The following is a 55,805-nucleotide window of genomic DNA, read 5'->3' as shown; positions in this document are numbered from 1 at the left end:
AGGCCGTATTGCCGCGCGGCATGCAGGCAGAATTCCGCGGCGCCCATCGCGCCCCAGCTAATGCCGTAACGCGCGCGGTTGAGGCAGCCGAACGGGCCTTTGAGACCCTGCACTTCTGGCAACAGGGCATCTTCGCCGACTTCCACTTCGTCCATCACGATCATGCCGGTGGTCGAAGCGCGCAAGGACAGCTTGCCTTCGATCTTGGGCGCGGACAGGCCCTTCATACCCTTTTCGAGCACGAAGCCGCGAATGCCGCCGCCATGCGCATCGCTCTTCGCCCAGACCACGAAGACATCGGCAAAGGGCGCGTTCGAGATCCACGTCTTGGATCCGGAGATGACATAGCCGCCTTCGACCTTCTTGGCAGTGGTCTTCATCCCGCCCGGATCGCTGCCGGCGTCCGGCTCGGTCAGGCCGAAGCAACCGATCAGTTGGCCGCTGGCCAGGCCGGGCAGGTATTTTTTACGCTGTTCTTCCGAGCCATAGGCATGGATCGGATACATCACGAGGCTGGACTGGACCGAGGCCATCGATCGGTAGCCGCTGTCCACCCGTTCGATCTCGCGCGCGATCAAGCCGTAGGCGACATAGCTTGCACCCGCGCCGCCATATTCCTCGGGCACGGTCGCGCCCAACAGGCCAGCTTCGCCCATCATCGGGAACAGTTCGGGATCGTCGACTTCCTTGCTGAAATTCTCGATCACTCGCGGCTGCAATTCGCCCTGTGCAAAGGCGTGCGCGGCGTCGCGGATCATCCGCTCGTCCTCGGTCAGCTGGTCGTCGAGATTGAAGGGATCGTCCCAGGCGAAGGGCACCATTCCGGCCATGTTGTCTCCTTTGTTACGATCCAGCCGATGGCAGGCTTGCGGGCGCGGGGCAAGGGGGCGTGCCCGTGGGCGCCGTCACTTCACATCCGGCAGGGCCTTGCGGCAATCGTCGGCGCATTCGCGGCACATCTTCGCGCAAAGCTGACAGTGTGGATTGTCATGGCCTTCGCATTCTGCGGCACAAGTCTCGCAGGCCGTGATGCAGGTTTCGAGCTGGCTGCGCAGAACATCGATATTCTGCGCGGTGCGACGCACGGCCAGTCGCGCGGTGGCGGCGCAGATATCGGCGCAGTCGAGGCAGGTGCGGACGCACTGCGCCATATCCATATCCTCGGCCACGCAGGCATCGGCGCAGCTCGTGCAGAACAGCGAACACAGCATGGCATGCCGTGCGGCGAGGATCAGGCCTTCGGTTTCGTCATCGACCTGCGGGTGGGCGGCGACCATTTTTTGAAGCGACATGCGATTTCCTTTCCTTGAGGTTCACCCAGGGAATGGATCGTGGCAATCCGATGTTCCGGCAGCGTCCCGGAAAGCGCGATCAACCGTGCGCGGCTGCCCGCTGGACGGATTCGATCACCGCTGCCGGAGGGCAGGGTTTGGACAACGCCTGTGCCCGCGGGAAGCGCTCGGCAACCTCGTCGGGAGTGAGCTGACCCGAATGGAAGATGACCGGGACGTCTTCCGCCATCATCTGTTCGGCCAGCGGATAGACGATACCATCGCCCAATTGCACATCGAGGATGGCGATATCGGGCTTGGCCTTCTGATAAGCGAGCATTGCTGAAGATAGATCGTCATACGGACCTTCGACCAGATACCCGGCCTCGGCCACCGTGTCGCAAAGGTCGTATCCTACAATCAGCTCGTCTTCGGCGACGAGCACACGCAAAGGCTGCCCCATCCTGGCTCTCCTCTTATGCCGACCCATCTAAGGGAAAACCGTAATCCGGGATCGGTTCCGCGAGTTATGACAATTTGCCGTAACGTTCGGCAAAACCGGCGTCGTCTCCTTGCGCGAGTAACTGCGCCTGGCCGACCCAGTCGTCGCGCCGAATGCGTCCCTGAAAGCGGCCGAGCTGGCTGTCGATCCGGTCGATCCCGGCTTCGTCCCAGGCAGCGATCTGCGCAAAGGTGGTGACGCCCAGATCGCGCAGGGTTGCTGCCAGCTTCGGCCCGAGGCCCTTGATCCGTGTCAGATCGTCGCCGCTAGCATCCGGCTGGATGGCGGCACCGACGGCGGGTTGCATCGGTGTCGCTGCCGGTGCGCTGTCGATCAGCGCCTTGTTGCGTTCTGCGGGAGCGGCGCCTTCGTCCAGCACATCGCGGCTCGTGCCTGTCACACGCGTCTTGCGGGAGGCGTTGAAAACATACCAGGCAATGGCCACGCCGAGAACCAGCGCGGCGACGATCAGCGGCCAATATATCTGGAGCAATTCGCTCATGCGTTATTCCTTGTCTGTGTCGTGGCGGCCCCACAAGGCCCATCCGATACCGATCCCCGCGATATAGGCGACAAGCATCAGAGCGGCGAGTTCGAACCATAGAGGCATGTCAGCGCGCTCCCGGCGTGTCGACGGGTGTGGGGCGAAGCGGTTCGGTGCGGATGACCGAGAATTCGATGCGGCGATTGGCCGGATCGGTAGGGGCGAGCCCTTCGACCGGCTGGCTTGACCCGACGCCGCTCGCGCGCAAGCCGTCGCGGGGGATCCCCCGGCGCACCAGTGCCTCGCGTACGGCGCGCGCACGCTCCATGCTCAGGGCGATGTTGCCGGGCTCCGGACCCGATTGATCCGTATGGCCGGTGATCGCGATGATCGAGCCGAGACAGGGGCGCAGCGCATCGGCGACCTCATCGAGCAGCATACGGCTCGCAGGAAGTATCGCGCTGCTTGCCTCTTCGAACCGGATCGAACGGGTACGTAGCAGGCCTTCGACGTCTTCCTGGCAATGCAGCGGCTGATACGTCGGCTCGTCGCTTTCGGCACGAGCGGTTCCGTCGCTCCAGACGATGCCGCCGACGCCCGGAACATTGTAGACGGCTCGCGCGATCCGGGCGCGTGTCTTTTCGTCGAGCCGCTCGCCCCCGCTCAGCAACGGGTGGCGCGAGGGCCATCCCGTGACGTTGGCAAACCGTGCAGTCACACCGCTTCCGCCCGCTTCCACTATGGCGGCGGCGGTGTCCCGTTCCAGTCGCTCGATGAAACCGGGGGCCACGGGCTCGGCCAGCAGATAGGCGCTGGCCACGGTCAACGCGGCTCCGGCGAAAATGGCGAGCGAGGGGCGGATCGGCATGACACGGGCTTTAGCCGTGTGTCGACCCGCCTGCCAAGCGGACTATTCAAGCCCGTCCGCAGTCTGCACCAGCCGGATGAACTCCTGCCGCCAGAAATTGCTCTGCTTCCCGGCCAGCGCGGCAATTTGCGGATAGGAAAAATCCGCTAGCAAGGCATCGCCACGCAGCTTCTGTCCGAAGGCGGCGACCGCACTGGCGAAGGCGAAATCGCCGGTCGGTGCGCGAGTGGTGCGCAGTGCCGATGCGGGCAGCGTGTAAGTCAGCAGCGTCGATTTGTCGCCACCAGGCAGTTTGTAGCGCAGTTTGACATAGGCCGCTTCGGCCGCCAGCTCGGTAGCGCGCGTATCGGGCTTGTCCTCGTACCGGCGCGTCGAGACCCAGCCCTTGGCACCGACCGGAACGACCTCGTAGATCGCGGTGACCTGATGGCCCGCACCGATATCGCCCGCATCGACCGCGTCATTGTCGAAATCCTGTTCGCGCAAAATGCGATTCTCGTAGCCGACGAGGCGGTACTGGCTGACCACCGCCGGGTTGAATTCGACCTGGATCTTCACGTCCTTGGCGATGGTGAACAGCGTCGCACCCATCTCATCGCCGAGTACCTTGCGCGCCTCCAGCGCGCTGTCGATATAGGAATAGTTGCCGTTCCCGTTATTGGCGACCTGCTCCATCATCGCATCGTTCAGATTGCCGCGTCCGAAGCCGAGCACCGAAAGGGTGATGCCGGTTTCGCGCTTCTTCTCAATCAACTCGACCAGCGATTCCCGATCGGAAGTGCCGACGTTGAAATCGCCATCCGTCGCCAGGATCACCCGGTTTACGCCGCCTCTAATTCTGTTCGCTTCCGCCACACGATAGGCAAGTTCGATCCCCGCGCCGCCCGCTGTAGACCCGCCTGCCTCGAGCTGGTTCAGCGCGTCCTTGATCTTGCGCTCGTCATTGGTCGGCTCCAGCACGAGGCCCGCCGCGCCGGCATAGACGACTATCGAGACGCGATCCTGTTTGGTCAGTTGGCCCGCAAGCTGGCGCATCGCGGTCTTTACCAGCGGCAGCTTGTCCCGGCTCGCCATCGAACCCGACACGTCGAGCAGGAAGACGAGGTTGGCCGGGGGGCGCTCGCGCGCGGGCATTTCGTATCCGGCAAGCCCGATGCGTAGGAGCCGCGAGTTCGAATTCCATGGCGTCACCGCGACATCGGTATTCACTGTGAAGGGCTGCGATACGCTGTCCGGCCGACCGTAATCGTAGCGGAAGTAGTTGACGAATTCTTCGGTCCGCACGGCTCCCTTGGGCGGCAACTGGCCTTCGGAAATGAAGCGGCGCGTATTGGTGTAGGCGCCCGTGTCGACATCGACCGAGAAGGTCGAAACCGGTTCATTGGCGACGACCTTCACCGAAGAGACTTCCTCGCCGTCATATTGATCGCGGCTGGGCGGTGACGGCACGAAGACCGGCGGGAAATAGCGATAGCTGCTGTCGGCGGTTTCACCCTGTTCGGGCGCCACGGCAGCTTCCGAGTCAACGCGCGAGCCCGTTACGACCATGGGGGCCGGCGTTGCGAGGCTGTAAGCTGGCGGGGGCGGAGGAGGTGGTGGGGGCGGCGGCGGGACCCGTCCATTATCCGAGGTTTCGGCTTTCGAGCCGGTCAGGACAATTTCCTCGCCCCCTTGCTGCGAGGCACACCCGGCAAGCAATGCAGCAGCGGCGCAAGTGACAGTAAATGTGGCGAAACGCATGGGCAGTCCTCCCCGATACTCCGATGATTCAGAGTTACTTCACCGGGCGGTGAATGCCGACTGAACGCGCCGCACATGCGACGATCCGATCATTTCCGGGTCGGTTCGTCCTTGTCGAGATTACGGCGGAACAGCACCCGATCCTCCGGCCCGAAGCCGCGTGTCCAGATAATGTAGCCATAGACGGCCAGGATCGCCGGAACACCCAAGATCAGCTCAGCCCATTCGGGCAATCGGGTTGCCAGCCAGCCGACCAGCACTGCCGGGGGCACCGCCCAGACCAGTGGCCAGCGGAAGGTGTTGATCGTGTGGCCGAGGAACTTCGAAAGCATGAGGGCTTTCACGAGGCTGGCTGTGCCGAGCGCCAGCATCAGCGCGATCGCCGCCGCCGCTGCCTTGTAGGGTTCGCCGTAGCCGCCGCGTACCATTGCTTCGATCAGGACCACGGTCAGCACTGCCTGGAGCGCGATTGTGCCGATCGATATCCATAGATTACGCACCCGCGCGACATAGACGAGCACGGCTTCGGACACGACCGCCGTCGCCGCGACGACCTCCGCAATAAGCAGGAAGGCGAGCGCACCGGTGCCGCCGACGAATTCCGGCCCGACAAGGCCCATGACCGCCTCGCCCGGCACGCCGAGCGCGAGCGCAATCCCCGCCTGCATCGCGACGATCCAGAAACCGACCTGGCAGATCTGCTTGGCGATTGCCTCGTAATTCTTGGTCTTGAGGTTCTTGGTGATGACGGGGCCGAGGATCGGCTCGAAGCTGGTCTTGAGCTTTTGCGGCAGGCTCGCGACCTGCTGGGCGATGTAGTAGACGCCCACAGCGGCCGGCGCGGCAAACAGGCCGAGGATGAAGATATCGACGCGCCGTGTGCCCCATTCGATCGCATCGGCCGTGGCCAGCGGTAAGGCGCGCACGGTCATCTTGCCCATGTAGACGGGGTGGAGGCGCCATGCCTTGGGCGGACCATAGCTGCGGAAGAAGGACCACAGCCCGGTCGCCAGCCCAGCATAGATCGAGGCGAGATAAGCCATAGCGAGCCCGGAATCGCTGATGCCGGGTATGAAGAAGAACACCCCGGCCATGATCGAGATGGTCCAGGGTTCGACCACCGCTCGCGCGCGCACCGTCGTCGCGATATCGTAGCGATAGGCCTGCGCGGCGAGGACAATCTCGGTCAGCGCATAGCCCGGTATTGCCAGCACGATGAAACGGTCCAGTTCGGTGAATTCGCCGCTCGGGAATAGCGGGGCGGGGACGAACCAGAAAAACAGCGCTGCCAGCGAGGAGAACAGCAGCGCGAGGAACATGCCATCATAAACGAGATTGGCCGGATGGCTCTCTTCCCCATCGGAAAGGCGCTGCGCCAGGCCGCGCTTTTCGCCCATCGCACAGACCAGGGCAACCAGTTCGACCACTACCAGTGCAGAGGCGAAACGCCCCAATGCGTCCGGTCCGTAAAGACGTCCCGCGATAAACAGGAACGGCAGGCGCGCGACGAGGCGCAGGATGAAGCCGAAGAAATTCTGCCGCCCGCCCTTGGCGAGGGCGGAAAGGTCTTCGTCGGGTTTTTCCGCTGTCACTCGGCGCTGCCCTGTTCGGCGCGCAGCGGGCGCGACAGGAGGCCGGATACGACCTCGCGCGGGGCATCGCCTTTGAGCAGGCCGTAAACCGCCGTAACGATCGGCATGGCGACAGCATGGCGCGCGGCCAGTTCGACCAGCACGGGCGCGGTATGCGCGCCTTCGGCCACGGTGCGGCGGTCGGCCATGAGGTCTTCGGCCCGCTGACCTTCACCCAATGCCTTGCCGAGCGAGAAATTGCGGCTCGAAGTCGAGGAACAGGTGAGCACGAGATCGCCGAGGCCGCACAGGCCCGCCAGCGTCTCCGCCCGTGCGCCCAGCGCCTCGCCGAAGCGCAGCATCTCTGCATAACCGCGCGCGATCAGCGCGGCGCGCGCGTTCTGTCCGAGTCCGAGGCCGTCGACCACACCGCAGGCGATGGCGAGCACGTTCTTGACCGATCCACCGATCTCCGCACCGATCACATCGTCCGAATAATAGGGCCGGAAGGCCGGGCGGGCGATGACCGGCGCAAGGCGCTCCCATTGCGCTTCGCCGTCCCCGCAAGCGAGTGTAACCGCAGTGGGCAGGCCAGCCGCCACCTCATGCGCGAAGGTCGGGCCGGAGAGCACCGCAATCGCGCTATCCGGTGCCGCGGATTTCGCGGCATGGTTCATCAGCCGCCCGGTGCATGCCTCGATCCCTTTCGAACACAGCACCAGGTCTTTTGGATGTGCGGGCATGGCGGACAGCACGCTGCCCATATGCTGCGCTGGCGTCACCACCAGCAGCGTGTCGAGTCGCGCCATATCGGCGAGGTTACCGGTCGCCCGTATCGTATCGGCGAGCGCGGCCGAGGGCAGGAAGAGCGAATTGCTGTGCGCGGAATTGATCTCCTCGACAAGCTCCTTCTCGCGCGCCCAGATCAGTACCTCGCGTCCGTCGCTGGCGAGCATTTGCGCCAGCGCCGTGCCCCAGGCACCAGCTCCTAGAACGCCGACCGTGCTCATGCTTTCACTCCCGCTCCACGCACCGGTTCGGCGTCGGGATCGAGCGGCCAGCGCGGGCGTGCCGCAATGTCGAGCGGGTCGTTCTGGCCGAGCCGTTCGATCCCCGCCCAGGCGATCATCGCTGCATTGTCGGTACACAGTTTGGGCGGCGGCGCGGCAAACCGCATCGCGCGGTTGGCGGCGAGCTGTTCGAGCGCGTTGCGCACCACCGTGTTGGCCGCAACGCCGCCCGCAACCACAAGTGTATCGACATCTTCCATGCCTGCGAGTGCGATCCGCAACCGGTCGGTTACGCAATCGACCGCCGCCTGCTGGAAACTCGCCGCAATATCGGCGACCGCGTACTGGTCGCTCTCATGCGCGCGCAGGACCGCGCTCTTGAGCCCAGCGAAGGAGAAATGCGGCTCGCCGCTGCCGACCATCGGGCGGGGCAGGGGCACTGCAGCAGCGTTGCCTACCAGCGCCTTGCGTTCGACTGCCGGACCGCCCGGAAAGCCGAGGCCAAGGATCTTGGCGGTTTTGTCGAACGCCTCGCCCAGCGCATCGTCGATCGTGGTGGCCAGGCGGCGGTATTGGCCAACGCCGTCGATGCGTAGGATCTGGCAGTGCCCGCCCGAAACCAGCAGCAATGCATAGGGGAATTCGATCGTCTCGTCGGCGAGGCGCGGGCTCAGCGCATGGCCTTCGAGGTGGTTGATTGCGATCAGCGGCGTGTCGGTGGCCATGGCCAGCGCTTTTGCGCTAACCAGCCCGACCATGACCCCGCCGATCAGGCCCGGTCCGGCGGTTGCTGCAATCGCATCGCAGTCGGCCAAGGCGATGCCCGCATCGGCCAGCACACCCTCGATCATCGGAGCCAGCCGTTCGGCATGCGCGCGAGCGGCGATCTCGGGCACGACGCCGCCAAAGGGCGCGTGTTCCGCATCTTGCGAGGCGATGCGCTGCGCGACGATGCGCCGCTGGCTGTCGACCAGTGCGACCGCAGTTTCGTCGCAGGAGCTTTCGATGCCGAGAACCAGTGCCATCCCGCTTCCCCTTAGCGAAGTGGATCGCTAGGGCAAGCCGACCTATGCCTGACCAGCCCCTTATTCGCCTCGGAACCCGCCGTTCTCCGCTTGCCATGGCACAAGCCCTCGAAGCGCGTGCGCGCCTTTGCGCAGCGCATGATTGGGACGAATCGGCCGTGGAACTAGTCCCCGTCGTGGCCAGCGGCGACAAGATACAGGACCGTCCGCTGGCCGAAATCGGCGGCAAAGCGCTGTGGACACGCGAACTCGATCACTGGCTGCTCGAGGGGCGCATCGATGCAGCGGTGCATTCGATGAAGGATGTCGAGACGATCCGGCCCGAGGCCATCGCCATTGGGGCCATCCTGCCGCGCGCGGACAAGGCCGACCGTCTGCTGGGTGCGGCGTCCATCGCCGACATTCCCGCAGGCGCGCGAGTGGGAACCAGCGCGCCGCGCCGCGCCGCACAACTGCTAAACCTGCGGCCGGATCTTAACGTGGTCGGCATTCGCGGCAATGTTGCCACCCGAATGGCGAAGCTTGCAGCGGGCGCGGTGGATGCAACCTTCCTCGCCGCGGCGGGTCTGGACCGGTTGGGCGCGGACGAGGAAGGGGTGCGGCTCGACCCCGAAGCATGGCTGCCGGCGCCTGCACAGGCCGCGATTGGTCTCGAATGTCGCAGCAACGATGCGCGCATGTGCGATCTGCTCGGCCCGGTCGATCATCCCGGAAGCCATGCGGAAATTCGTGCGGAACGTCGTCTGTTGGAGGGGTTGGGCGGATCGTGCAGCAGTCCGATCGCCGCTTTGTCGCATCGTAATGGCGAGCGCATGTCCTTGAACGCGGCCATCTTCAGCCCCGATGGCAAGGTGCGGATCGCCGGCAATACCGAATTTGCAATCGGCGACGAGAACGCCCCGTTCGATTTGGCGAAATCGCTGCTTGATGGAGCGCCGCCTGAAGTGGCCGAACATTTCGGCTATTCGGTATGAAGCCGCTCTTCCTATTCCGTCCCGAACCGGGTTGGTCGGTCAGCGCGCAAACGGCGCGCGACATGGGACTCGACGTGCATGGCGCGCCGCTCTTTACGATCGAGCCGGTAGAGTGGACCGTTCCGTCACCGGATGATTTCGACGGCATTCTTGTCGGCAGCGCAAATGCCTTCCGGCATGGCGGCAAGCACTTGGAAAAACTGACCCGGCTGCCCGTCCATGCGGTTGGCGAAGCCACTGCCGATGCCGCGCGCATTGCCGGGTTCCTGGTCGGGCTAACCGGTCGGGGAGGGTTACAAGGACTTGTCGACGAACTCGGTAATCGGAAGCTCCAGCTCTTGCGCCTTGCAGGCCAGGATAGGGTGGCGCTGCGTCCGCCCGATGGCATTGAGGTCGAAACCCGGGTACTCTATCGGGCGGTGGCGGAAGAACTGTCGCAAGAGAGCGCCGAGCTGCTGCGCGATGGCGGCGTGGCGGTATTGCATTCGGGTGCGGCCGCTGCGCGGCTGCGTGACGAATTCGATCGCCTGGACCTGAACAGCGCGGTTGTCGATCTCGCCGTCATTGGCCCTCGCGTTGCCGAAATGGCGGGAGAGGGTTGGCGATCCATCCACATCGCCGATGCACCCGGAGACAGCGAGCTACTGGCCTTGGCGAGAGCTTTGTGCCAGACCGAGGACCAATGATAGGAAGGGGCCTTGAGAACCGGCCCACGGGGTCGCGGAACGGAATTCGATGGACGATTACATAAGCACCAGGCGCAAGGGGCCTTCGGCAAGGCCGGTTCTCGTCGCCGTGCTTGCGAGTTTCCTGCTCGGCGGTGCGATCGTTGGCTATGCGGTCTATTCGATGACAGATCTCGATGCGCCCGAGACTGCTTCGACTGCGCAGGATCCACAGCTGCTCGTCAGCCCTACTGCCGACCCCACGCCTACGCCAAGCGCCACCGCCAGCGAGGCGGCGCAGCAGGCTGTGAAACGGGTCGAACAGCAGCAGGGCGGGATCGACCAGCGCCTCGCGGCTGCCGAACAGCGTCTGGCGCGGCTCGACCTGCAGGCGCAGGCTGCTGCAGGCAATGCTGCACGTGCCGAAGGCCTGCTGATTGCTTTCGCCACTCGGCGGGCTCTCGAAAAAGGGGCGGAGCTCGGCTATTTGGCCGACCAGTTACGGTTGCGGTTCGGAGATGCGCTGCCCAATGCAGTAGACACGATCATTCGGACAAGCCGCGATCCGATCACGCTCGACCAGCTGATCGCGCGGCTTGAGGGCCTGTCCCCGCGTTTAGCCCAGCCGAACGATCAACGCGGTTGGGCCCGGTTCGGCGAGGAGCTGTCGCAGCTCTTTGTCATCCGCCGCGAAAGCGCTCCTTCACCGCAGCCTGAGCGTAGGCTCGAACGCGCGCGTTTGTTTCTCGAAAGCGGGCGCACGCAGTCTGCGATTGCAGAGGTGCGCAATCTTCCCGGCGCCGACGAGGCCGAAGGGTGGATCCGCGATGCCGAACGTTATGCTGCCGCCCAGCGGGCGCTCGATTTGATCGAGACCGCAGCCGTTCTCGAGCCGCGTCGCTTACGGGATGGGGCGGGCAACCGGATCGAGCAGCCGAGCCCGGCCGAAGAGAATTAGGCTTTCAGCAATTCGGGCAGTTCTCCGGATATGCCGCGTGCTTCATCCATGAAAAAGCGTTTGAGCCACCCGCTACGCTGAATCCCCGCCATGCCGAGGCGGCGCGCGGCGCTTGCCGCCTTGCCTGGAATGCCGAATATCCGCGTCAGGCTGTCTGTCGCGCCCATCACCATGAGCGAATCGAGCGCGCGCCACTCTTCGTACTTTTTCAGGACTTGCGCATCGCCGAGGTCGAGACCCAGCCGGACCGCTTCGTCGAGCACTTCCACCAGCGCGCCGACATCGCGCAGGCCGAGATTGAGGCCCTGACCCGCGATCGGGTGCATGCCATGCGCGCTGTCGCCGACCAGCGCGAGGCGATGCTCGACGATCTTCGCCGTGTGCTGGAAACTCAGCGGATAGGACGAGCGCGCGCTGTTGATTGTGAGCTCACCGAGCAGATCGCCCATGCGCTTGTAAACTTCGGCGAGGAAGGCGCGGTCGGACAGTTTGAGAACGCCTGCGGCATCCTTCTCGTCCACCGTCCAGACCAGTGCGCTGCGATGCTGGCCGTTGGGGCCGTCGAGCATGGGCAGCAGTGCGAAAGGCCCGTCGGGATAGAAGATTTCCCACGCCACGTTCTCATGCGGCTTTGTGTGGTCGAGCCCGACGATCATGGCGCGGTGGCTGTAATCCCAGTTCGCCATTTTCAGGCCCGCTTCCTCGCGACTAGGCGATCCGCGCCCTTCCGCGCCGATCATCAATGCGGCTTCGAGCACACGCCCGTCACCGAGCGTCGCCGATACACCGAACTCGCCGCGCTCGCGTGATACGACCTCAACCGGCGCATGCCACTCGATCAGCGGCTCCTTCGCCGCCGCCTCGTGCAGCGCCAAGCGCAGCTGGCGATTGGCGAACATCCGACCGAGCGTGCCTTCGTGCGGCTCGGGGCGGAAATCGAGCCGACCCGCCTTCATCTGGTCGAGCACGGCGATGGCGGCGATATCGCAGCCATATGGTTCCAGCGCGTCTTCGAGGCCGATATGGCGGAACAGGCGCCAGCTTGCCGTCGAGATCGCCGAGGCGCGGCCGTCAAAGCCCTCCGCCGTCAGGCTTGCCGGATCGGCGCGGTCGACGAGGTGGCTCGAAAGCCCCTTTTTCGCCGCCGCCAGCGCCAGTGTCATGCCCACCAGGCCGCCGCCCAGGATCAGCAGGTCTTGCTTGTCTGTCATGGGGTGTGTCCCTAGAGCGGCGAGCGTGATCGACGCAAGGATATTGGAGCGGGTCGCCGCGCTTGTGATGCTGTTCGCGCTGGCCTTGGCCCTTGCCCCGGCTGCCTACGCGCAGCAGCAGGCACGCGGGCCGGGCAGCGAACGCATGCCCGTGGAAATCGTGGCCGAGGGCGCGCCGCAACCCGGCGAGACGTGGATGGTCGCGCTGCATTTCATGCCTTCGACGCCCGAATGGCACGGCTACTGGTCGAATCCCGGCGATGCGGGGCTGGGCATGGAACTGGACTGGGACCTGCCCGAGGGATGGGAGGCGGGCGAACCGCTCTATCCGCTGCCCAAGCGGCTGGTGATCGGCGGGTTGATGAATCATGTTTACGAGGACGACTATGCAGTCCTCGTGCCGATTGGCGTTCCGGAAAGCGCGGCGGTCGCCAATGTGGCGCCCATCGCCGTCATGGCAAACTATCTGGCCTGCACAGACAAGATCTGCGTTCCGCAGCAGGCACGTCTGACGCTCGATCCCGCACAGGCTGGTGCCGACCCTCGTTTCGGTGCGTGGCGCGCGGCCATCGTCCCGCAGCTCGACAGCAGCGCGCAATTCGAATTCACACCTACGCATCTGCGCGTCGGCATTCCGATCCCTGCCGAAACCGCGCTCGGTGATCTTCACTTCTTCCTCGGTACGCCCGAACTGGGGGAAGGCGACAGGCCCGATTACACCGGCGTGCAGACCTTCATCAGCGAAGGCAATCTGCTAGTGGTCGAAATGCCGATCGAGCGGCTCGCGGTGCCGGACAATGTCGAGTTCGCGGCCGACCCGCGCCCCGAGACGATCACCGGCATCCTCGATATCGGCAGCGGCCGCGGCGTGCGCTTTACCGCTGTGCCGGGAGACGTGCCGCTCGAAGGGGTGAAGCCGATCCGTGGTGGTGGGGCGGAGCCGGTCCTGTGGCAATTGCTTATCGCCGCGCTGGCGGGTGGATTGCTGCTCAACATCATGCCCTGCGTTTTCCCGATCCTCAGCCTCAAGGCGCTGTCGCTGGCCAAGGCGGGCGGGGACGAGCGTGCGGCGCGGCGCGATGCGCTGGCCTATACGGCGGGTGTTGTGCTGGCTTGCGCGGCGCTGGGGGCAGCCATCCTGCTCCTGCGATCGGCGGGCGAGCAGGTCGGGTGGGCCTTTCAGTTGCAGGAGCCGGTCGTCGTGGTCGGCCTTTTCCTGCTGGCACTGGCGATCACGGTCAATTTCCTCGGGGTGTTCGAAGTGCCCGGCATGGCCGTTTCGGGCGGCGCGCCCTCGCGAGGGGGTTCTTTCTCGACGGGCCTTCTCGCGGCCTTCGTGGCGACACCATGTACAGGCCCGTTCATGGCCATTGCGCTGGGTGCGGCGCTGGTCATCAGGCCGATTCACGGACTCCTCGTCTTCGTCGCCTTGGGTGTAGGCCTCGCGCTACCCTTCCTGCTGGTCGGCTTCGTCCCGGCGATTCGTCGGCGCCTGCCCAAGCCGGGTGCCTGGATGGAGAGCTTCCGCCGCTGGATGGCACTGCCGATGGGGCTGACCGCGCTGGCGCTTGCCTGGCTCGTCTGGCGCATCGGCGGATGGGACTATCTCGGTCCGGTGCTCATCCTGGCAGTGATTGCGCTTGCGGGGCTTGCGCTTATCGGCCTCTTTCAGCGTCGGTCGCGATCTGGTGTGCTGGTGGTTTTCGCCAGCCTCGTTGCGGTGCTTGGCATCGGGGTCACTCTGCTCCCAAAGCCAGAGGCGCAAGCCGCGTCAGCCGAAAGCCTGCTCGATCCCATCGACTACAGCGAGGCCGCGCTAGCCGAGGCGCGTGCCTCGGGTCGTCCGGTGTTCATATGGTTCACCGCCGACTGGTGCGTCACCTGCAAGGTCAACGAGAGCGTCGCGATCGAACGCGAGGCTACACGAAAGGCTTTCGAGGAAGCGGGGGTCATCGCCATGCGCGGCGACTGGACGCAGCCCGATGAAGAAATCAGCCGCATGCTGACCCGCCAAGGCGCGGCCGGTGTGCCGCTCTATCTGTGGTACGAGCCCGGCGGCGAGGCCGAGCAATTGCCGCAAGTGCTTACGCCGGATTTGCTGGTGGAGAAGGCGCAGGATTCGGCTCGTCGTCGCTAGGCGGCTGCGCCAGCGCCCGGCATTCCTCGACTAGTGCGCCGGGCAGGGCGCTCGGATTGAGGATCACACTCCCCGCGCCGGGCACCGTCGCCTCGACCTCGCGCGTGCCGGTCAGCACGTCCCAGCGCGGATCGGTCACCGGCGCCGCACCTTCCCAGCGCCACACATCGCCGACCTGTGCCGCATCGATGGGCAGGCGCGTGACATGGCTGTTCCCGATAAGCGCGAGCACCGCCTTGGCATGCGGGTCCGCCTTGGCGAAACGGGTGTATGCGAACATCGGCACGGCCCCCTGTCCAACGCATTCGATGGCGAATAGCGGGCGTTCGCCCGGCTTGCCGTAAAGCAGGCGCCGGGCCTTGTCGGCAGGCGCCCAGACCGCGCCTTGCGTATCGGGAGAATCGATCGGTTCGGACGGGCCTTGAACCTCGCCCCCGATGCGTGTGCGCTCGACATAGTCATCGGCCGCCGGCGGCTTGCAGGCGGCGAGGACAAGGATTGGAAGCAAAGCCGGAGCGCGACGCATCAGCGCGCTATGGCACAGGCGCGCGCAGGTTCAAGCGGGCGGGCCGCGCTATCCTCAGCGATTGCGGATGAAGGCGCGCAGGTCGCGCGACAGTTTCGCGCGGTCTTCGTCGCGGACATACATCATATGACCCGAGCCATAGTAATGCAGCTCCACCCGATCCTGCGGAATACCGATCCGGTTGAGCGAATACTCGGCGCCGAAAAAGGGCGTGGCGAAATCGTAATAGCCCTGCGCATTGAACAGCCTCAGACCGGCATTCTGGCGCATGGCCTTGCCGATAAGCGGGGCCACGTTGAGATAGGCGCTGCGCCCCGGTCCGCTTGACAGGCTCCAATTCCAGTGCTGCCCCGGCTCGCGCCCGATCGACTGGTATTCGCGAGTAGTTTCGAAGCCTAGTCCCTCGCGCAGCCAGGCATTGACCGCAGCGGTATAGCCTGCATCGATGCCATAGAAGCTGGGATCGTTGTCGGGATATTCCCCCGCATTATCGTAATCCGTGCCGGTATAGCGTGCATCGAGACGGCCGATAGTGAGGCCCCGGTCGCGCAGCAATTCCTTATAGAAGCGCTGGCTGGTAACGCGCAGGTTCGCCTGGTCGAGATAGGTTTCGGACAGGCCGGTGAGCCGCGAGAGTTCCGCGCGCACGGCAGCGCGTTCGGCATCGGGAAGATCCTGGCCCTTGAGCAGCGCGCTGGCAAAGGGTCCGATCGCGAAGCGGCGCGCTTCCTCCGCGATAGCCTCGACCGAGGGAGCCTCGGCCTTGCCGTGGAACCAGGCGGCAGCCGCCATGTTCGGCAGCGTCACCACATAGGCCATTTCGTTGCCCGATGTCGGCTCGCGCGCGGCGAAATCGAGGATGGTCGAAACGAGGATCAAGCCGTTGAGCCCGACATCGTTGAAGGTGCCGCCTTCCAGTTCGTCCACGACCATCGCCGTGCGCGTGGTGCCGTAGCTTTCCCCACCGAGGTATTTGGGGCTGTTCCAGCGTCCGTTGTCGTTAATCCAGCGGCGGATCACTTGCGCAACGGCGCGCGCATCTTCGCGCAGGCCGTAATAGTTTTTCGGATCGGTACCGGGGGTGAGATAGCTGAAGCCCGTGCCCGGCGGGTCGATGAAGACGAGGTCGGCGACGTCGAGCAAGCTCTCCGGATTGTCGACCAGCGGATAGGGCGGCGCTCCATCGTCGCGCGCGTCGGAAGGGATGGCGACCCGCTTCGGTCCCCAGGCGCCCATCTGCAACCACACCGATCCCGAGCCTGGGCCGCCATTGTAGATGAAGAATACCGGCCGCGATGTGTCGCGCGGGCTGCGCACGTAGCTGGTGCTAACGATGACCGCCTCGGGCTTGCCGTCGTCCGACGTGAGCACGGTTTCGCCTACGGTTGCGCGATAGGCCATACGCTGCCCGCCGAAGGTGCCGACAAGGTCGCGCGTGCGAACCTGCGGGACGACCGTAGCGGCTTGTTCGGCAGCCGGTGCAGGCTCGTCCTGCGCGGCAAGGGGTATGGGAAGGGCGAGAACCGCAGCGGCGGCGAGCAGGCGCGTGATCATGGTGTTTCTATGACGAGAGAGAAGGTTCGGGTAAAGGTTCCGAACCCTGTCCCAACCCTTATTCGCTGGCTTCGGGCTTGACGAATTTCATCACGAAACGGTCTGTCTTGCCCCGGATTTCGGGTTCGAAGACACTGCTCGCGCGATCGTCATCCGGATTGGCGAGCATGTCGCTTTCCGCCTCCAGCACGAAACCGGCCCGTTCGAAATCGGCGCGGACTACCGCAGGGTCGATCCTGTGATAGGCCTCGACCGCTTCGCGCGTGTCGCCCGGGTTCGCGACATGGTCGATCACGCCAACGACACCGCCGGGTTTCATCGCTGCATAGAGCGTGGCGAGATAGGCGGAGGGTTCGGACCGGGGGACGTCGAACTCTTCCGATTCCCAGTAAAGATCGTGGTAGCCGAGGTTCATCACCGCGAAATCGAAGCGATCGGCCTCGCTCTGGAAATCCTCGAAGCGGTAGCGCTCGAGCGCGATGTCGGGCTGGGTTGCGGATAGCGCGGTCCAGCGCTCCTCATTGTAGAATTGTTCGGGCTCGAGCGCGGTCACGCTGCCATTCTCGCCCACCGCCTCGGCGAGGATTTCGGCCCAGTACCCTCCGCCCGAGATCAGATCGGCTGCGTGGTCGCCCTGTTCGAGGCCAAGGAAGGCAAGAACTTCGGCGGGCTTCCGGCTCTCGTCGAGCGCGCGTGCCGCGTCGGGGCGAGCCTCATTGGCAACCGCAGCCGCCAGTACGTCGTCGGAAACGACCTGCGCAGTCGGCGCCTCGACTTCGGCCACGGGGGCTTCGCTGCAAGCCGCCAACGACAAGGCCAGCGCGCTCGCGTGGGTGATCGGCAATTTCATTGGCTTTCCTCCCACAGACTTGTCTGGAGGATGGACCTGTGGCGGCGCGGGGTGAAGGGCAGCGGAGGACGCCGGTCGAGGGATAGCCGGTCCCCGTCGAAAAATCGCCCGATCAGGCGGCGCAGGATATGGTTAGGCCCGGTCCGAGCGGCCTCGCCTAGCTTGCGGCATAGATGGCGGGACGATACCGCGCCTCCGGGATCGTCAAGCCATGTTCTTTAGCGGCCTCAATCCAACCCTGAATGGCATCGCCAATGTTGGTCAACGCCTCGCTACGCGTTTCGCCGTGCGCCGAGCAGGGTTTAAGGTCCGGAACATCGGCGATCCAGCACTCGTCCTCGGCGGACCAGAAGATGTTGATGTGATAATGTGGTTCGTTCACGCGCCGATATATAGGCCGTGTTCCTCCACCATTTCAAGAAATTCGCGCACCTGGTAAGGCTTGGCGTGCTTGCCGGACGGTTGCACGGGAAAAGGGCGGGGCACTTTCGGGTGTACCCAGATCATGTGGCTGCCCTTGGTCCGATCATGTTCAAATCCGAAGGCTCGCAACAGCTTTTCCAACTCGCGAAAGCTAAGAGCCGCTCGCGGGTTCGTGAGGAGTCTGCTGTAGAGCTTATCGATGCGGGTCAATTCGAGTCTCGTATTACATCGAGCCTTCGCCACCCCCGGTCACCGGGGCGCTTAGCCTGCCAAAATCGAAGCCCGTTAACGGTTGTGGAAGTGATGTGAGAAGCGGCGGCCGACGGACTGTCGTGTCGCTCACCGTCGTCGGTGCGAAATTCTCCGTCGCAAATGGCAGCGTGATATTCTTTGCCCTTGTATCGCGCTCTAAGTCTTGTCCCGTTTGCGAGCATTAGACCACGCGAATAAAAGTTGCCTCCGGCAGTGATTCGACCGAGATGATCTGCGGCGACGCTAATGATCTCTCCCGGAGGTTCAGCCTCTGTGACCGAGTCCAAGTTTAGCAAGTCGCGCAGCACGTCGTTATGGGTCTGACCGTCCTCATCTATGAGGGAGGTCAATGCCTTGAAGACGTCCAAATCGACAGAAATGCGATAAGTGAGATTGCTCATAGCGCACTATATAGCGGCTAATAGCTACTATAGCAACACCAAGGACGCGTTAGCCCATCCGCTTGTAGCGCGTCTTGCCATACCGCGTCTTGCGTGTGCCGGGCCGCCCCGCATCGCTTCGCCCGACCCTTGGCGCCTTCTTCTCGTTGTCCCCTAGACCCAACTCGTCGTTCTCCAGCCGCCGAATTTCGTCGCGCAGGCGTCCGGCTTCCTCGAACTCAAGATCGGCGGCGGCGGCGCGCATGCGTTTTTCCAGGTCCTCGATATAGGCGCGCAGATTGTGGCCGACGAGGTTGTTGCGACCCTCGTCGCCCGTATCGACCGTGACGCCATCCCGGCTGGCGGTGTCCGCGACGATATCGGCGATCTGGCGCTTGATCGTCTGCGGCGTGATGCCGTGTTCTTCGTTATAGGCGCGCTGCTTCTCGCGGCGGCGCTCGGTCTCCGCCATCGCGCGTTCCATGCTGCCGGTGATGCGGTCGGCATAGAGGATCACGCGGCCATCGACATTGCGCGCGGCGCGGCCGATAGTCTGGATGAGGCTGGTTTCGGAGCGCAGGAAGCCTTCCTTGTCGGCATCGAGGATGCAGACCAGCCCGCATTCGGGAATATCCAGCCCCTCGCGCAGCAGGTTGATGCCCACCAGCACATCGTACACGCCGAGGCGCAGGTCGCGGATCAGCTCGATACGCTCCAACGTCTCCACATCGGAGTGCATGTAACGGACCTTCACGCCCGCTTCGTGCATGAATTCGGTCAGATCTTCCGCCATCCGCTTGGTCAGCGTGGTGACGAGTGTGCGATAGCCCATCTGGGCAGCCTTCTTGCACTCCTCGATGCAGTCCTGGACCTGATCCTCCACCGGCTTTATCTCGACCGGCGGGTCGATGAGGCCCGTGGGGCGGATGACCTGTTCGGCAAACACACCGCCGGTCTGCTCCATCTCCCACGTCCCGGGCGTGGCCGAGACCGCGAATGTTTGCGGGCGCATAGCGTCCCATTCGTTGAATCGGAGCGGGCGGTTGTCGATGCAAGAAGGCAGGCGAAAACCATGTTCGGCCAACGTGATCTTGCGCCGATGGTCGCCTTTCGACATCGCGCCGATCTGCGGCACGGTCTGGTGGCTTTCATCGACGAAGAGCAACGCGTTTTCGGGCAAATATTCGAACAGCGTGGGCGGCGGTTCGCCGGGGAGGCGTCCGGTTAGGAAGCGGCTGTAATTCTCGATTCCGGCGCAGGAGCCGGTGGCGGCGATCATTTCGAGGTCGAAATTGGTGCGCTGCTCCAGCCGCTGGGCTTCGAGCAGGCGGCCTTCCTCGTGCAGTTCCTTGAGCCGTTCCTGCAGCTCGAATTTGATGGCCTCGCTGGCCTGTTTCATCGTCGGGCCGGGCGTGACGTAGTGCGAATTGGCATAGACGCGGACCTTGTCGAGGCTCGCGCCCTTCTTGCCGGTCAGCGGATCGAATTCGCTGATTTCCTCGATCTCGTCGCCGAAGAAGCTGATCCGCCAGGCCATGTCTTCGTAGTGCGAGGGGAAAATTTCGAGACTGTCGCCGCGCACGCGGAAATTGCCGCGCGCGAAGGCGGCATCGTTGCGCTTGTACTGGAGGGCGACGAGTTTGCGGATCAGCTCGCGCTGGTCGACAGCCGTGTCCTTCGTGATGTCGAAGATCATCGCCGAATAGGTTTCGACCGAGCCGATACCGTAGAGGCAGGATACCGAGGCAACGATAATCACGTCGTCGCGTTCGAGCAGGGCGCGCGTGGCCGAATGGCGCATCCGGTCGATCGCCTCGTTTACGCTCGATTCCTTCTCGATATAGGTATCGCTGCGCGGGACGTAGGCTTCGGGCTGGTAATAGTCGTAATAGCTGACGAAATACTCGACCGCGTTTTCCGGGAAGAAGCTCTTGAACTCGCCATAAAGTTGGGCGGCGAGGATCTTATTGGGCGCCAGGATCAGCGCGGGGCGCTGCAATTCCTCGATCACCTTGGCCATGGTGAAGGTCTTTCCCGAGCCGGTGACGCCGAGCAGCACCTGCGTCTGGTCGCCATCCTTTGCCGCGCTTGTCAGTTCGGCGATCGCGGTGGGCTGGTCGCCGCTTGGCGTATAGTCGCTGACGAGCTTGAATTTCTTGCCCGGCATCGATTTTTCGGGGCGCGCGGGCTTATGGGGTACGAACTCGCCAGTGGTGTCCGGCTCTTCCAGCCCTCTTCGAATAACGAGTTCGCTCATGCGCGCACATATGGGGAACATCGTGGCGGCGTGCAACGGTGCTTGCCTCGCGCCATCCGGCTGCTAGCTTCGGGAGACGACTTAGGAGACCTGTTATGCATCGTATCGTGATTGCCGCCGCCGCCAGCTTCGCTCTTGCCGCGTGTGGCGGCGGGACCAGTGCCGATGCCGATGGGGACGGCGAGATCACGATGGCCGAGGCCGCAGCCAAGACCGAGGACATGGTCAAGCCGCAACCTGGCAAATATCGCGCCACGGTGGAGTTCGTCGATGTCGAAATGCCCGGCGCCCCGCAACAGGTGCAGGACATGATGCGCAGCATGTTCGATCGCGGTCCGCAGACTCACGAATATTGTCTGACTGCGGAGGAGGCCGAGCAGGGCTTCGAGGAAATGGCCCGGCAATCGCAAGAGTCCGGTTCGGATTGCACTTTCGAAAAGTTCGAGGCCGAGGGTGGCAGTATCGATGCGATCATGAATTGCAATGCCGACGGGCAGGGTGCTGCCCGTATGACCCTGCAGGGCACGGGCGGCGAGACCTCGTCGCAGATGACCATGACAATGGTCGGTGAAGGGCCAGACGGTCAGTCGATGGAAATGACCATGAAGAGTTCGCAGGAGCGCATTGGCGATTGCGACGCGTAAATGACCGGGTGAAATTCGGGAGCCATTAATCGGCTTCGCGTATTATGACGTGGTGATGGCAACATTACCGTTCAAAGACACCGCACTGGCCAATCGCGAGGAACTCGCGCGTCGCTGGGCACTGGCTGCCGAGCCCTCTCCCGATGATGCGCGGGGGCCGCATTGGCAGTTGCTGCTGCGTGAGTTCCTCTGGCCGCTCGAACCGGCGCGTCGGCTGATCTCGCCACCGCTGTCTATCGCTGCGGCTCGCAATCCGAAAACCGTCATGCTGTTGCCCGGTTTCGGCGCCCATCCAATCCGCATGCGTTGGATGGCGCGAAAACTGGAAAAGGCCGGGCACACGACCAAGAAATGGGGTTTGGGTTACAATCTGGGCGCGACCGAGGCCCGTTTCCGCAAGGTCGAGAATCGGCTGGTAGAGCTCCACCGCCTCAGGAGGCAACAGATCTACCTGGTGGGCTGGAGTCTGGGCGGGGTCATGGCGCGCGAATTGGCGAAGGCCCATCCCGACAAGGTGGCCAAGGTCGTCACCCTGGGCTCGCCCTTCTCGGGGTCTCCGCGTGCCAATAATGGGTGGCGCGCCTATCAGGCGATTGCTGGGCACCGTGTGGACGAACCCGAGATCGACGCTGTGACCCACGAAAAACCACCGGTCGAAACCGTCGCCTTCTGGAGTCCGCGAGACGGCGTCGTCCACCCCCGGGCCGCTTGCGGCAGGCCGGGCGAGCGCGATCGCGCAGTGGCGCTGCGGTGTTCACACATGGGCTTCGTACTCACGCATGAGGCGGTCGAGGCGCTGCTGAGGGAACTGGACGCGGACTGAACCTTTAGTCTCCTGATGGAGGGTATCCTGCCCTCGCGCTGGCATGATGATTGTGCAGCGGTTTAATCCTGATCGGGGGACCATGACCGGCGACGCCGAATTTTTCGATGAGATGCGCGATCCCGGTGGTGCTGTCCGCGAGGCCTATGCGGGCTATTGCGACTGGTTCGAGGATCAGGAAACCGCGCTGCTCCGGCGCAAGCACACCGAGGCGGAAAGCAATTTTCGCAAGACCGGCATCACCTTCAACGTTTACAGCGAAGAGGAAGCCGAAGAACGGCTGATCCCGTTCGATATGGTTCCGCGCGTCATTACCGCGGCGGAATGGCGAAAACTGACGCGCGGCATCGAACAACGTGTTTCCGCGCTCAACGCCTTCATGCACGATCTTTACCACCGGCAGGAAATCATCCGCGCCGGGCGTATTCCCGAACGGCTGTTTCGTAACAACGATGCCTGGCTGCCGCATATGGTTGGCTTTACTCCGCCGGGCGGCATCTACACCCATATCGTGGGTATCGATCTGGTGCGGACAGGGCCGGACGAGTTCTATGTGCTCGAAGACAATGCGCGCACGCCGTCGGGTGTCAGCTACATGCTGGAAAACCGCGAAACAATGATGGCAATGTTCCCCGAACTGTTCATGCGGGTGCCGGTGGAAAGCGTATCCGATTACCCGCGGCGTCTGGCGAAGAGCCTGGCGGCCTGCGCTCCCGATTGCACCGTAGGCAAGCCGACTGTCGCTGTTTTAACGCCGGGGATCTACAATTCCGCCTATTTCGAGCATGCGTTTCTCGCCGACCAGATGGGTGCCGAACTGGTCGAAGGCAGCGATTTGCGCGTGATCGACGGGCGGGTCGCGATGCGGACGACATCGGGCTATCAGCCGGTGGATGTGATCTACCGCCGCGTTGACGACGATTTCCTCGATCCGCTGACCTTTAACGAGGATAGTGTGCTGGGCGTGCCGGCTATCATGGATGTCTATCGCGCGGGCGGCGTGACCATCGCCAACGCACCGGGCACGGGGGTTGCCGACGATAAGGCGATTTATTCCTTCATGCCGGAAATCGTGGAATTCTACACTGGCGAGAAACCGCTGCTACCCAATGTCGAAACGCATCGCTGCGCCGACGAGGATTCGCGCAAATATGTGCTGGATAACCTCGCCGAACTGGTGGTGAAGGAAGTCCACGGTTCGGGCGGGTACGGCATGCTGATTGGGCCGACCGCGACAAAGAAGCAAATCGCGGAGTTTCGCAAGAAGATTGCCGACAAGCCGGAAAACTACATCGCCCAGCCCACCCTGGCCCTGTCGACCTGTCCGATTTTTACCAAGAAAGGCCTTGCGCCGCGCCATGTGGATTTGCGGCCTTTCGTGCTCGTCTCGCCGGACAAGATCGACATTACTCCTGGCGGCCTGACGCGGGTGGCCCTGGATGAGGGATCGTTGGTGGTCAATTCCAGCCAGGGCGGCGGGACCAAGGATACCTGGGTGCTCAAGGACTGATGCTGGGACGGACCGCCAACGGGCTTTTCTGGATGTTCCGCTATCTCGAGCGGGCGGAGAACACGGCACGCCTGCTCGATGCGGGCCTGCGCATGGCGCTGACGCGCGATTTGGTGACGGCGGAGGAGGAATGGCGATCGGTCATGTCCACTGCCGGGCAGCGCGCAGGCTACGAGGCCAAGCACGGCACCTACACGGGTATGCAGGCATGGAATTACATCCTGCGCGACAAGGATAATCCATCCTCGGTTCTCGCCATGTTCGGGCAGGTTCGCCAGAACGCCCGTCTCGCTCGCAATGCCATCAGCGGCGAATTGTGGGAAGCGATCAACGAAAACTGGCTGGAAATTCAGGATCAGCTAGCCAAGCCTGTCGGGGAGAACCGCGTACTCGATACGGTCGCAACCATCCGCCGTGCCGGCACCATGGCGCATGGTGCGATGGAAGGCTCCATGCTGCGCAACGAAGCGTATCACTTCGGGCAGGCGGGTACCTTCCTCGAACGCGGCGATAGCATCGCGCGCATTCTGGACATCAAATATTATCTCTTGCTGCCATCGCTATCTTACGTCGGCTCAAGCCTCGATACCGGGCAGTGGGACCAAGTGTTGCGCTCGGTGTCGGGCGATCGCGCCTATCGCTGGCTCAATGCCGGGCAGATCGATGCGCGCGGGATATGCGAATTCCTGATCCTCGACGATTGTTTTCCGCGCAGCTTGGCCTTCTGCCATTCCGCCCTGCGCGCAAGTCTCGCCGCGCTCGCCCGGTTGCACGGCTCGGAAGGGGAGAGCAACACTCTTATGCGCGCCGCCGACACACGGATTGCCGATCTCACCATCGATGACGTTTTCGAACAGGGCCTGCACGAATTCCTGGTCGATTTCACGGCGTCCAACGCGGCGATCGGCGATGCGATCGCGAAAGATTACAGGTTCCTGTCCTGATGCGCCTCTCGATCCGTCATACCACCCGCTACCGTTTCGATGCCCCGGTCTTCCATGCGCTCCAGCGACTGCGCCTGACGCCCAAGCAGACACAGGGGCAGGAAATTCTCGAATGGGAAATGGAATACGAGAACGCCCATCCCGAAATCACCTACGAAGACCAGCATCACAATACGGTGACTCTCGTTTCGGTGGAGCAGGGTGCACAGGACGTCACGGTGACCTGTCGGGGCCATGTCGACACGCACGATCATGCAGGTGTAATCGGGCGCCACGCAGGGCACCTGCCGCTTTGGAGTTTCCTGAGCCAGACCGATATGACGCGCCCCGGCGAGGGAATGCGCAAGCTCGCCGCCGACATACAGACGAGTGGCGAAGACCGGCTGGAAACACTCCACCAGCTGTCGGCGGCGGTTCTCGATCGAGTGGAGTACAAGACCGGCACCACGCATTCGCGCACCAGTGCGGAAGAGGCATTCGCCGCCGGTAACGGTGTCTGCCAGGACCACGCGCATATCTTCATTGGTATTGCCCGGACGTTGGGCATACCGGCGCGCTATGTCAGCGGCTACCTGATGATGAACGACCGTATCGATCAGGAGGCCGGGCATGCCTGGGCCGAAGCCCATGTCGACGAACTGGGCTGGGTGGGATTCGATATCTCCAACGGGATCAGTCCCGATGCGCGCTATGTACGAGTAGCCACGGGGCGCGACTATCAGGATGCAGCGCCGATTACCGGGATAAGCTTCGGCACCACGTCGACCGTGCTCGAAGTCGATGTCGCTGTAGAACAGCAACAAGTGCAGCAGTGAAGCTGCCTAAAGGATAGAGCATGACATATTGCGTGGGAATGATACTCGACCGGGGTCTGGTCCTGATGAGCGATACGCGTACCAATTCGGGCGTCGACAACATTTCTGTTTTCCGCAAGATGTTCACCTGGAACGTGCAGGGTGATCGCATAATCACAGTGATGACTGCGGGAAACCTCGCGAGCACGCAGGCCGTCATCAGCCAGCTTGAAGAGCGGACGAAGGCGCCCGACGAACGTGACAACATTCTCCTTAAGTCACCCACCATGTTTCAGGTGGCCACCGAAATTGGCAAGTTGTTGCGGACGATCATAGCTGAGCGCCAGAACGCCAACGGAGACAGGGGAAAGGGGCGCTTCACCGCTTCGATCATCGTCGCCGGACAGATTGCCGGGATGGAGCCGCGCCTGTTCATGGTCTATCCCGAAGGCAATTTCATCGAGGCGAGCCACGATACTCCGTTTTTTCAGATCGGCGAAACCAAGTATGGCCGTCCGATCATCATCCGCGGGTACGATCGCACGATGAGCATGGAAGATGCCGTGAAGCTCCTGATGGTCAGCTTCGATTCCACACTCAAGGCCAACCTGTCGGTCGGTCTGCCCCTCGATCTCCAGGTCATCGAGCGTGATGTCTTCGAGCCTGCGCACGAACATCGCGTCACTCACGACGATCCCTATTTTCGGTCGATTTCCTCGAGTTGGGGGGATGCTCTGAAAAGCGCGTTTCATTCTCTCCCCGATTACAGCTTTGTCGGGGAATGACACCGAAGCAATGAGAAGGTTCGGACTTTCCGGCAGCTCGCGATTTTGGCGCATCGAGTATATCGGCTGTTTCGCGCCTCTGAAGTAGCAAGGAATTGGTGGCGAAAACGTATCTTTTTGCCTAAGGCATTGCACATGAGCGATGACCCAATTCTCCATATCATGGGAGGCTCGAGTCGCAGCAGGGCGGAGCAGGCCCGGCTGGGTTCCGAACTGGGGTACCGTTGCGAAATCTATGCGCACATAGCGGAATTCATGGAACGTCCGCCGGAAGACGGTATCGTCCTCGCTAGAGATGATCCAGCCGAAGGCGGCGCTTCAAAGGTCCTGGAATTACTGGCGGAAGCGGGTCGATGGCTGCCGGTCATCGCAACCGCTCCGCGCCCGCGTCCGCTCAGCGTGGTGGAAGCGGTGAAAGCAGGCGTCTTGGATTATATTGCGCTGCCTATGAAGCCCGAGCGGTTGGCACAATCGGTCAAACGCATCTCTCGAGAGGCGGATGCCTATGCCCGTGCCCGGCGCCGGATAGTCGAGGCCCGCAATCGGATCGCCAGCCTATCGCCGCGCGAGCGGGAAGTTCTCGATTGGCTTGCGGAAGGTTGCAGCAGCAAGGCAATCGCGCGCAAACTCAACATAAGTCCGCGAACGGTAGAGAATCACCGCGCCAATCTGATGACCAAGCTAGAAACGGATCGCACCGCGCAGGCAGTCAAGCTTCAACTCGAAGCGCATCTCGTGGACGAAGCCCTGATGACGAATGGATAGGCCGGTTTGACACTAGCGGCAATAGCTTCCGCCGCCATGCTCCAGATGGAAGTGATCGTGGTGTGCCTTGTTGTAGTCTGGGCCGAGCACGGTGCCGAAACGTTTGCAGGCGCTGCGGTGAATAACCCGGAGAAATTCGCGCTCATCCTGCGAGGCATTCCATCCCGATCGGACCGAAATTCGGCGCCCGTCAGCTAGTACGAAGGCCGCTACGTCGACGGCTTCAGCGCGCGAATGTGCGCTGCGCCGGGCGGTTCCGGCAACATTGCGGCAGGAATAGCTACCCATCGTTTCGATCCGCTGCAGTGGACTGCCGAGGATTTGCTGAGCAGCGCGATCGACGCCGAAACGCGCCCATGCGGCGAAGCTATTTGCAAGCGGGCAAGCCACGGCTTTAAGATTGGTCACCTCAAACTGGTGGCGATCCCCGCTGACCCCTTCGAGGCTTACGCTATTCGTGGTCGAACATCCGGCACCATAGTATTTGTCGGGCAGCGGGGCGAAGCGCGAACCTGTCTGCCCCAGTTCGGCGTGGCATTGCCGGGCGTCCGGCCGGGTGACGCTGATCGGTGCCGAGCCGGCCGTCCGCGCGCCCCGTTCGGCGGGCTTTGCTTGGGGAACCGCGCCACATCCCGCCAGGGCGAGGGGGACGAGGATAGAGAAGGCGAGCCGCAGTCGCATGGCACGCATTATTTCGCAGCCATGGTTAACTTCCCGCTAACGCCCCTGGGGCAAGCGCGATCGGGCGAATTCCTGGCCTATTCGGGTGCCTTAAGCTGTTCCCACAATTCGATCTTTACCCCGTCGGGATCGAGTATCCAGGCGAACTTCCCGTAACCTTCGTCGACATGGCCGAGTATTTCGACACCCTGATCCTTTAGCTGCGCGACCATTGAATCGCAGTCGTCCACGCGCAGATTGATCATGAATCCGCCGATACCGGGCTTGATATATTCCCCGTCCGGGAAATGGCTGATCAGGGAATAGGGCTGGTCCCCCGTTTCCTCCGACCAGTTGAGCTGCGGTCCGTATTCGCCATCGATACCCAGCGTGTCGCGGTACCATGCGCGCGTCGCCGCGGGGTCCTTCACTACGTAAAAGACCCCGCCCAAACCGGTAACCTTCGCCACATTGCTCTCCCCTAATAGCCGCTCGCCTGCCCGTCCTTGCGCATCTCCGTCGCCCCGGTAAGCACGCCGGTTTCCGGATCCCGGGCGATTGCTTGATATCCGCCGAACATGATGCCGTTGTCGACCACTTCCACCTTGTGGCCCATGGCGCGCAGCGCAGCGATCGTTTCGGCCGGAACACCCGGTTCGACGTTGAGTGTGCCGAGCGGATCGGCCGAAGGTCCTGTCAGCGGCTCGGTCGGCTGACGACCGCCATCATGGTTGAAGCGCGCCGCATCGCCCGCCTCCTGCAGGTTCATGCCGTAATCGACGATATTGACGAGGATCTGGACGTGGCCCTGCGGCTGCATCCCGCCACCCATCAGGCCCAGCGTCATGTAGGGCTTGCCATCCTTCTTCACAAAGGCCGGGATGATCGTGTGGAAGGGGCGCTTACCGGGCTCATAGGCATTGGGATGCGCCGGATCGAGGCTGAACAGTTCGCCGCGATCCTGAAACATGAAGCCCGTACCCGGCGCGACCAGCCCGCCGCCCATGCCGCGATAGTTCGACTGGATGAGGCTGACCATCAGCCCGTCGCCATCGACTACGGTGAGGTAGGTGGTGTCACCCTCGCCCTCCAGCTTGGGTTCACCGGGGCCGAATTCGGGCGTCGCCTTGGCCGGATCGATCAGCGCAAAGCGTTGGCGGCCGTACTCCTCGCTCAGCAGCTCCTCGGGGAAGGGCGCGAAATCGGTGTCCGCATAAAAGCGCGCGACATCGGCATAAGCAAGCCGTTTGGCCTCGACCATGTAGTGCAGCGCTTCGGGGCTGCCGCGCTCCCATTGGGAAAGGTCCACATTCTTGAGAATGTTGACCATTTGCAGCGCGGCGAAACCCTGACCGTTCGGCGGCAGCTCGCACAGCTCGTAGCCGTCCTTGTATTCCGCACAGGCGGGCTCGACCCAGTCGCTGGTGTGGCTGGCGAAATCCTCCCGCGTGAAGGCGCTGCCCTGCTCCTGCAAATAGCCGACCATCACCTCGGTCAAGGCGCCGTCGTAGAAGGCATTGCGTCCCTCGCGCCCGATGGTCTCCAGCGTTGTGGCAAGGTCTGGATTCTTGAACAGCTCGCCCGCTTCGGGCGCGGCGCCGTCGGCGAACCAGACCTTGCGGGCGTTGTCGAATTCGAAGGGATGGACCTCTTGCCGGGCGGTGTAGGCCCGCAGAGCGCGGTTGAGATACATACCTATCACCGGCGCGATCGGGTGGCCTTCGCGGGCATAGCGCACGGTCGGCGCGAGGTTGTCGGCCATTGACAGCTTGCCGAACTTTTCGTGCATGGCGAACCACGCATCGACCGTGCCGGGGATCGTGACCGGTAACGGGCCAACCGGCGGCAGGGCGTCCGCCCCGTCGAGCTTTTCGAGCAACTGGCCGAGCGTCTGGCCCCTGGGGCTGCGCCCCGACCCGTTGATGCCGTGCAGCTTGCCGGTCTTCGGATCGTAGATGATCGCATAGAGATCGCCGCCGATTCCGTTGCCGGTCGGCTCCATCAGGCCGAGCGCTGCGTTGGCGGCAATCGCCGCATCGACCGCAGTGCCGCCCGCCTTGAGGATATCGAGCGCGATCTGCGTCGCCAGCGGATGCGCGGTCGCCGCCATGCCGTGTTGGGCAATGACCGGGCTGCGTGCCCAGTTGGCTCCCACCGGGCGCCCGCCTCCACCGATTTGCTCCTCGACAGTGGGCCGCTCGTCCGCTTCTCGTGCTGTCGCCGGGGTGGTCGTCAGGGCGAGGGCAGCAACGCCCGCCAGTATCGCTCGCATGTCGATCTCCTCCTATCGGGAAACGGTGTGGCGGAGCCGGGTCAGGCTGGCAAGGGCTGCGCGCCTTTGGCGGTCGCCTTGCTGACCAGCCAGATGACGAACCAGGCGGCGATGAAGCCCGGAACGATTTCGTAAAGTCCGGCATCCATGCCAGGCAGCGCGGCGTTCCAGCCCAATGCGATCCACGCGATCACCACTGCCGCGCCGGTCACGAGACCTGCCACTGCGCCTGCGCCTGTCATCCGATCCCATGTCAGCGAAAGGATGATCAGCGGGCCGAAAGCCGCACCGAAACCGGCCCAAGCATTGGCGACGAGCCCCAGCACCTGGCTATCGGGATCGCTCGCAATTGCGATAGCTGCGAAGGCGACCAGGGCGACGCAAATGCGGCCGACATTGACGCTTTCGCGTTCCGACGCGTTGCGGCGGAAGAACAGTTTGTAGAAGTCTTCGGTCAGCGAACTAGAGGCGACCAGTAGCTGCGAGCTGATGGTCGACATGATCGCCGCCAGCAAGGCCGCCAGCAGGAAGCCGGTGATCAGCGGATGGAACAGCAGGTTGGCGAGCACGATGAAGATCGTTTCCGGATCGTCCACCACCAGTCCGTTGCGCTCGACAAAGGCGCGACCTGCGATGCCGATGCCGATCGACCCGAGTAGCGCCACGCCCATCCAGGTCATGCCGATATTGCGCGCCGGACGGACTTTCTCGACCGTATCGATCGCCATGAAACGCACGATGATGTGCGGCTGACCGAAATATCCGAGACCCCAGGTCACTGCGCTGATGAAACCCAGCAAGGTGAGCCCGTGGGTCAGGCTGAGAAACCCTTCGACCGGGACATCGGTGAGCGAGCCGCCCGCGCTGCCGCCGTCGCCGAACATCACCACCAGCGGCATCACCACCAAGGCGACAACCATGATCAGACCCTGGACGAAATCGGTCAGGCTGACGGCCAGAAAGCCGCCGACCATGGTATAAGCGAGCACTACCAGGGCTGTAATCCAGATGCCGAGCATATAATCGCTTATCCCGACATCGCCGAAAGCGCTGGCAAAGCTCGCTTCGAACAGCTTGCCACCCCCGACCAGGCCCGCGGCGGTATAGACTGCGAAGAAGACCACCACGATCAAGGCGGAGATAACCCGCAGCGCCACTGCCTTATCGGGGAAGCGGTTGGCGAGAAATTCGGGAATGGTCAGTGCATTGCCATAGCTTTCGGTCTGCGCGCGCAGGCGCGGGGCGACCACGAACCAGTTGGCCAGCGCACCGATGAACAGGCCGATACCGATCCACGCCTCGACCAAGCCGCTGGCATAAAGCGCGCCGGGCAAGCCGAGCAGCAGCCAGCCGCTCATATCCGAGGCCCCTGCGGACAGTGCCGCGACCGAAGGGGAAAGATTGCGCCCAGCGAGCAGATAGCCCTCGCTCGTGTCGGTCGACCGCTTCCAGGCCCAGAGACCGATCGCGAGCATGAGAATAAAATATAAGGCGAGTGAAATATATGTTCCCGTCTGCATGGTGCGGCACCTAACAGACTGAACCTGCGCTGACCACCGCAGCCTAGAATACCACATTGTGGGTCATTCTTTGCGTAGCGCAGCCATGTCTGTGGCAATTTTGCGACGGTTTCATTTGGTTCGCAAAAGCCTTTGGAACGCCTTTCCTTGTCGCGCGTCTCTTCGGCAAACAGGGTCCATGCAAAATAAAGGTATTTCAATGAAAAAATCGACAATTCTGGTCACCGCGCTTCTCGCGGGTACTTTCGCTCACCCTGCTCTTGCACAGGATGCTGATCCTGATTTCTTTGATGGCTTCTATATCGGTGGTAGCTTCGGGCTCGATGCGATCGATGACGGGGCGAACGATGGCATCGTCTTCGACACCGATGGAGATGGCGAATATGACGATGTCGTTCGTACCACCACCGGCGCAAACGCCTTCAGCCCCGGCTTCTGCAATGGGATTGCCAACGGTTCGCGTGCCATCGATGGTTGCGGAGACGATAAGTCGCGCTTCGGCTATGGTGTGCGCCTCGGCATCGACAAGCGTGTGGGTGATGGTCCGTTCGTAGCCGGCCTGCTCGTCGAAGGAGCGATGTCGGACTCGAAAGAGTATTCGAGCGGGTTCAGCACTACTCCGGCAAGCTACACCTTCGTGCGCGAGCTCGACAAATCGGTCGCGCTGCGTGGACGCCTCGGTATCTCGCCGGGCAGTGGTCGTGGTCTGCTATATGTGACGGGCGGTCTCGCTTATGCCGACATCGACCATGATTTCGTCACCACCAATGGCGCCAACTCCTTTACCATGACGGATGATGACGACTGGCAGCTGGGCGGTCAGATCGGTGCCGGCGGCGAACTTTACCTGACCAACAACATCTCGCTGGGGCTCGAATATCTCTATTCGCGCTATGACGACGACGATGCCTATGTACTGGTCGGTCCCGGTACGGCCCCCGCGACAAACCCGTTCCTGCTCGATTCGGGCCAAACGGGTCTGCGCCCGTCGGACTCCGACTTGGCGATCCACTCGTTCCGCACCACGCTGAACTTCCGCTTCTGAGCGTTAGTGACGTCTGAAATGGAAAGGGCCACCCTTGCGGTGGCCCTTTCTCGTTCGGCTTGATGGTGCGCGACTATGCCTGCGCGGCGCGCTTTGCCCGCTTGCGCTCGTGCGGATCGAGAATCGCCTTGCGCAGTCGGATGCTTTCCGGCGTGACTTCGACCATCTCGTCGTCGTCGATATAGGCAATCGCCTGCTCCAGCGTCATGACGCGCGGCGGGGTCAGACGGATGGCGTCATCCTTGCCCGTCGAACGGAAGTTCGTCAGCTGCTTGGACTTCATAGGATTGACTTCGAGATCGTCGGGCTTGGCGTTCTCGCCGATAATCATGCCCTCGTAGATCTTCGCCTGCGGGCGGATGAACAACTCGCCGCGGTCTTCCAGTGCGTTGAGCGCATAGCCCACTGCCTCGCCGGGGACCATCGAGATGAGGACGCCGTTCTGACGGCCTTCGATAGGCCCGCGATAGGTGTCGTACTTCTCGAACAGGCGGTTCATGATGCCCGTACCGCGCGTGTCGGACAGGAATTCGCCGTGGTAGCCGATCAGGCCGCGGCTGGGGGCGGAGAAGGTGATGCGGGTCTTGCCCTGGCCCGAGGGGCGCATTTCGGTCAGCTCGGCCTTGCGGCGCTGCATTTTCTCGACGACCGTGCCGGAGTGTTCGTCGTCGACGTCGATGACGACCGTTTCGAACGGCTCCATGCGCTGGCCGTTTTCCTCGCGGAACAGCACGCGCGGGCGGCTGATGCCGAGCTCGAAGCCTTCGCGGCGCATCGTCTCGATGAGCACGCCGAGCTGCAATTCGCCGCGCCCGGCCACTTCGAAGCTGTCCTTGTCGGCGCTCTCGGTGATACGGATGGCGACGTTCGTTTCTGCCTCGCGGTAGAGGCGGTCGCGGATCATGCGGCTGGTGACCTTGCTGCCTTCGCGGCCCGCGAGCGGGCTGTCGTTGACCGAGAACTGCATGGCGAGCGTCGGCGGATCGATCGGCTGGGCTTCGATCGGCGTTTTCACGCTTGGGTCAGCAATGGTGTTCGCAACGGTCGCCTTTTCGAGACCGGCGAGGGCAATGATGTCGCCCGCCTCGGCATGCTCGACCGGCACGCGGTCGAGCCCGTCGAAGCTGAGCAGCTTGGTCGCGCGGCCGACTTCGATGACATTGCCGTCGGCGTCGAGCGCATGGATCGGGTCGTTAACGTTGAGCTTGCCCGACTGGACGCGACCGGTGAGCACGCGGCCCATGAAATTGTCGCGGTCGAGCAGGGTAGCGAGGAAGCTGAACGGCGCTTCGGTATCGAGCCCCGGCGCGGGCACGTGGTCGACGATCAGTTTGAACAGCGGCTCGAGATTGCCCTCGCGGGCGTGCTCGTCGTCGCTGGCATAGCCATCGCGACCCGAGGCCCAGAGCGAAGGGAAATCGAGCTGGTCGTCATTGGCGTCGAGCGAGGCGAACAGGTCGAACACTTCATCGAGCACTTCCTGCGGACGGGCGTCGGAGCGGTCGATCTTGTTAACGACCACGATGGGCCTGAGGCCAAGCGCCAGCGCCTTGCCGGTAACGAATTTGGTCTGCGGCATCGGGCCTTCGGCGCTGTCGACCAGCAGAATGACGCCATCGACCATGCTCAGAATGCGCTCGACCTCCGCACCGAAATCGGCGTGGCCGGGCGTGTCGACGATATTGATCCGGGTGCCGTTCCATTCGACGCTGGTGCACTTGGCGAGAATGGTGATCCCGCGCTCCTTCTCCAGATCGTTCGAATCCATCGCGCGTTCTTCCACGCGCTGGTTTTCGCGGAATGTGCCCGACTGACGAAAAAGTTGGTCGACGAGAGTGGTCTTGCCGTGGTCGACGTGGGCGATGATCGCCACGTTGCGCAGATCGCGGGACATGGATGCTTGCTTTCTAATCAGGGTGCCGTAGCGTCAGTGCACAGAGCATGCGACGCGTTCCGGGCGCGCCCCTAGCCGAGTTGCTGCATTGCGGCAAGGTGCCGCGGTGTAACGCGAAAGGCACAGTCGTCGGACGAGCTATGACACTCGTCGGCTAAATACTTGAGAGGTCATGCTGGTCTGGTAACTCGCCTTCGCTTGCGTATTTTTGGGGACTGCGCAACAGACCAGAATACGTCTTGAGAGAAGAGGACCTTTCATGAAATTCATTACTTTCGGCCGCGCCGCGACCGTTCGTACCGCTTTGCTTGCCAGTGCTGCCGGGTTGGTTCTACCCGCCACCGCACAGGCGCAGGACGCCGGTGCAGACGAGGCAGAAGTCGAGGCACCCGCCAGTAACAATGTCATCGTCGTCACCGCGACCAAGCGCGAACAGACGTTGCAGGAAACCCCGGTCGCCGTGAGCGTGACCAGTTCCGAGACCATCGAGCGCGCGCAGATCCGCGACGTCGCCGATCTCGCCACCGTGGTTCCATCGCTGCGCGTCAGCCAGAACCAGAGCTCGTTCGCGACCAGCTTTTCGGTTCGCGGCTTTGGCACCGACGGTAACAATATCGGCCTCGAACCGTCGGTCGCGATGTTCGTCGACGGCGTCTATCGCAGCCGCGCTGTCTCGCAGATTTCCGACCTTCCTGACATTCAGCGGGTCGAGGTTCTGCGCGGCCCGCAGTCGACCCTGTTCGGCAAGAACGCCAGCGCCGGCGTAATCTCGATCGTGACCAAGGAACCGCAATTCGACTTCGGCGGCATGGTCGAGGCCAGCTATGGCAATTTCGACGCTATCGTGGCCAAGGGCTACGTGACCGGCCCGATAACCGATTCCTTCGCCGTCAGCTTCGGCGGTGGTATCAACAAGCGCGATGGCTTCCTCACCAATGGCGTCGACGGCCAGGATATCAACGATCGCGACCGTTGGTTCACTCGCGGCCAGCTTTTGTTCGATAATGGCGGCCCGCTGCGTGTTCGCGTAATCGGTGATTACGACAAGATCGAAGAGCGTTGCTGCGGCGTGATCAATGTCGCGCCTTCGGCTGAGATCGGTGCGATCCAGTTGCTCGGCGGACAGGTCAACGATTTTCGCAACAATCCCGATGGCGACATTATTTTCACCGATGTCGATCCGATCAACGAGGTCGAGAATTACGGTATTTCGGGCCAGATCGATTATGAACTCGGTGCTCTGACGCTGACCTCGATCACCGCCTATCGCAAGACCGGCCTGATGGCGGATCAGGATGTCGACTTCACCAGCCTCGATGCGGTTAGCGGTGCGAATATCGGCGATGCCGACATCGACACTTTCACGCAGGAACTGCGGATCGCCTCGGACTTCGACGGTCCGCTCAACTTCCTGATCGGCGGCTATTACTTCGACGAGCGCGTCGATACGTCGGACCAGATCGTCTATGGTGACGGCTTCCGCCCCTACGCCAATCTGCTGCTGCAGGGCGCGACCGGCGGTACACAGACTGTCGACTCGCTCGAAGCCACGCTGTCGGCACTCGACGGCACCGATTACACCGGCCAGTTCTTCGCCAGTGGGCAGGGCTTCTTCAACAATATCGTGCAGGACAATGAAGCCTTCTCGATCTTCGGCAATGTCGATTTCGAGATCACCGATCGACTGGTCCTGACCCTTGGTGCGAACTACACCAAGGACAAGAAGCAGATCGTGACCAACTCGACGAGCACCGATGTGTTTTCGAACGTCGATCTGGTGGCATCGGGCAACCGCGCGATTTTCGCTCAGGGTCTCGCAACCCAGGTCGGTACGCTGCTCGGCCTCGGTCGCCCGGCAACGCAAGCCGAAATCGGTGCCTTTGCCGGCGGCAATCCGGCTGCCTTCGCACAGGTCTCGGCGGGTGTGCAGGCCTTCGCCGATGCGAACGACACCAACCCCGCGGTCAACTCGTTGCTGGCGCTTACCCCGTTCCAGTTCCTGCCGCCGCTGCAGAACTGCCCGAACGCGGTGGAAGACTGCTCGACCAATGACGACGACTGGAGCTGGAACGTCCGCCTCGCCTACGAGGTTACCCCGACGCTCAACGTCTATGCAAGCTGGGCGACCGGCTACAAGGCGCCCAGCTTCAACCTGTCGCGCGACAGCCGTCCGCTTCCGGCCGATTTCGCCGCGCTTCGGGCACAGGGCCTTGCGGTCACCAATCTGCGGCCGGGAACCCGCTTTGCCAATGCCGAGAATTCGGAAGTGTACGAAGTCGGGATTAAGGGCAATTGGAGCCGGGCCGCGGCAAACCTGACGGTGTTCCAGCAGTCGATCAAGGACTTCCAGGCGAACACCTTCACCGGAACGTCCTTTATCCTGTCGAATGCGGGCAAGCAGGAAACCTTTGGTGTCGAATTCGACGGCCAATTCTACGCAAGCAACGAACTGACGCTTAGCGTCGCGATGACTTATCTCGATGCGAAGTACGACAGCTTCGTCGCTTCGCCGGTCGGCGATCTGTCGGGCGAGCCGGTTGCGGGCGTACCCGAACTCTCGGCAGTCTTCGGCGCGCAGTACGACAAGGAAGTCAATTCCAATGGCGACCGCATCATCCTGCGCGGTGACTTCTCCTATCAGTCGCCGGTGCAGGTCGTGAACGGACTGACCAACTTCATCGTGGTCGATCCTGCTACCGGCGCGCGTGACTTCGGTCCAGCACGTGCAGCGGCTGCCGCTTTCAAGCGGGAAGTCAACAACCTCAACGCATCGCTCACCTACGCCTTCGACATGGGGCTGGAGCTGAGCGTTTGGGGTCGCAACCTGCTGGACGATCGCTACATCACCACTGTCTTCCCGGCAGTGGCGCAGGGCCAGGCGATTTCGGGCTACCCGAACCAGCCGCGAACCTATGGTGTGGCGGCACGCTTCCGCTTCTGATCGGACCAGGCAATTCGAAACGGGGAAGGGGGCTTTCGAGCCCCCTTTTCTTTTGCCTAAAGAGGGTGGAACGGCGAGATACCGCCATGCCTGCCGCCATTCGACCCTTGATCAAGGAAGAATTGAAAGACGCCAGCTCCCTGTGTCGGCGGCCCAAGGCATATTGGGGTTACGATGCGGCCTTTATGGAAGCATGCCGGGACGAACTGACCCTCAGCGCTGCCGACCTGGAGGGTGGATTGTCAGTCGGCATGTGCGACGGCGGTGTGCTCTTGGGTGTCGCGCAAGTGATCAGCGAGGGCGAAAATTGGGAACTGGAGAAGCTGTTCGTCGATCCGCCTGCCATGGGTAGAGGCATCGGTGGGCAGCTCTTCGCCTGGGCCGTGGAAACGGTCGGCGCAAGGGGCGGACAGACGATGCACATTGCCGCCGATCCGCAGGCCGCTGACTTCTACCGTCGGATGGGGGCGGTCGATGCCGGGCACATTTCTTCGGCATCGATTCCGGGAAGGAGCCTTCCGCTCCTCTGCTACCAGATCGCCGACAGCGGTTAGAGCGCCCGCAGCGCCTGCGCCGGTTTGGCCCGTAGCAGCGGCAGCGAGGCGCCGATAGCAAAGGTCAGGACGATTGCGATTCCAAGGCCAAGGACCGCGATCACCACGCCCCAATCGGGTAGCCAGTCGAATTCGAACAACTGGGTGACAACCAGCCAGGCAGCGAAGCTGCCGATGCCGAGCGCCACAAGCGCGAGCGCGCTTGCCAGAACGACGTATTCGATCAGTTGCATGATCAGCACTTGCCTTCTGTCGGCGCCGAGGACGCGCAGGACCACGGTATCGTAAGTGCGTGCAGCGCGCGCCGCGGCGATCGCCCCCAGCAGAACGGCGAGGCCCGCCAGAACGGCGACGCTTGCCGCAGCCAGTGTGGCAAGCCCTACCTGTTCGAGGATGGTGCGCGCTTGCTCGAGCACGCCGCCGACCTCGATCACCGAAGTTGAGGGAAGCGCTGCGACCAGCGCCTGGAGCAGCGGCCCCGTCGGCGTGCCCGGACTGAGTTCGATCGTGGCCGCAAGGTTGTGTGGTGCGTCCTGAATTGCATTGGGGCTCAACACGAAGACATAGTTGAAGCCCATGCTCTCCCAGTCGATCCGCCGGGTGTTCGCGATCCGCGCTGTGCGCTCGATACCCAGCACGCCGAAGGTCAGCATGTCCCCCACTTCCAGGTCGGCGGCCGCGGCGAATTCCTCGTCGACCGAAACCAGCGGTTCGCCGTCATAGGCAGGACCCCACCATTGTCCCTGGTTCAGCTCGTTGCCCTCTGGAAGCGTATCCGCATAGGTCAGGCCGCGTTCGCCGCGCAGCGCCCAGGCACCGTCGGGGATTTCCTCGAGGTCGAGCGTGCGGGTCATGGCGCCTTCTGGCCCGAAGGCGAGCACCGAGCCGCGCAGCGCCGGGACGGTCCGCCAACTCGCATCGGGATCGGCTTCGCGAACCAGTGTCTCGAACTGGGTGACTTGGTCGCGCGGAATGTCGAGCACGAAATAGTCGGGCGCACGGTCGGGTACGCGCTTGGCAATGTTCCCGTCGATCGCGCTCTGGACGGCGGCGAGCGATACGAAAGCGGCAAGGCCGAAGCCGAGCGCCGTGACCAACGCGCCGGTGGACGAACCGGGCCGATGCAGATTGGCAAGCGCATTGCGGGCGATGGGGCTTTTGGGGCGGGGCAGGGCACCGGCGAGTTTGCGAATACCCAGGCCGAGCAACGCGAGGAGGGCCAGCACCGCAGCGGCCCCGGCGAGAAATCCGCCGGACAGCATCGGATTCTCGGCCGTCAGCAATGCGAGCGCGACGATGGCGGCGAGGCCACTGCCGACCACCAACAAGGCTTGCGGATCGCGTGCCAGTGGGGCGACACGCGCGCGCATCAGAGCCATCGCGGGAAAATGTCGCGCACGCAGAAGGGGTGGGGCCGCAAAGACCAGCGCGACCAGCATGCCGTAAGCCAGCGCCAGCAGGATCGCGCCAGGATCTAGGATGAGGCCGCTGGAAACCGGTAGCAGTCCGTCGAGCGCGGTTGCCAGAAGGGGCACGAGAGCCACGCCAACGGCAATCCCGGCCATACTGCCGACCAGCGAGGCGGCGACAATCTGCAAGGCGTAAATGCGCGCGATATCGCTGCTGGAAGCGCCGAGAATCTTGAGCGTGGCGATACCTTGCCGCCGGGCATCGAGATAGGATGTCACGCCGCCGCCGATTCCGATCCCGGCGATCACCAGTGCGGCAAGGCCGACCAGCGTCAAGAATTCGCCCATGCGGTCGACGAAACGGTCGGTGCCCGGTGCGGCGCGCTCGGCCGTGTCGATATCGAAGCCCTGCGAGGGGAACCGTTCCTCGAGCGCCTCGCGCGCATCACCGATGTCCTGATTGCCCGAGAAGCGGACCCGGGTCTTGGTCTGGTACATCGAACCCGGTGCGATCAACCCGCCGCGCATCGGCATGTCTTCCGCCACGATGACCGTGGGGCCGAGCTGGAAACCTTCGCTCAACCGATCGGGTTCATTGGCCACGATACCGCCGACGGCCAGCGTTTCGGTGCCGATGGCAATGGTGTCGCCCGGTGCCGCGCCGAGGCGGTCTGCCGCACCCTGAGACAACCACGCCTCGTCCGGGCGGGGTCGGCCGACCGAGCGGCCGTCTTCCAGCGTCAGTTCGCCATAGAGCGGGTAGGCGGCATCGACTGCCTTCAATTCGATCGGGGCGGCCTGCTCGCCAAAGCGAGCCATTGCCTGCATGCGGATGCCAGCGGAAACATCGCCAAGCTCCTCGAGTGCAGCGCGCTCCTCCTCGTCGAGACCGCGCTGCCAGAGTTCGACCTGTAGATCGCCGCCGAGGTATTCGCGGCCATTGGATTCGATCTCGCGCTCGATCGCTGCGGTGAGTGATCCGATCGCGGCAAGCGCACCGGTGCCCAGGAACAGGCAAACCAGCAGCAGGCGCAAGCCGCGGAAGCGCGCATTGAGATCGCGCCGCGCGATACGCCAGGCGGTGGCCCAGCTCATGCGGTGCTCTTGGCCGACTGCGTATCACTGACGATACGCCCGTCGGCGAGCTGGAGTACGCGCTCGCAATGTTCGGCCAGCTCCGGATCGTGCGTGATAACCAGCAGTGTCGCGCCGGTTTCCGCGCGGCGGGCGAAGAGCAGCTCGACGATTTCGTGGCCGGTCGCGGCATCGAGATTGCCGGTGGGTTCGTCGGCAAAGATGAGGGCGGGGCGCGGCGCGATGGCACGGGCGATGGCAACGCGTTGTTGTTCGCCCCCTGAAAGCTGTTGCGGGTAATGGTCCAGCCGGTGGCCCAAGCCTACCGCTTCGAGTTCCGTCCTCGCGCGGTCCTGAGCATCGTTCTCACCAGCCAGTTCCATCGGTGTGGCCACATTTTCCAGAGCAGTCATGGTCGGCAGCAGGTGGAAAGCCTGGAGCACGATCCCGATCCGGCCGCGCCGGGCGTGGGCCAGTGCATCCTCGTCCATCGTGGCGAAATCCTCGCCCGCGACCGTCAGCGTGCCGCCACTCGCGCGTTCGAGGCCGGACAGCACGGCCATGAGCGAGCTCTTGCCCGAACCGGACGGGCCGAGCAGCGCCACAGTCGAGCCTAGCGCGATATCGAGGTCGATACCGCGCAGAATATCGACCGGCGCTTCGCTACTGCCGAGAGTGAGGGTGAGGTTGCGGGCGGAAATCGCGGCTTGAGAGTTCGTCACGAGGCTGCGATGGCATGGGGTCCAGGCTTGCACAAGGAAACTCGCCGATGCGGCTAAGGCATTTGTCGATTACACTTATCGTTTTCTCACTGGCTGCCTGCGGCAGCGTCGAGGATGTTGCGGAAGCGCCCGAGGCAACGGGTGGCGATGTGGCTGCTGCTCCCGACATCGTGGTCGACGGCCCAGAGCGCCGTATCCTGGCCTTCGGCGACAGCCTGTTTGCGGGTTACGGCCTGGAGGAGCAGCAGGGCTATCCCGAGCAGCTCGAAGATGCGATGCGCGGGCGGGGCATCAATGCGCGCGTCATCGATGCCGGTGTATCGGGCGATACCAGTGCAGCCGGTCGCCAGCGGCTTGCCTTCACGCTCGACGCGCAAAAGGTAAAGCCCGACCTCGTGATCCTCGAACTGGGCGGCAACGACATGCTGCGCGGCATCCAGCCCGACCAGACGCGCGCCAATTTCGAAGCCATGCTGGAAGAGCTGCGGGGCCGCGAAATTCCCGTCCTGCTTATGGGCATGCGCTCGCCGCCCAATTATGGCGCGGAGTACCAGCAGCAGTTCGATAGCCTCTATGGAGAACTCGCGCGCGAATACGGTGTGGGGCTGGTGCCCTTTTGGCTCGAGAGCATTTACGAGGACCAGAGCCTGTTTCTCGACGATCGTATCCATCCCACCGCCGAAGGTATCACCGAGCTGGTCGAGGATACGGTGGACGATGTCGAAGCGGCGCTGCAGCCGGCCGGTTAGACGCGCTCCACGGCTCCGCCGCTCACCCGCCAGATCGCTGCTTCTTCCGCGATCGAGCTGAAAGGTGCCGGTTCGGTGCCCGTCATCCAGACCTGCGCTCCGCTGCCGCGCAACTGCTCGAACAGCGCCGCGCGGCGTAGGGGGTCGAGATGGGCTGCCACCTCGTCGAGCAGCAGCAGGCCCGCGCGTCCCTGCGCTGCGAGCCCTGCATGCGCCAGCGTCATGGCTACCAGCATCGCCTTCTGTTCGCCGGTCGAGCTTTGCGCCGCAGAAACACGCTTGGCCGCGTGGATCACGTCGAGCTCGTCACGATGGGGACCTTCGTGAGTGCGCTGCGCGGCCCGGTCGCGCCCGCGATTGTCGTAAAGCGCCTGGCTGAGCCCGTCGACATGATCGGGCGCGCCCGGATTATAGGTGAGAGCCGGGCGGGCGAAGGGCTCGGCCGGCATTTCCGCCAGGCGCACGGCGAGCGTTTCGACCAGTCGCGCGCGACCTTGCATCAGCGCGGAACCATGCTGGATCATCTGCGCCTCGACGGCATCGAGCCAAGCGCTTTCGGGTTCGCGCATGTCGGATAGCAGGCGGTTGCGTTCGCGTAGCGCGGCCTCGTAGCGGGCGGCATGGGTCGCATGGGCGGGATCGAGTGCGAGCGCGAGGCGGTCCATATAGCGTCGCCTGTCGCTCGCCGGCCCGGTGAACAGACCGTCCATTGCCGGGGTCAGCCAGGTAATGGCGAGCCATTCGCCGAGACTGGTAGCGGTGGTCTCCGCCCCGTTTATCCGTACGCGTCGTCGTCCCGGATTGGCGCTCTCCGCATAGGTGCCGAGACGGACAGTTTCGTCACCCTGTACGAGACTTGCCCCCACTCCGAAGCCGGTCTCACTATCGCCGCGCACCATATCTGCCATTGCGGCGCGGCGCAGCCCACGGCCGGGCGCGAGCAGCGAGAGTGCCTCGAGAATGTTGGTCTTTCCCGCACCGTTCTCGCCGACCAGCAGGTTGAACTGGCCGGTCTCGCCCAGTTCGGTCGCGGCATGATTGCGGAAATCGGTCAGGGAGATGCGGTCGAGCGCCATAGAATGCCACGCGCGATAGCGCGCGCTGCCTCTTGCCGCCACTCGAAAGGCGTCGCTCCAACAATTGGTGAAATTTCCCAACCTTTCGGATTGCTGAACGAAGGTGGACGGAGGAGTTCAGGCGGGAATGGCTGTTTTCTGCGGTTTCTTGAGTTTGGCACGCCGATTGCAATGTATTGGGCATCCCGGATGGTCCGGGAAAACAAACCAAGGTTCAAGGAGTTACCAATGTCCATCTTCGATTATGCCAGCAACCGCGCTGTCGCCGCCGTCTTCGCTCTCAGCGTTTCCGCGATGTTCATGGCCGCAGCCATCATCCCCGCAAGCCCCGCCGGCCTCGTCGCCTGATCGGTCCGCCGGCCGCCCAACCTAAAACCCGAAGGAAAGGAAATATGTTCTCTCACGAAAACAGCAGCAGGCTTTTCGCGGCTGCCTTCTCACTGGCCCTGTCGACAGCCTTCTTCGCCACGGCCATCATCCCCGCCTCGCCCAATGGACTGATAGCATGAATGACCTGAAATTCCGCGAAACCGACCATGCCGTTCGTCCGGCCAAGAGCTTCAGGCTCGATCGCACCGGCGGCAAGTTGATGGGGGTCTGCTCCGGCATCGCCCGCTATTTCGGCATCGATGCCACCTGGGTCCGCCTGGGCTTCGTCGCAGGGACGCTGCTCGGCTTCGGCAGCTTCATCCTGATCTATCTGGCAATCGCCCTGATTGCCGACTGAGCACGGCTACTCGCCAGACCGACCCGGTTTTCATACGGGCGGCCGTGCCCACCAGAACTGAAAGAGAACCGGGAGGGGCCATCTGGCCCCTCTTGTGATTCCGGCCCTCTGAAAATCACATCGCCGAAATCCCACCATCGAGCTTCAGCTCGGCGCCGGTAATAAACCGGCTTTCGTCGCTCGCCAGATAGACCACAGCGTTGGCGATATCATTGGGTTCGCCGACGAATTTCAGCGGGATTTGCCGCGCCAGCTTGTCGAGCAGCACGCCCTTGTCGAGATTGTGGTGCTTGGCCGTGCCATCGAGGATTGGCGTATCGACGAAGGTCGGGTGCACCGAATTGCAGCGGATCTGCATGTTGTTCTTGGCGCAGTGCAGCGCGATCGATTTGGACAGCATCCACACCGATGCCTTGCTGGCATTGTAAGCAGGCATGGTATCGCTGGCGATCAGTCCGGCGATGCTCGAAATGTTCACGATCGACCCGGGCGCATGTTCGCGCATGAGGGGCAACGCTTTCTGGCAGCCGTGAAAGATCGAATCGACATTGATCGCGAAACAGCGCTTCCAGTCGTCGAAATCGCAAGTCTCGATATTGCCCGCGACGCCGATCCCGGCATTGTTGACCAGCACGTTGAGCCCGCCCAGGTTTTCGCGAGCCGCATCGACCGCCGCTTCCCATGCCGCTGGGTCGGTGACGTCATGCGCGATCGAAAAGGCCGTGCCATCGCCCAGAGCATCGTTGATCAGCGCTGCACTCTCCGCCGCGCCTTTGCCGTTGATGTCGGTGCACAGCACCCGCGCGCCTTCTTCGGCAAGCCGCGTCGCATGCGCGCGCCCGAGGCCTTGGGCCGCCCCCGTTACCAGGGCGAGTTTGCCCGCACACCGTCCAGTCATTGTCACTCTCCTGCCAGAATCCCTTGTCCGAGCAACAGGAGCATGCGTACGTCGATCCCGCAACCTTGGTTTCGTTTGGCAACGATAAAACTGGGCAGATCGGCCAGCGCTACGCGATGGACGGTGATGTTCTCGCCTTCGATCCCGCCGCCTTCGGAGATCTTGGTCAGATCGTGCGCGCGGACCATGGTAAAACTCTCTCCGAGCAGGCCGGGCGAGGAGTAGAATTCGCCGCAATCCTCCAGCCGCGCTGCGCGATAGCCGGTCTCTTCCTCCAGCTCGCGGGCCGCGGCGGCGAGCGGTGCTTCGCCCTCGGTCTCGTCGCCGATCAGGCCGGCGGGCAGTTCGAGGCAGCTTCTGCCCAGCGGTACGCGGTACTGTTCGACCAGCAGGACATGGCCGTTCTCGACCGCGAGGATGACAGCAGCGCGTACGCCACGCGGACGGGTCACATATTCCCAGCGACCGCGCTTGCAAGTAGTCAGGAATTTGCCCTGCCAGACGATCTCCTCGTCCGCGTCATGATCGGGCACCGTCAGACTGGGTGACAAAGGCGACACCGTGTCACCCATGGCATTCTCCTTTCAACATTCTGAAATTGGACATTTTTCATCCGGTATCGCCCGGGTGACACTTCGACCGAGGCGCCCCCCCCCGGAGACGCGTCAGGGCCCTCGCCATCCTCGTGGCAAATCGCAGCGCAGTAGGAAAGGCAAATGGTCCCTCGCCCGGGCTGGGCGATCAGACTTCGATCAGCCGGTCCGGCAATTCGTTCTGGTCGTCCTCGGCGCGCGGGAAATGCTCGGACAGGACCTTGCCTACGTCGCGCACACCGGCTGCGAGACCTTCCGCAATGCGGCCCTCTTTGATCTCCGCCAGCATGTCCGCCATCGCTTCGCCCCAGACCTCTGCCGGGACCTTTTCGGCGATCGGCTGGTCGGCGACAATCTCGGCGCGGTGCTCGCGCATCGAGAGATAGAGGAGCACGCCGGTGCGGCCGTGGGTGCGCCGTTCGGCGCCGACCTTGAAATGTTTGATTGCCCGCGCATGCACGCGCGCGGATTTCACCGGACTGGGGGTAAGGGCGAAACGCAACGGGTCCCAGCTCAGCAGCAGCCAGCCAAGTGCGAAGGCCAGCAGCCCTAGCGAAATGGTCATGGTAGCCAGCTCGCCCGTAGTCCACACATGCGTCCACCCGCCTACCAGCGAGTCCCATAAATCCATGAAGGGTTGCGGGACCATCGCAAACAGGCTCATCGCCGAAAAGGATAGGGCGACTGCCCAGACCAGCACGACATCGCTGTAGCCGTCGCTGCGGTCGGCCAACACGGTGACGATCTCGCCGCTCGTGGTCAGTTCGGCCTCGGCCACGGCGTCGGATACGATTGTGTGATCGGCTTGCGATAAATAGCCCATTACCACCCCCCCGAGGCGCCGCCGCCCCCGAAACTGCCACCCCCGCCGGAGAAGCCGCCAAAGCCGCCGCCTCCGCCGCCGAAGCCGCCACCACCGCCGCCCCAGTCGTCGTCCGAGAGGCCACGGGCGATCGCCTTTCCGGCTTCCCACAGGATGATGTCGCCCACCGCGCCGCCAATACCGCTGCGGCGATAGCGCCGTCGACGTCCGCGGCCGAACATCGGCAGGATGAAGAAGAAAAAGATGAAGCCGAGCCAGATCAGCGCGCCAATGGGAAAGCCGCCGTCGCTCTCGCGCGCCTCGCTGCGTTCTTGCGCCAGGCGTGCGGCTTCCTCGGGCGGCAGTTCGAGCTGGGTGATGATCTGGTCCGCGCCCCAGGCGATACCGCCCGAATAATCGTCGTCGCGAAAGAAGGGCTTCATGCCCTCCACATATTCGAAGGCGAGCCCGTCTGGAATAATGCCTTCGAGCCCATAGCCGACCTCGATACGCATTTTCCGCTCGTTCGGTGCGACGATAAGCAATATGCCGTCATCGTTCTCGCTGTCGCCAAGCGCCCATTCACGGCCCAGTCGGTAGCCGTAATCGGAAATGTCGTATCCCTCGAGATCGGGAATTGTGGCGATCACGAACTGCCGCTGGCTACGTTCCTCGAACGCATCAAGCTTTTCCGTCAGCGCAGCCTCGGTGGCATCATCGATGATGTTTGCCGCGTCGACGACCGGCGCGCTGCCGCGTTCGGGGAAGGTCTGCGCGGCAGCGGGCAGGGCAAAGCCGCCGAGGAGGCCAAGCCCCGCCACTACCGGCAGGATTAAACGTGCGATCATGCGCATCGTCGCGCCGTTCAGTTCGCGGCGTCGCTATCCGAACGCATGTTGAGTTCGGGTGCGACTTCCGCGCCCTGCGTCACCGCCTCGTAGGGAACCATCGGTTCCGCGCCATGGATGATGTTCGCGCCGATCGTATCGGGGAAGGTGCGGATCGTGGTGTTATACTGGCGGACCGCTTCGTTGTAATCGCGAATGGCCACACGGATGCGGTTCTCCTGCCCTTCGATCTGCGTCATGAAGCGGCCGAAATTTTCCTGGCTGCGCAGTTCGGGATAGGCTTCGACATTGGCCATCAGGCGCGAGAGCGCACCGCCGAATGTGTTCTGCGCTTCCTGATACTGCGCCATTTTGTCCGCATCTCCGAGATCGTCGCCATCGAGCTGGATTTCGGGGCGTGTGGCTGATGCGCGGGCCTGAATTACCGATTGGAGCGTCTCACGTTCCTGCTCGGCCGAACTCATTACGATCTGTTCGAGATTGGGGACGAGATTGGCCCGTTCTTGGAACGCGGCTTCGACGTCTGCCCATTTGGCCTTGGCGGCTTCCTCGGCAGCCGGGACCGAATTGATCCCGCAGGCTGACAGCGCAAGTGCCGCGGCAGCGACGATGGAGGTGCGAAATGCAGCCAGGCGGTTCATGAACGTTCCTTCTAATTGGTCAATGTGTCTTGCTTAGATAGCACACCTTGGCGGGCAATCAAGATTAACGCGTTCTTGTGACGGGAATGCGGCCATGGCAGGAATGAGGCCGATCACAAGGGTTAGGGGACCGTTCACGTGTTTAAAGAATTCAAGAAATTTATTGCCAAGGGCAATGTGATGGATCTCGCGGTCGCGGTGATTATCGGCGCGGCCTTCGGAGCGATCGTCAAGTCGCTGACCGACGAGATCATCATGCCGGTGGTCGGAGCGATCTTCGGAGGAGCGGATTTCAGCCGCTATTTCATCCTCCTGAGCGTACCTGAAGGTTATCAAGGGGCGATGGATGATTACGCCGCTTTGCAGGAAGCCGACGCCGCGATGATCGGCTATGGAAGCTTCATCACCGCAGTCATCAACTTCCTTATCCTGGCGTTCATCGTCTTCCTGCTGGTACGTTATGCCAAGAAGGTAATGGCCGAGTTCGAGGAAGAGAAGCCAGCCGCACCCTCCGGCCCAACCGAACTCGATCTGCTCAAGGAAATTCGCGACGAATTGCGTGCCGCGCGGCCCGATTACGCGCCCGAAAAAGGCCCTATGGGATAGAGTGGGGCTCGATACGTGCGGGCTGGTGCAGCGCCGTTTCGCGACCACGGACCATCTACGCAAACCCGCTCACTTCACATTAAGCCTCGAATCGCTATATGGGATATGCCGGTTTCGACCGGATATGGCGATAAATGGCGCTGTGTAATAGGTACAACGGACCCGGGGGCAGTACCCGGCGGCTCCACCATAACCCGCTGTTAAAGGGCGGTTTTTGACGGGGCCGAACTAGGATCGACGTGTGCTGAAAGACAGTGTTTTTGCCCGGGCTGAGTACCCCGTAAAACTGTTCACAACACACAAGTGCCAATGACAATGAAGCACTCGCTCTTGCTGCGTAATCTGACGGCCTAACGGCCTGATCTTACAAAGCTAAAGCGCGGTCGGACCCACCGGGCAACAGAAGCGGATTCCGGGGCTCCGGGGGTAGCTAGCAACAGAAACCCCCACCGCATTCCGCACAGTTAAGTAACCCCGCGTGCGTTCGCGCCAAATGCCGCCATGAACCCCAGTAGCGCCCTCGCCACCGTGCATATCCCGGGCGTACGATCTGGAGTGTGGTAGCGGCGTCCTTCCCCTTTTCCGAACGCCGACGATGCGCCAGAAACAGCCGCCTTCCAGCGAGTGACCTGGACTGCGGCATGGAGCGTGTTTTCCCTCGATCGGCACCGGGCAAGTTCGCCTTCCCGATCCGGGAATGGGGGTGTCGGTATTGCCGCGTCAGCCGGTACCGGCGTCTTGCAGTTCTGCCGCCTGGGCTTCGCGCTCATATCTGAGCGCATCGAGGATCTTGGCGCCGCCGAGGAAGACAGCGCCCGCCGTGGCTGCGAACAGCAGATAACCGCCGATGCCGGGATATTCGACCGTGTAATGTGCGCCGCGTGTCATCGCGCCCAGGGCGAGTGCGAAGATGATCAGATACGCCTCGAAACGCGTCTTGATCACGAATAGCCGTTTCACCCTGGTAAGCACGTGCGCGTCGATCTCCTGGTTAACGACCATACCAGCAAAGCCCGTGCCAGCGCAGGACTTCCGGGTGATTCGGTGGTTAATACAAGCGCCAGTGTAAGAATGCCCGACAAACCGGTCCAGCGCGTTAACTCTTGAAATGCTGGGTTAAGCGAGTTCGTCCAGCGATAGGACGGTGAGCAGGGCTTCGCGCGCCTCGACCACTGTTTTCGCCAAGCTTTCTGAACCGATGTCGGAGGGCTCGATTCGCTTGGGCCACATCTGGGCGATGACCGATTCGATTCGATCCGCCTTGGCGTCATCGAGCAGGAATCGCGCATCGACCGTGGCTGGATCGGCAACCACGCGCAGGCGCAGGCAGGCGGGGCCACCGCCATTGGCCATCGACTGGCGCACATCCACGGGAATAACCTGCCGGATCGGACCGTTCGAGGCGAGCATCTGCTCGCACCATGCCCATACGCTGGCGCTTTCCTGGCATTCGCTTGGCACGACCAGCGCCATGTCGCCGCTCGGTAGCGTCAGCAATTGAGCGTTGAAGAGGTAGGTCTTGATCGCCTCTTCGAGGCTGATGGCGTTCTCCGGCACCTCGACCAATTGCAGCTTGGGGAACGCTTCGCGGATCGCTCCATAGGCATCCTCGCGATGGGCAAAGGCGCGTTCATGCGCGAAAAGCACCGCCTCATTCGCCACGGCGACCACATCGTTGTGAAACGCGCCTGCTTCGATCGCCTCGGGGTTCTGCTCGACAAACACGCAGCGGCCGGGATCGAGCCCATGAAGTCGGGCGACCGCGCGACTTGCTTGTTCGTGCTGGCGCGCCGGGAAGCGTCTACCGGGCCTGCCATAGACGAAGACTTCTACGCCCGGCGCATCATGGCTTTCGCAAAAGCGCATGTGATTGGCTGCGCCCTCGTCGCCGAAACTGGGCGGCACGGCATCGTGCACGGCGAAGTGGCGTTCGTTGCCGAATGCGATCTTCAGTTGCGCCTGCGTGTCGCGCCATTCCTGCCCGCGGTGAAGCATGGTGACGAGGTTGGCCGGGGTCAGATGGCATCGCCCGTCGGCGGTGTCGGGCGCGGGGCTGACGGTGGCTGCATTGGCAGTCCACATCGAACTGGCCGACCAGGCCGCCGCAAGCAGGGGGCGCTCTGTATCCTCGGCGACCGCGAGCTCGCGTAACAAGCCGTAGTTGGGACGCGGTAGCGGCAGCAGAAATCCCTGCACCAGGCCGCGTTCCATATTACCGCGCATTTTGGCGATGCCTTGCAGCGCCGCGGCGCGCGGGTAGGACGCATCGCCTTTGTGGCTCGCACTGGCGATATTGCCGAGGCTGAGGCCCGCGTAATTGTGGCTTGGTCCGACGATCCCGTCGAAATTGATTTCGACCAGTCCGCTCATCGCGCAACGCTCCACACTTGGTCGCCTTCGCTCACTTCGAGCAGTTCGGCGCAGGCCGCATCAATGACGACCGAACCGTCATCCGCAATCTCGCGCATACCGTAGGCACTTCGGAAAGTACCCAGCGTGCCGGCGGCGATCAGTGCGCGCTCGCCGCTATCCAGATCGGTCGCAGAAACACGGCTCGGCGTCGATGCGGCAATGCTCTTCACGTTGTCGGTACGCGCCGTCATAGTCGGGCCGCCATCGAAAATGTCGACATAACCTTCGGCGGCGAAGCCTTCGTTCTCGAGCATACGCATGGCAGCGCGACCGGAGGGGTGGGGCACGCCGATCACCTTTTTCGCCTCTTCGTCCAGCATGGCGACATAGACTGGATGCTTGGGCATCAGGTCGGCAATGAACTGGTTCCCGTTGATGGCGTTGAAATAGTCGGCTTCCTGGAAAGTCATGCCGAAAAACCGGCCTGCCACACCGTCCCAGAAGGGCGATCCGCCGCGATCGTCGATCACCCCGCGCAGTTCCGCCAAAATCCGGTCGGCAAAGCGGTGGCGGTGCATCGCGATAAAGAGATAGCGGCTGCGCGCCAGCAGCAAGCCGAGCCCGCCGGCCCGCTCGCCCGGATGCAGGAACAGCCCGCCCACCTCGGAGGAGCCTTCCAGATCGGTGACGAGGCTCAGCAATTCGGCGCGTACCGTGCGATCGAGTTCCTGGCTTTGCTGGGTCAGAGTGGTGAGGCGATAGCTGTAGAATGGCCATTGCTGGCCGACCTGGCTGAACAATTGACAGGTTCCGCGCACCTGACCCGTGTCGGTGTTTTCCAGAACGAGAGTGAAAATGTCGTCGCCGAGCACGTCTTCGGTGCGCGAGAATGCCTCGTCCGCGCGCTCGAGCTTTCTGGTGAGCGCCGCGCGATCAGCCGGAAGGTTGGTGAAACCGCCGCCCGTCAGCTTGGCCATCTCATACAGGTGCTCGAGGTCGCTGATATGCGCAGCGCGCAGGCGAAAGGTCACAAATGGTCTCCGGTGGATAGCTTCGCCAGAACGAGCGCGGACAAAGCGGCGCGTTCCCGAAGCGAAGGTACGATCATGAATTCGTCGGGCGAGTGAATCGCCCCGCCGCGCACACCCATTGTGTCGACCACTGGCACGCCGGTAGCGGCGATATTGTTGCCGTCGCACACCCCGCCCGTGCTCTTCCAGCCGATCTGCTGACCGAGTTCGGCACCGCAGGCCTTGACCAGATCGAACAGGCGCTGGGCCTTTTCATCGACCGGCTTGGGCGGGCGGGTGACACCGCCATGACGGTGGATGCCGACTTGGTGTTCGGTTTCGATCAAGCGCAGGATCGAAGCCAGTTCGCCATCGAAGCGAGCCATCGCGTCGGTCGATTTAGGGCGAATGTTGAACCGCAAGATGGCCAGATCGGGCACGACATTGTTCGCGCTGCCGCCTTCGATCTTGGCCGGGTTAACGGTGATGTCCTCCGCCTCCAGCGCCTTGATCCGCAGCACCAGGTCGCTGGCAGCGACGATAGCGTTGCGCCCGTCATGCGGATTGCGGCCCGCATGGGCGGATTTGCCGGTGAAGGTGATCGAGTAATTGCCCGTCCCGCCGCGCGCATGGGCAAGCGTGCCGTCGGGCAGGGCGCTGGGCTCGTAGGTCAGAGCGGCATATTTCCCGCGTGCGAGCTCCTCGATCAGTCCGCGGCTCGCGAGGCTGCCGGTTTCCTCGTCCGAATTGATCATCACATCGTAACCGACGCGCTCTGCCCCTTCGATCGTCTCGAACGTCATGAGCGCGTGCAGGATGACGTTGAGGCCGCCCTTCATATCGGCGGTGCCGGGGCCGTTGATCGTGTCGTCGTCGAGCCAGGTGGTTTCCTGAAACGGATGATCGACGGGGAAGACGGTGTCCATGTGGCCGGTCAGCACGAAGCGGCGTTCGGCCTCCGGTCGCACACGCAAAACCATGTGCCTGCCATGCGGCTTTTCGAATTCGTGGCCTTCACTCGATATCGCGGTGACCGTGGCCGGGTCGACCAGTTCGACATTGCCCGGCAACGTGCTGAAGGCATCGGCGAGCACGCCCGCCATCCGGTCGAGCCCTTCGACGTTGGCGGTCCCGGTATTGATCGCTGCCCATTCCTGAACCTGACGCAGCATGGTATCGGCGTCGATGGTATCGATGAGGGCCTGTGGGGCAGTGCCTGGTTTCATGTGTAACGTCCTTAATCGTGTGCAGAAGCAAGTCCACCCCGCACCTTGCATTGATCAACCGGTGGCGGCATAGACCGTGCCGCTCCTCCCCGGGTTCGACATTGCCAGCCTTACATCTGCCTGAGGAGTTCCATGACCCAATACGTTACGCGCGCCGGGATCGAAGCCGACCCGCAGCTTGCCGAGTTCATCGAAACCGAAGTGCTTGGCCCGCTTGGCCGCGATGTCGATGAATTCTGGCAGGGCCTTGCGCAATTGCTCGGCAGTTTCGCCCCGCGCAATCGTGCGCTTTTGGCAAAACGCGAGGATTTGCAGGCCAAAATCGATGCGTGGCATACGGAGCGCGCGGGCAAGTCGCACGACGCGGAAGACTATCGCGCTTTCTTGACCGATATCGGCTATCTCGTCCCCGAACCGGGCGATTTCACCATCGGGACCGAGAATGTCGATCCCGAAATCGCCACCATGGCCGGGCCGCAGCTCGTGGTGCCGATTCTCAACGCACGCTTCCTGCTCAACGCCGCCAATGCGCGCTGGGGCAGTCTGTATGACGCGCTCTATGGGACCGATGCGCTCGACGCGCCGCCCGCGCGCCCCGGCGGCTATGACGAGGATCGCGGCGCGGCGGTGATTGCCGAAGGGCGCAAGCTGCTCGATGAAATCGTGCCGCTAGCATCGGGAAGCTGGAGCGATCTCGACAGCCTGGAAAACGCGACGCTCGCCGATCCCTCGCAGCAGGTCGGCACGACCGAAAAGGGGCCGCTCTTCAAGCATAACGGCCTGCATATCGAACTCGTTGTCGATCCCGATAGCCAGGTCGGCAAGACCGATCGGCTGGGTCTGGCCGACATCAATTTCGAAGCCGCGCTGACGACCATCGCCGATTGCGAGGATTCGGTCGCGGCGGTCGATGCCGAGGACAAGCTGCTCGCCTACACCAACTGGCTGGGCGTTATCCGCGGCGATCTGGAAGAGAGCTTCGACAAGGGCGGCAAGACGCTGACGCGCAAGCTGGCGGGCGACAAGAGCTATACCGATGCCGATGGTACGCAGCACACGCTGCCCGGCCGCAGCCTGATGTTCGTGCGCAACGTCGGCCATTTGATGACCAATCCGGCGATGCGCTGGGACGGGGCGGACATTCCCGAAGGCATTCTCGATGCGGTCGTCACCAGCGCCATCGGCGCGCAGGACGTTGCGGGTTTGGGCAAGCACGGCAATTCGCGCTGCGGCTCGATCTATATCGTGAAGCCCAAAATGCACGGGCCGGAGGAATGCGCCTTCACCAACGATCTGTTCGACGCGGTCGAGGACCTGCTCGGCCTGCCGCGCCACACGATCAAGGTTGGCGTTATGGACGAAGAACGCCGCACTTCGGCCAATCTCGCCGCCTGTATCCATGCGGTGAGGGACCGGATCGTCTTCATCAACACCGGCTTCCTCGACCGGACGGGTGACGAGATTCACACCTCGATGCGCGCCGGGCCGATGATGCGCAAGGGCGAGATGAAGAACTCCGCCTGGCTCAAGGCGTATGAGGCGCGCAATGTTGGCATTGGCCTCGCGCATGGCCTTTCGGGCCGGGCGCAGATCGGCAAGGGCATGTGGGCCGCGCCCGATCTGATGGGCCAGATGATGATCGAGAAGATCGGCCATCTGCGCGCCGGCGCCAATACGGCCTGGGTTCCCAGCCCGACCGCCGCCACTCTCCATGCGATCCATTATCACCGCGAGGATGTGTTCGAGATCCAGAAGGGCCTGCCCGATGCGGCGAAGCTCGACGAACTTCTCGCCATTCCGCTGGCCGATGGAGTGAATTGGTCCGAAGAGGAAATCCGTGAGGAGCTGGACAATAATTGCCAGGGCCTGCTCGGCTATGTCGTGCGCTGGGTCGACCAGGGTGTGGGCTGTTCCAAGGTCCCGGACATCAACGATGTCGGCCTGATGGAAGACCGCGCGACATTGCGCATCTCCAGCCAGCATATCGCCAACTGGCTGCTGCACGGCGTGATCTCGCAAGATCAGGTGATGGACAGCCTGCGCCGCATGGCGGCCAAGGTGGACCAGCAGAATGCGGGCGACCCGTCCTACGAGCCGCTACTGGAAAACGAAGACGGCGCGGCGTTCAACGCGGCGAAGGACCTCATCTTCAAGGGCGTCGAACAGCCGAGCGGCTATACCGAACCGCTGCTGCACGCCTGGAGGCTCAGAAAGAAGGCGAGCGCTTGATGCACTGGGCGGCCTGATGCAGACTATCTCCCGGAAGTGGGAAGGGAGGAACGGTATCATGCAGGCCGCCAACAATGTCGCAGCATCCGTGGAACAGGTCGCGAATGATCTCACCATCGGGGATCTTGGCCGTGCGCTTAGAGCGGGGCTGGCGGATTTCCTCGCCAGGCCACTATTCGGCTTGTTTTTCGCGTCGATCTATGTGGCGGCCGGTCTGTTCCTGTTCGTGGCCTTGATGCGCTGGGGCGAGCCGATGTGGTTCGTCCCGGCGGTGGCCGGATTTCCGCTGATCGCGCCGTTCACCGCAGTCGGATTATACGAGGTCAGCCGCCGCCGCGAGGCGGGTTTGCCGATTGGCTGGGGCGCCGTACTCGGGGCTCTGCGCGGCAGGGGTGACGAACAGCTCATCATGATGGGTGGCATCGTGTTCGTCGCGTTCAGTTTCTGGATGATCATCGCGCATGGAATTTTCGCGATTTTCCTCGCCGAATCCGGTGTTGGATCGGAATCGCTGGCCGCCTTTGCCACGCCCGAGGGGATGGCAATGCTGGCGGTCGGTACGCTGGTCGGCGCAATCCTGGCTCTGGCCTTCTATGCGGTGACGGTTGTCAGCCTGCCGATGCTGGTGGATCGTGAAGTCGATTTCCTCACTGCCATCATCGCGAGCCTTGCGGCGTTCAGGGCGAATATGGTCTTGCTATGTGTCTGGGCAGCGGTGATCGCTGCGTCGCTGCTGGTGGCGATGCTGCCCGCTTTTCTGGGCCTTCTCATCGTTCTGCCCGTTTTCGGCCACGCGACCTGGCACCTATACCGGCGCATCGTCGGACAAGTCGGCTAAACTGAAAGGATTCGCGCCAGCGCAACGAATTCCGCCACCGAGACGGTCTCGGCGCGCCTTTGCGGGTCGATCCCGACCTCTTCCAGCGCCTCGACCGCGCCGGAAACGCCTTTGAGACTCTGACGCAACATTTTCCGGCGCTGGCCGAATGCGGCTTCGGTCAGCCGTTCCAGTATCCGCGCCGAAACGCCTTCGG

The 55,805-nt window shown here is 62.9% G+C and carries 56 protein-coding genes and 1 other RNA gene (2 of these 57 cut by a window edge); 22 read left to right on the top strand and 35 right to left on the bottom strand.

Going from position 1 to position 55,805, the window contains the following annotated elements; translation table 11 throughout:
• From L5849_RS04445 to tsaD, 9 genes are all read right to left on the bottom strand, one after another.
• Positions 1-821 carry the 5' portion of an acyl-CoA dehydrogenase gene (locus L5849_RS04445; RefSeq protein WP_370459127.1) on the bottom strand. 355 nt of this gene lie to the left of the window's left edge, so the window shows 821 of its 1,176 coding nt (coding positions 1-821); the start codon lies at positions 819-821; the stop codon falls past the left edge of the window.
• Between the two features lie 84 nt (positions 822-905).
• Positions 906-1,292, bottom strand: coding sequence for a four-helix bundle copper-binding protein (locus L5849_RS04440; protein WP_236924570.1), 387 nt, complete (start codon positions 1,290-1,292; stop codon positions 906-908).
• Positions 1,293-1,371: 79 nt separating this feature from the next.
• The gene (locus tag L5849_RS04435) at positions 1,372-1,734 is read right to left on the bottom strand and encodes a response regulator (RefSeq protein WP_234041450.1); all 363 of its coding nucleotides are present in this window, start codon (positions 1,732-1,734) and stop codon (positions 1,372-1,374) included.
• Positions 1,735-1,798: 64 nt separating this feature from the next.
• Complete coding sequence (locus tag L5849_RS04430; RefSeq protein ID WP_115417315.1) at positions 1,799-2,275, bottom strand: hypothetical protein; 477 nt, start codon at positions 2,273-2,275, stop codon at positions 1,799-1,801.
• A 109-nt stretch (positions 2,276-2,384) separates the two neighbouring features.
• The gene (locus tag L5849_RS04425; protein WP_236924569.1) at positions 2,385-3,125 is read right to left on the bottom strand and encodes an OmpA family protein; all 741 of its coding nucleotides are present in this window, start codon (positions 3,123-3,125) and stop codon (positions 2,385-2,387) included.
• Positions 3,126-3,167: 42 nt separating this feature from the next.
• Entirely contained in the window at positions 3,168-4,865 is a 1,698-nt protein-coding gene (locus L5849_RS04420; protein WP_236924568.1) for a VWA domain-containing protein, read from the bottom strand.
• Positions 4,866-4,954: 89 nt separating this feature from the next.
• Positions 4,955-6,457, bottom strand: a complete 1,503-nt coding sequence (locus tag L5849_RS04415) for a lipopolysaccharide biosynthesis protein (RefSeq protein ID WP_115417312.1) — start codon at positions 6,455-6,457, stop codon at positions 4,955-4,957.
• Positions 6,454-7,446: an NAD(P)H-dependent glycerol-3-phosphate dehydrogenase gene (locus L5849_RS04410; protein WP_236924567.1), complete on the bottom strand. Its 993-nt coding sequence runs from the start codon at positions 7,444-7,446 to the stop codon at positions 6,454-6,456. The genes L5849_RS04415 and L5849_RS04410 overlap by 4 nt, the downstream gene beginning before the upstream one ends.
• Positions 7,443-8,471, bottom strand: coding sequence for a tRNA (adenosine(37)-N6)-threonylcarbamoyltransferase complex transferase subunit TsaD (tsaD, locus tag L5849_RS04405; protein ID WP_236924566.1), 1,029 nt, complete (start codon positions 8,469-8,471; stop codon positions 7,443-7,445). Before tsaD ends, L5849_RS04410 begins: the two co-directional genes overlap by 4 nt.
• Before the next feature lie 44 nt (positions 8,472-8,515).
• On the opposite strand from tsaD, the gene hemC reads away from it, so the two are divergent.
• The 3 genes from hemC to L5849_RS04390 are packed head-to-tail and all read left to right on the top strand — an operon-like array spanning position 8,516 to position 11,068.
• Entirely contained in the window at positions 8,516-9,445 is a 930-nt protein-coding gene (gene hemC, locus L5849_RS04400; RefSeq protein ID WP_255703820.1) for a hydroxymethylbilane synthase, read from the top strand.
• Positions 9,442-10,131 (top strand): uroporphyrinogen-III synthase, encoded by a 690-nt coding sequence (locus L5849_RS04395; protein WP_236924565.1) that lies wholly within the window; start codon positions 9,442-9,444, stop codon positions 10,129-10,131. The genes hemC and L5849_RS04395 overlap by 4 nt, the downstream gene beginning before the upstream one ends.
• A gap of 49 nt (positions 10,132-10,180) precedes the next feature.
• Positions 10,181-11,068: an MICOS complex subunit MIC60 gene (locus tag L5849_RS04390; protein ID WP_236924564.1), complete on the top strand. Its 888-nt coding sequence runs from the start codon at positions 10,181-10,183 to the stop codon at positions 11,066-11,068.
• Here L5849_RS04390 and L5849_RS04385 read toward each other — a convergent pair.
• Entirely contained in the window at positions 11,065-12,279 is a 1,215-nt protein-coding gene (locus L5849_RS04385) for an FAD-dependent monooxygenase (protein ID WP_236924563.1), read from the bottom strand. The genes L5849_RS04390 and L5849_RS04385 overlap by 4 nt on opposite strands.
• Before the next feature lie 25 nt (positions 12,280-12,304).
• Between L5849_RS04385 and L5849_RS04380 the strand changes: the two genes are divergently transcribed.
• Positions 12,305-14,416, top strand: coding sequence for a protein-disulfide reductase DsbD (locus L5849_RS04380; protein ID WP_236924562.1), 2,112 nt, complete (start codon positions 12,305-12,307; stop codon positions 14,414-14,416).
• On the opposite strand, the gene L5849_RS04375 is transcribed toward L5849_RS04380, so the two are convergent.
• The 7 genes from L5849_RS04375 to uvrB all read right to left on the bottom strand — a co-directional run bounded on the left by L5849_RS04375 (position 14,364) and on the right by uvrB (position 20,658).
• The gene (locus L5849_RS04375; RefSeq protein WP_236924561.1) at positions 14,364-14,942 is read right to left on the bottom strand and encodes a hypothetical protein; all 579 of its coding nucleotides are present in this window, start codon (positions 14,940-14,942) and stop codon (positions 14,364-14,366) included. The genes L5849_RS04380 and L5849_RS04375 overlap by 53 nt on opposite strands.
• Positions 14,943-14,996: 54 nt before the next feature.
• Positions 14,997-16,496, bottom strand: coding sequence for a S10 family peptidase (locus tag L5849_RS04370; protein ID WP_236924560.1), 1,500 nt, complete (start codon positions 16,494-16,496; stop codon positions 14,997-14,999).
• 58 nt (positions 16,497-16,554) lie between these two features.
• Complete coding sequence (locus L5849_RS04365) at positions 16,555-17,346, bottom strand: class I SAM-dependent methyltransferase (protein WP_236924559.1); 792 nt, start codon at positions 17,344-17,346, stop codon at positions 16,555-16,557.
• A gap of 157 nt (positions 17,347-17,503) precedes the next feature.
• Entirely contained in the window at positions 17,504-17,728 is a 225-nt protein-coding gene (locus L5849_RS04360) for a type II toxin-antitoxin system HicB family antitoxin (RefSeq protein ID WP_236924558.1), read from the bottom strand.
• Entirely contained in the window at positions 17,725-17,979 is a 255-nt protein-coding gene (locus tag L5849_RS04355) for a type II toxin-antitoxin system HicA family toxin (RefSeq protein ID WP_236924557.1), read from the bottom strand. Before L5849_RS04355 ends, L5849_RS04360 begins: the two co-directional genes overlap by 4 nt.
• Positions 17,976-18,203, bottom strand: coding sequence for a DUF2924 domain-containing protein (locus L5849_RS16105; protein WP_368735720.1), 228 nt, complete (start codon positions 18,201-18,203; stop codon positions 17,976-17,978). Before L5849_RS16105 ends, L5849_RS04355 begins: the two co-directional genes overlap by 4 nt.
• Positions 18,204-18,471: 268 nt before the next feature.
• Entirely contained in the window at positions 18,472-20,658 is a 2,187-nt protein-coding gene (uvrB, locus tag L5849_RS04350) for an excinuclease ABC subunit UvrB (protein ID WP_236924556.1), read from the bottom strand.
• A 95-nt stretch (positions 20,659-20,753) separates the two neighbouring features.
• Between uvrB and L5849_RS04345 the strand changes: the two genes are divergently transcribed.
• The 7 genes from L5849_RS04345 to L5849_RS04315 all read left to right on the top strand — a co-directional run bounded on the left by L5849_RS04345 (position 20,754) and on the right by L5849_RS04315 (position 26,923).
• Positions 20,754-21,302: a DUF3617 domain-containing protein gene (locus L5849_RS04345; protein ID WP_115417293.1), complete on the top strand. Its 549-nt coding sequence runs from the start codon at positions 20,754-20,756 to the stop codon at positions 21,300-21,302.
• Positions 21,303-21,357: 55 nt separating this feature from the next.
• Positions 21,358-22,125, top strand: a complete 768-nt coding sequence (locus L5849_RS04340) for a triacylglycerol lipase (protein ID WP_115417962.1) — start codon at positions 21,358-21,360, stop codon at positions 22,123-22,125.
• An 82-nt stretch (positions 22,126-22,207) separates the two neighbouring features.
• Positions 22,208-23,635, top strand: a complete 1,428-nt coding sequence (locus L5849_RS04335) for a circularly permuted type 2 ATP-grasp protein (protein ID WP_236924555.1) — start codon at positions 22,208-22,210, stop codon at positions 23,633-23,635.
• Positions 23,635-24,579, top strand: a complete 945-nt coding sequence (locus L5849_RS04330) for an alpha-E domain-containing protein (protein WP_115417291.1) — start codon at positions 23,635-23,637, stop codon at positions 24,577-24,579. Before L5849_RS04335 ends, L5849_RS04330 begins: the two co-directional genes overlap by 1 nt.
• Entirely contained in the window at positions 24,579-25,394 is an 816-nt protein-coding gene (locus tag L5849_RS04325) for a transglutaminase family protein (protein WP_236924554.1), read from the top strand. Before L5849_RS04330 ends, L5849_RS04325 begins: the two co-directional genes overlap by 1 nt.
• 20 nt (positions 25,395-25,414) lie before the next feature.
• Entirely contained in the window at positions 25,415-26,158 is a 744-nt protein-coding gene (locus L5849_RS04320) for a peptidase (RefSeq protein ID WP_115417288.1), read from the top strand.
• 135 nt (positions 26,159-26,293) lie between these two features.
• Positions 26,294-26,923 (top strand): response regulator transcription factor, encoded by a 630-nt coding sequence (locus L5849_RS04315; protein WP_236924553.1) that lies wholly within the window; start codon positions 26,294-26,296, stop codon positions 26,921-26,923.
• A 12-nt stretch (positions 26,924-26,935) separates the two neighbouring features.
• Here the strand turns inward: L5849_RS04315 and L5849_RS04310 are convergent, their stop codons facing one another.
• The 4 genes from L5849_RS04310 to putP all read right to left on the bottom strand — a co-directional run bounded on the left by L5849_RS04310 (position 26,936) and on the right by putP (position 31,375).
• A complete protein-coding gene (locus tag L5849_RS04310) occupies positions 26,936-27,613 on the bottom strand; it encodes an extensin family protein (RefSeq protein WP_236924552.1) in 678 nt (225 codons plus the stop codon).
• Between the two features lie 68 nt (positions 27,614-27,681).
• A complete protein-coding gene (locus tag L5849_RS04305) occupies positions 27,682-28,053 on the bottom strand; it encodes a VOC family protein (RefSeq protein WP_236924551.1) in 372 nt (123 codons plus the stop codon).
• Positions 28,054-28,064: 11 nt separating this feature from the next.
• Entirely contained in the window at positions 28,065-29,855 is a 1,791-nt protein-coding gene (gene ggt / locus L5849_RS04300; protein ID WP_236924550.1) for a gamma-glutamyltransferase, read from the bottom strand.
• A 41-nt stretch (positions 29,856-29,896) separates the two neighbouring features.
• Complete coding sequence (gene putP / locus L5849_RS04295; RefSeq protein ID WP_236924549.1) at positions 29,897-31,375, bottom strand: sodium/proline symporter PutP; 1,479 nt, start codon at positions 31,373-31,375, stop codon at positions 29,897-29,899.
• 199 nt (positions 31,376-31,574) lie between these two features.
• Between putP and L5849_RS04290 the strand changes: the two genes are divergently transcribed.
• The gene (locus L5849_RS04290) at positions 31,575-32,420 is read left to right on the top strand and encodes an outer membrane protein (protein ID WP_115417279.1); all 846 of its coding nucleotides are present in this window, start codon (positions 31,575-31,577) and stop codon (positions 32,418-32,420) included.
• 73 nt (positions 32,421-32,493) lie between these two features.
• Here the strand turns inward: L5849_RS04290 and typA are convergent, their stop codons facing one another.
• Positions 32,494-34,314: a translational GTPase TypA gene (gene typA, locus L5849_RS04285; RefSeq protein WP_236924548.1), complete on the bottom strand. Its 1,821-nt coding sequence runs from the start codon at positions 34,312-34,314 to the stop codon at positions 32,494-32,496.
• Positions 34,315-34,573: 259 nt separating this feature from the next.
• On the opposite strand from typA, the gene L5849_RS04280 reads away from it, so the two are divergent.
• Positions 34,574-37,255, top strand: a complete 2,682-nt coding sequence (locus L5849_RS04280) for a TonB-dependent receptor (protein ID WP_236924547.1) — start codon at positions 34,574-34,576, stop codon at positions 37,253-37,255.
• Positions 37,256-37,341: 86 nt separating this feature from the next.
• Positions 37,342-37,809 carry a GNAT family N-acetyltransferase gene (locus L5849_RS04275; protein ID WP_236924546.1) on the top strand — a complete coding sequence of 156 codons (468 nt, stop codon included), beginning with the start codon at positions 37,342-37,344 and terminating at the stop codon, positions 37,807-37,809.
• Here the strand turns inward: L5849_RS04275 and L5849_RS04270 are convergent.
• Together L5849_RS04270 and L5849_RS04265 are read right to left on the bottom strand one after the other, a co-directional pair.
• Positions 37,806-40,313, bottom strand: coding sequence for an ABC transporter permease (locus L5849_RS04270; protein WP_236924545.1), 2,508 nt, complete (start codon positions 40,311-40,313; stop codon positions 37,806-37,808). The genes L5849_RS04275 and L5849_RS04270 overlap by 4 nt on opposite strands.
• A complete protein-coding gene (locus tag L5849_RS04265) occupies positions 40,310-41,014 on the bottom strand; it encodes an ABC transporter ATP-binding protein (protein WP_236924544.1) in 705 nt (234 codons plus the stop codon). The genes L5849_RS04270 and L5849_RS04265 overlap by 4 nt, the downstream gene beginning before the upstream one ends.
• 47 nt (positions 41,015-41,061) lie before the next feature.
• Here L5849_RS04265 and L5849_RS04260 point away from each other — a divergent pair, with 47 nt between their 5' ends.
• On the top strand, positions 41,062-41,763 hold the full coding sequence (locus L5849_RS04260; RefSeq protein WP_236924543.1) for an arylesterase: 702 nt from the start codon (positions 41,062-41,064) through the stop codon (positions 41,761-41,763).
• Here the strand turns inward: L5849_RS04260 and recF are convergent.
• On the bottom strand, positions 41,760-42,839 hold the full coding sequence (gene recF / locus L5849_RS04255; RefSeq protein ID WP_115417266.1) for a DNA replication/repair protein RecF: 1,080 nt from the start codon (positions 42,837-42,839) through the stop codon (positions 41,760-41,762). The two genes, L5849_RS04260 and recF, sit on opposite strands and share 4 nt — an antisense overlap.
• A 228-nt stretch (positions 42,840-43,067) precedes the next feature.
• Here recF and L5849_RS04250 point away from each other — a divergent pair, with 228 nt between their 5' ends.
• From L5849_RS04250 to L5849_RS04240, 3 genes are read left to right on the top strand one after another with little or no spacing between them, the layout of a single operon-like run.
• Positions 43,068-43,187 (top strand): recombination protein F, encoded by a 120-nt coding sequence (locus L5849_RS04250; protein WP_115417264.1) that lies wholly within the window; start codon positions 43,068-43,070, stop codon positions 43,185-43,187.
• A 44-nt stretch (positions 43,188-43,231) separates the two neighbouring features.
• Positions 43,232-43,348: a recombination protein F gene (locus L5849_RS04245; RefSeq protein WP_194294739.1), complete on the top strand. Its 117-nt coding sequence runs from the start codon at positions 43,232-43,234 to the stop codon at positions 43,346-43,348.
• Positions 43,345-43,566, top strand: coding sequence for a PspC domain-containing protein (locus tag L5849_RS04240; protein WP_236924542.1), 222 nt, complete (start codon positions 43,345-43,347; stop codon positions 43,564-43,566). The genes L5849_RS04245 and L5849_RS04240 overlap by 4 nt, the downstream gene beginning before the upstream one ends.
• A gap of 115 nt (positions 43,567-43,681) precedes the next feature.
• On the opposite strand, the gene L5849_RS04235 is transcribed toward L5849_RS04240, so the two are convergent.
• From L5849_RS04235 to L5849_RS04215, 5 genes are all read right to left on the bottom strand, one after another.
• A complete protein-coding gene (locus L5849_RS04235; RefSeq protein WP_236924541.1) occupies positions 43,682-44,464 on the bottom strand; it encodes an SDR family oxidoreductase in 783 nt (260 codons plus the stop codon).
• Between the two features lie 2 nt (positions 44,465-44,466).
• On the bottom strand, positions 44,467-45,036 hold the full coding sequence (locus tag L5849_RS04230; protein ID WP_115417258.1) for an NUDIX hydrolase: 570 nt from the start codon (positions 45,034-45,036) through the stop codon (positions 44,467-44,469).
• Positions 45,037-45,205: 169 nt separating this feature from the next.
• Positions 45,206-45,880, bottom strand: a complete 675-nt coding sequence (locus L5849_RS04225; RefSeq protein ID WP_236924540.1) for a TPM domain-containing protein — start codon at positions 45,878-45,880, stop codon at positions 45,206-45,208.
• Positions 45,880-46,713, bottom strand: a complete 834-nt coding sequence (locus tag L5849_RS04220) for a YgcG family protein (protein WP_236924539.1) — start codon at positions 46,711-46,713, stop codon at positions 45,880-45,882. Before L5849_RS04220 ends, L5849_RS04225 begins: the two co-directional genes overlap by 1 nt.
• Before the next feature lie 11 nt (positions 46,714-46,724).
• Positions 46,725-47,348, bottom strand: coding sequence for a LemA family protein (locus tag L5849_RS04215; protein WP_115417255.1), 624 nt, complete (start codon positions 47,346-47,348; stop codon positions 46,725-46,727).
• A 138-nt stretch (positions 47,349-47,486) separates the two neighbouring features.
• Here L5849_RS04215 and mscL point away from each other — a divergent pair, with 138 nt between their 5' ends.
• Entirely contained in the window at positions 47,487-47,954 is a 468-nt protein-coding gene (gene mscL, locus L5849_RS04210) for a large conductance mechanosensitive channel protein MscL (protein ID WP_236924538.1), read from the top strand.
• Positions 47,955-48,023: 69 nt separating this feature from the next.
• Positions 48,024-48,369, top strand: a transfer-messenger RNA (tmRNA) gene (gene ssrA, locus L5849_RS04205).
• A 305-nt stretch (positions 48,370-48,674) separates the two neighbouring features.
• Here the strand turns inward: ssrA and L5849_RS04200 are convergent.
• From L5849_RS04200 to L5849_RS04185, 4 genes are all read right to left on the bottom strand, one after another.
• Entirely contained in the window at positions 48,675-48,956 is a 282-nt protein-coding gene (locus L5849_RS04200; RefSeq protein ID WP_255703817.1) for a hypothetical protein, read from the bottom strand.
• A 114-nt stretch (positions 48,957-49,070) separates the two neighbouring features.
• Positions 49,071-50,324, bottom strand: coding sequence for an N-succinylarginine dihydrolase (locus L5849_RS04195; RefSeq protein WP_236924537.1), 1,254 nt, complete (start codon positions 50,322-50,324; stop codon positions 49,071-49,073).
• Positions 50,321-51,337: an arginine N-succinyltransferase gene (locus L5849_RS04190; RefSeq protein ID WP_115417248.1), complete on the bottom strand. Its 1,017-nt coding sequence runs from the start codon at positions 51,335-51,337 to the stop codon at positions 50,321-50,323. Before L5849_RS04190 ends, L5849_RS04195 begins: the two co-directional genes overlap by 4 nt.
• Entirely contained in the window at positions 51,334-52,542 is a 1,209-nt protein-coding gene (locus L5849_RS04185) for a hydrolase (RefSeq protein ID WP_236924536.1), read from the bottom strand. Before L5849_RS04185 ends, L5849_RS04190 begins: the two co-directional genes overlap by 4 nt.
• A 132-nt stretch (positions 52,543-52,674) precedes the next feature.
• Here L5849_RS04185 and L5849_RS04180 point away from each other — a divergent pair, with 132 nt between their 5' ends.
• Both L5849_RS04180 and L5849_RS04175 read left to right on the top strand, forming a co-directional pair.
• Entirely contained in the window at positions 52,675-54,771 is a 2,097-nt protein-coding gene (locus L5849_RS04180) for a malate synthase G (RefSeq protein WP_236924535.1), read from the top strand.
• A gap of 16 nt (positions 54,772-54,787) precedes the next feature.
• A complete protein-coding gene (locus L5849_RS04175) occupies positions 54,788-55,609 on the top strand; it encodes a DUF2189 domain-containing protein (RefSeq protein WP_236924534.1) in 822 nt (273 codons plus the stop codon).
• Here the strand turns inward: L5849_RS04175 and rsmA are convergent.
• Positions 55,606-55,805, bottom strand: the end of a protein-coding gene (gene rsmA / locus L5849_RS04170) for a 16S rRNA (adenine(1518)-N(6)/adenine(1519)-N(6))-dimethyltransferase RsmA (protein WP_236924533.1). 625 nt of this gene lie beyond the right edge of the window; only the last 200 of its 825 coding nucleotides appear in the window; its start codon lies beyond the right edge, outside the window; the stop codon is at positions 55,606-55,608. The two genes, L5849_RS04175 and rsmA, sit on opposite strands and share 4 nt — an antisense overlap.

The organism is Erythrobacter sp. SN021, from assembly GCF_021864455.1.
The sequence above is the reverse complement of the archived record's forward strand: the minus strand, read 5'-3'. Positions and strand labels throughout refer to the sequence as shown.

Excerpts from the sequence above, each read along its gene's own strand:
- L5849_RS04395 (WP_236924565.1), top strand. The coding sequence starts at position 9,442 with ATGAAGCCGCTCTTCCTATTCCGTCCCGAACCGGGTTGGTCGGTCAGC.
- L5849_RS04270 (WP_236924545.1), bottom strand. The coding sequence starts at position 40,313 with ATGAGCTGGGCCACCGCCTGGCGTATCGCGCGGCGCGATCTCAATGCG.
- L5849_RS04390 (WP_236924564.1), top strand. The coding sequence starts at position 10,181 with ATGGACGATTACATAAGCACCAGGCGCAAGGGGCCTTCGGCAAGGCCG.
- L5849_RS04275 (WP_236924546.1), top strand. The coding sequence starts at position 37,342 with ATGCCTGCCGCCATTCGACCCTTGATCAAGGAAGAATTGAAAGACGCC.
- L5849_RS04370 (WP_236924560.1), bottom strand. The coding sequence starts at position 16,496 with ATGATCACGCGCCTGCTCGCCGCCGCTGCGGTTCTCGCCCTTCCCATA.
- L5849_RS04260 (WP_236924543.1), top strand. The coding sequence starts at position 41,062 with ATGCGGCTAAGGCATTTGTCGATTACACTTATCGTTTTCTCACTGGCT.
- L5849_RS04180 (WP_236924535.1), top strand. The coding sequence starts at position 52,675 with ATGACCCAATACGTTACGCGCGCCGGGATCGAAGCCGACCCGCAGCTT.
- L5849_RS04240 (WP_236924542.1), top strand. The coding sequence starts at position 43,345 with ATGAATGACCTGAAATTCCGCGAAACCGACCATGCCGTTCGTCCGGCC.
- ggt (WP_236924550.1), bottom strand. The coding sequence starts at position 29,855 with ATGCGAGCGATACTGGCGGGCGTTGCTGCCCTCGCCCTGACGACCACC.
- L5849_RS04340 (WP_115417962.1), top strand. The coding sequence starts at position 21,358 with ATGGCAACATTACCGTTCAAAGACACCGCACTGGCCAATCGCGAGGAA.
- L5849_RS04235 (WP_236924541.1), bottom strand. The coding sequence starts at position 44,464 with ATGACTGGACGGTGTGCGGGCAAACTCGCCCTGGTAACGGGGGCGGCC.
- L5849_RS04185 (WP_236924536.1), bottom strand. The coding sequence starts at position 52,542 with ATGAAACCAGGCACTGCCCCACAGGCCCTCATCGATACCATCGACGCC.
- L5849_RS04315 (WP_236924553.1), top strand. The coding sequence starts at position 26,294 with ATGAGCGATGACCCAATTCTCCATATCATGGGAGGCTCGAGTCGCAGC.
- L5849_RS04215 (WP_115417255.1), bottom strand. The coding sequence starts at position 47,348 with ATGAACCGCCTGGCTGCATTTCGCACCTCCATCGTCGCTGCCGCGGCA.
- L5849_RS04225 (WP_236924540.1), bottom strand. The coding sequence starts at position 45,880 with ATGGGCTATTTATCGCAAGCCGATCACACAATCGTATCCGACGCCGTG.
- L5849_RS04175 (WP_236924534.1), top strand. The coding sequence starts at position 54,788 with ATGCAGACTATCTCCCGGAAGTGGGAAGGGAGGAACGGTATCATGCAG.
- recF (WP_115417266.1), bottom strand. The coding sequence starts at position 42,839 with ATGGCGCTCGACCGCATCTCCCTGACCGATTTCCGCAATCATGCCGCG.
- L5849_RS04430 (WP_115417315.1), bottom strand. The coding sequence starts at position 2,275 with ATGAGCGAATTGCTCCAGATATATTGGCCGCTGATCGTCGCCGCGCTG.
- L5849_RS04220 (WP_236924539.1), bottom strand. The coding sequence starts at position 46,713 with ATGCGCATGATCGCACGTTTAATCCTGCCGGTAGTGGCGGGGCTTGGC.
- L5849_RS04385 (WP_236924563.1), bottom strand. The coding sequence starts at position 12,279 with ATGACAGACAAGCAAGACCTGCTGATCCTGGGCGGCGGCCTGGTGGGC.
- L5849_RS04410 (WP_236924567.1), bottom strand. The coding sequence starts at position 7,446 with ATGAGCACGGTCGGCGTTCTAGGAGCTGGTGCCTGGGGCACGGCGCTG.
- hemC (WP_255703820.1), top strand. The coding sequence starts at position 8,516 with ATGCCTGACCAGCCCCTTATTCGCCTCGGAACCCGCCGTTCTCCGCTT.
- putP (WP_236924549.1), bottom strand. The coding sequence starts at position 31,375 with ATGCAGACGGGAACATATATTTCACTCGCCTTATATTTTATTCTCATG.
- typA (WP_236924548.1), bottom strand. The coding sequence starts at position 34,314 with ATGTCCCGCGATCTGCGCAACGTGGCGATCATCGCCCACGTCGACCAC.
- L5849_RS04325 (WP_236924554.1), top strand. The coding sequence starts at position 24,579 with ATGCGCCTCTCGATCCGTCATACCACCCGCTACCGTTTCGATGCCCCG.
- L5849_RS04230 (WP_115417258.1), bottom strand. The coding sequence starts at position 45,036 with ATGGGTGACACGGTGTCGCCTTTGTCACCCAGTCTGACGGTGCCCGAT.
- L5849_RS04345 (WP_115417293.1), top strand. The coding sequence starts at position 20,754 with ATGCATCGTATCGTGATTGCCGCCGCCGCCAGCTTCGCTCTTGCCGCG.
- L5849_RS04435 (WP_234041450.1), bottom strand. The coding sequence starts at position 1,734 with ATGGGGCAGCCTTTGCGTGTGCTCGTCGCCGAAGACGAGCTGATTGTA.
- L5849_RS04320 (WP_115417288.1), top strand. The coding sequence starts at position 25,415 with ATGACATATTGCGTGGGAATGATACTCGACCGGGGTCTGGTCCTGATG.
- L5849_RS04440 (WP_236924570.1), bottom strand. The coding sequence starts at position 1,292 with ATGTCGCTTCAAAAAATGGTCGCCGCCCACCCGCAGGTCGATGACGAA.
- L5849_RS04245 (WP_194294739.1), top strand. The coding sequence starts at position 43,232 with ATGTTCTCTCACGAAAACAGCAGCAGGCTTTTCGCGGCTGCCTTCTCA.
- L5849_RS16105 (WP_368735720.1), bottom strand. The coding sequence starts at position 18,203 with ATGCTCGCAAACGGGACAAGACTTAGAGCGCGATACAAGGGCAAAGAA.
- L5849_RS04250 (WP_115417264.1), top strand. The coding sequence starts at position 43,068 with ATGTCCATCTTCGATTATGCCAGCAACCGCGCTGTCGCCGCCGTCTTC.
- L5849_RS04280 (WP_236924547.1), top strand. The coding sequence starts at position 34,574 with ATGAAATTCATTACTTTCGGCCGCGCCGCGACCGTTCGTACCGCTTTG.
- L5849_RS04195 (WP_236924537.1), bottom strand. The coding sequence starts at position 50,324 with ATGAGCGGACTGGTCGAAATCAATTTCGACGGGATCGTCGGACCAAGC.
- L5849_RS04375 (WP_236924561.1), bottom strand. The coding sequence starts at position 14,942 with ATGCGTCGCGCTCCGGCTTTGCTTCCAATCCTTGTCCTCGCCGCCTGC.
- L5849_RS04425 (WP_236924569.1), bottom strand. The coding sequence starts at position 3,125 with ATGCCGATCCGCCCCTCGCTCGCCATTTTCGCCGGAGCCGCGTTGACC.
- L5849_RS04365 (WP_236924559.1), bottom strand. The coding sequence starts at position 17,346 with ATGAAATTGCCGATCACCCACGCGAGCGCGCTGGCCTTGTCGTTGGCG.
- L5849_RS04200 (WP_255703817.1), bottom strand. The coding sequence starts at position 48,956 with ATGGTCGTTAACCAGGAGATCGACGCGCACGTGCTTACCAGGGTGAAA.
- L5849_RS04310 (WP_236924552.1), bottom strand. The coding sequence starts at position 27,613 with ATGCGTGCCATGCGACTGCGGCTCGCCTTCTCTATCCTCGTCCCCCTC.
- tsaD (WP_236924566.1), bottom strand. The coding sequence starts at position 8,471 with ATGGCACTGGTTCTCGGCATCGAAAGCTCCTGCGACGAAACTGCGGTC.
- uvrB (WP_236924556.1), bottom strand. The coding sequence starts at position 20,658 with ATGAGCGAACTCGTTATTCGAAGAGGGCTGGAAGAGCCGGACACCACT.
- L5849_RS04290 (WP_115417279.1), top strand. The coding sequence starts at position 31,575 with ATGAAAAAATCGACAATTCTGGTCACCGCGCTTCTCGCGGGTACTTTC.
- L5849_RS04420 (WP_236924568.1), bottom strand. The coding sequence starts at position 4,865 with ATGCGTTTCGCCACATTTACTGTCACTTGCGCCGCTGCTGCATTGCTT.
- L5849_RS04330 (WP_115417291.1), top strand. The coding sequence starts at position 23,635 with ATGCTGGGACGGACCGCCAACGGGCTTTTCTGGATGTTCCGCTATCTC.
- L5849_RS04335 (WP_236924555.1), top strand. The coding sequence starts at position 22,208 with ATGACCGGCGACGCCGAATTTTTCGATGAGATGCGCGATCCCGGTGGT.